Raw genomic sequence first — 57,671 nt, 5'->3', positions numbered from 1 at the left:
TTTCATTAGGTTTGTTTGTATTTTTTATACACTCAATCTCACGTGCTATTCAAGTTGATAACGTGTTAAATGGCTTGTTTAGCCAAACTAAAAACGAAATTAAAACAATAATACAAAGACAACAAGAGAACCCAGTTGAGGACTTTCCAGACTTTAGCAAATGGCATTCGGTTAGCAGTAAAACAGAAGGATATTATAAAGGCGTACATACCGATAAGCTGTGTGCCATTTTGGCTGAGCAAGATATAAAGGTGTATATATCTGTAAACCAAGGCTATTTTACAGTTAAAGGTTACCCGTTTTTAAAATGTAATAAAGAGATAGCAAACGATGAAGAGCTGATTAATAAAATTCTCGACTGCTTTATTTTTTATATAGAAGAGTACATTAGCGATCATTACCGTTATGGATTAACGCAAATATCAGAAATTGCAGTTAAGGCAATGAGCCCAGGCATAAACGATCCCGGTACTGCGGTTAAATCAATTGATATGCTGAGTATTTTACTTATTCAACGACTTTCAATTAACGATATTAACTACTCGTTTAAGCACAGTGATAATGCCCCATTGTTGTACCTTCATGAAACAAGCTTTGATGAGTTATTACATGACAACTTTACACCGCTGCGTAATTACGCCAAAGGCGATGCATACGTAATGACAAACGTGCTTGAGGCATTCAAAAATATTTTGTTTGTAGCCCATAAAGATACCGATGCACGAAACAGTTTATTTAATTATTTAAATGCGATTGTTGATGACATAAATGAGCATGTAACTAATGAATACGACAGACGCGAAGTGACTAATATGCTCAACTCTATAGCGCGTATCAGCCAAGAGCAAGGTGAGAAGTTGGTGGCACGTTTTGAGCACCACCAAAAATAAAAACTTAAAACATAGTTTAATCTATGTAGTAAACAGCGTAGCTTGACGCTGTTACTTTAATCTCTCCAGCATGGTAGGCATCAGGTACATAGTTACTTGGTGCGCTATCAGCCATCATTACTTTTTCTGCGCGCATATAAGGCTGCGACTGCACATTGAGTGGACTTAGTGACGCGCTGTATAATCCTTTTAAATCAACGTCATAATCTTCACTAAACTCTTTTGCAGCATCCCGTGCGTCTTTAATTGCTAACTTTTGCGCTTTTTTATGCAGCTCGTTGTAGTTGCTTGCTAAAAATTGCGTTTGATTAATTTCGTTAATACCGTTGTTAACTAAGCTTTGTAGTAACTCAGGGTATTTATTTATATCGCTGAGTTTTACTGTTAACGTACGAGAAACCTTAAAGCCTTTAAATTCTTGATTACCGGTAGTGCGGTTATATTGACTATCACGGTTTATTGAAATTTGCCCAGCATTTATATCACCTTCTCTAACCCCCACTTCTTTTACGAGCTTAATTGCTTTAGCGATGGTTAGGTCGGTTTTATTTTTAGCAGCAATTAAGTCTTTATCAACTTCGGTAATACCTACGCTAAGCTGCACGTAATCTGGCATTGTGGTAAGAGTAGCTTCGCCTTTAACATAAATATGAGGAGCATCGGGAGTCGCTGCCGCAAGTGCATCAAAACTAAGTACGTTAAAAGCCAGTGCACTACCTAAAACGAGTGTCAGTGTTTTCATTAAGTCGATCCTTTAATTTTGTAAATGCTATTAAAGACCTTACGTGGTTAATTAAATATGAACAAGCACAAAAAAACAGGCAATTGCCTGTTTTTTGTTAATGGCTGTAACTTAACGTACAGCTTCATTTACTTTAAATTACGGGTACCGTTATTAAACACTACAACGTTTATAGTTACGGTATTTTGGTAACCAGTAATTTTTGTCGATTGCTGCCCATAATGCGTCATCCGTAATCTCAAGAGCAACGCCCTCTTCGATTGCCTTTTTAGCGATGGCAAATGCAATACGTTTACTTAGCGTTTCAATTTCCGTAAGGGCTGGTAATAAACTACCTTTACCTGTGTTTGCACGTGGCGACGACTCTGCAAGCATTTCGCTAGACACACTTAACATTGCATCTGTAATGCGTGTCGCTTTAGCGGCAATAACCCCTAAACCAATACCCGGGAAAATATAACTGTTGTTACATTGTGGGATTGGGAACGTCTCGCCATTGTACTCAACAGGATCAAATGGGCTACCTGTGGCAACAAGTGCTTTACCGTCAGTCCACTTAATCACATCAGCAGGATGCGCTTCTACTTGCTTAGATGGATTACTTAATGGGAAAATAATTGGCTGTTCACAACCGGCATGCATAGCGCGTATTACTTGTTCTGTAAATAAGCCAGGTTGGCCAGAAACACCAATCAAAATGTCAGGCTCAGCACAGTGCATAACATCAAGCAGTGATGCGTACTCGCCGCTGTACGTCCAATCACTTACTGAACCTTGAGGTTGTGCAAGTGCTTGTTGGAAATCGCGTAAGCCTTCCATACCCTCTGTGAGTAGGCCAAAACGGTCAACCATAAATACTTGGCTACGCGCTTGAGCTTCTGAAATACCTTCAAAAACCATTTGGCTAATAATTTGCTCAGCAATACCACAACCAGCAGAGCCTGCACCCACAAAAACTACTTTTTGTTGGCTAAGGGTTGAATTTTTAACGCGACACGCTGCAAGTAAAGAACCGACCGTTACAGCCGCAGTACCTTGAATGTCATCGTTAAAGCTACAAATTTCATTGCGGTAGCGCTTAAGTAATGGCATTGCATTTGGCTGTGCAAAATCTTCAAACTGAAGTAATACATTTGGCCAGCGACGTTTAACCGCTTTAATGAATAAATCTAAAAACTCATCGTATTCGTCTTGAGCAATTCGCTTATGGCGTGCGCCCATGTACATAGGATCGTTTAAAAGCTTTTCGTTATTAGTACCCACATCAAGCATTACAGGCAATGTGTATGCTGGGCTTATACCACCACACGCTGTGTAAAGTGACAATTTACCAATTGGAATACCCATGCCACCAATACCCTGATCGCCAAGGCCTAAAATACGCTCGCCATCGGTTACAACAATAACTTTTACTTTACCTTTGGTAGCGTTGCGTAAAATGTCGTCAATTTGGTAGCGATCTTCATACGAAATAAATAAACCACGTGCGCTGCGATAAATGTCAGAGAATTTTTCACAAGCATCGCCCACTGTCGGTGTGTAAATGATTGGCATCATTTCTTCAAGGTGGTCACGTACTAAACGGTAGTAAAGTGTTTCGTTGTTATCTTGAATCGCACGTAAGTAAATATGCTTATTAAGGTTGTCGGTAAAGCTAGAATACTGCTGATAACAACGCTCAACTTGCTCTTCTATTGTTTCAAAGCGAGGAGGAAGTAAACCAGCAAGATTGAAATTTTCGCGTTCTTTTTTACTAAAGGCGCTGCCTTTATTTAATAGCGGTGTTTCAATTAGGCCAGGGCCAGAATGATGAATATATAAGTAGTTAGGATCAGTATTAGTTGTCATATTTCCAGGCTTTAACGGAGTCTTAAGTTATGATCTGTCATTATCAGTGTTAGAGGTTTAATTGCAACGACAATTAAGCTAGTCAGACCATTGAGAGAAAATACATGCGGGCTTCACTGCCCGCATGTATATTATACATAATTTAAAATTTGATAGTGGCGTTATTATCAGTTAAATCAGATAACGCAACACCTTCACGGCGCGGATCAGCGCCACCATATAAGGTATTATTTTTAACTTCAACTGCGTGTAAGCCTGAATTTAAATCAATAATACGTACATTGTGGCCGCGTTTAGTAAGCGCAGGCGCAATGGCTTCAATGGTTGTGCCTTTTTCAAGGCTGGTGTAATCGTTACGATTTGTTGTACGCGGTAAGTTAATGGCGTCTTGCGCTGATAAATTCCAGTCAATAACACCCACAACAACTTGTGCAACGTAATCGATGATACGGCTACCACCAGGTGAGCCTACGATTAAGCGTAAGCTACCATCTTTATTAAATACCATTACCGGTGACATAGAGCTACGCGGGCGTTTACCAGCCTCTACACGGTTTGCTACAAGCTTGCCGTTTTTACGTGGCGATAACGAAAAGTCAGTTAGTTGGTTATTTAAAATAAAGCCATTAACCATAACCGTAGAGCCAAACGCCATTTCAATTGAACTAGTCATCGAAACGGCATTACCTTTACTATCTACAATAGAGACATGAGAAGTAGAAGGTAACTCGTATGAATCATCCATTGCATAACTTAGGTACCCTACTGGATTACCGGCTACGGCTTTTTGGTCTGTTTCGGTAATTAATTTAGCGCGTGAGGCAATGTAATCTTTGTTTAATAGCTCTTTTGTAGGTACTTGCGTGAAATCGGGATCGCCCATGTACATATCGCGATCGGCAAATGCAATACGCGAAGCTTGGCTAAAGTAATGAATCGCCTTTTCGCCATTTGGTTTAAGTGCGCTCATATCTTTATGCTCAAGTAGGCCAAGCATTTGTAGCACAGCTACACCGCCACTACTTGGTGGCGCCATAGAACACACGTTATAAGCACGGTATTGTATACATACCGCATCGCGTTCTTTACTTTTGTAATCTGCTAAATCTTGCACACTTAATTTACCAGGGGCTATTTTAGAGTGCTGTACAGCATTAACCATTTGTTTAGCGTTTTCGCCTTTGTAAAATGCATCAATGCCCTGCTTTGCAATGTCTTTGTATAAATCAGCAAGCGGTTGATTCTTTTTAACACTACCTACTTCAATTAACTTACCATTTGGGTAAAAGTATTCGTTAATAATCGGCATACTCAACACGCCTGGGTTTAACTGGCGTGCTAATAAGCCATGTAAACGCGGCGAAATTACAAAGCCTTGCTCTGCAAGTTCAATAGCCGGTTTAAAAAGCGCTTCCCATGGCAATGTACCGTATTGTTTATGCGCGCTTGCAAAGGCATGTAAAATACCGGGTACACCAACAGAGCGTCCACCTACTACGGCTTCAATCCATTTAACGGCTTTACCGTGTTTATCTAAAAACAGTGTTTCGTCTGCATTTGCAGGTGCAGTTTCGCGGCCATCAAAACTAGTCAATTTATTGTTAGCTTTGTTGTAATACATCATAAATGTACCACCGCCAATACCTGAGGATTGCGGTTCAACTAAAGTAAGCACTAGTTGAGTAGCAATCGCAGCATCTACGGCACTGCCGCCTTGGGCTAAAATTTGTTGACCGGCTTTTGAGGCATATGGATTTGCCGCAGCTACCATGTATTTATCACCTTGCACTACTTTTTTATGGATTAATCCGGTAGCAGCTTCAGGTTCGCGAGTTTCAATTTGAGTTGCTTGCTGTGCAAATGAAGGCAGTGATACTGCGCACAGTCCAATGGCAAATAATGAGTTAAGTTTAAAATGCATAAAAATACTAAAAACACTTAATTACGTAGTTGTATTTGGCATCTTAAAGTTAAACGGGCACAATATGCAAAAATTTTGACTAAAAAAATGTAATAAAATGCTTAATTTACCTATTCAACCTCGTTATATATTACCGCCTATTATTTTGCTGCTTTTTAGTACCATTTTTGCTGCATTTGATTTAAATAGTTTACTTGAATTTAACCGAAGCCTAATTGATGATGGCGAACTGTGGCGAATCTTTTCTAGCCAATTTGTTCATGCTAATTGGGCTCATTTGGGACTAAATGCCAGTGGTGTTTTACTAATATGGTTACTACATGGCGAATACACATCACCTACTCGTTACGCCGTTAATATAAGTGCGCTGGCACTGTGGTGTGGACTTGGCGTGTATTGGTTTTGCCCAAGCATACATATTTATACCGGATTAAGTGCTCTGCTGCATGGCGTAATTATTTGGGGGGCAGTTAAAGATATAACTGTAGGGCTTAAGTCGGGGTATTTATTATTTATAGGCGTATGGATTAAAATAGCGTTTGAGCAATTTAGCGGCCCTAATGCTGATATAGGAAAGCTTATTAACTCCACTGTGGCTATTGATGCACATTTAATTGGTGTAATTGGCGGGACTCTGCTTGCCATACCACTGGTTATAGAGCTCTTTAAAAAGAAAAAATAAAGTTAGATTTTGTTCAACCCAATAAAAACGCCGCATTAGTTAACTAAACCAATGCGGCGTTTTTGTTTTTATAATTAAAGCTTAAAGCGTTTCTTTAAATAATTTATGAATACGGCGGTATTCGTCTAACCAGCTTGAAGGCTGTACAAAGCCATGCGGTTCAACAGGGAATATAGCTGTTTCAAAGTTTTGTTTTTCAAGCTCTATTAAGCGCTGTACTAAACGCACTGAGTCTTGAAAAAACACGTTATCGTCAACCATTGGGGCATTAATTAATAAACGTTTGTTTAAGCCCTCAGCGTAATAAATTGGCGAGCTGCGCTCATACGCAATCGGGTCAACATCAGGATGGTTTAATATATTAGCTGTATAACCTGTATTGTAATGTGCCCAATCGGTAACAGGTCTAAGTGCCGCACCCGATTGAAACAACTCAGGCGCGGTAAACAATGCCATAAAGGTCATAAAGCCGCCGTAAGAGCCACCATAAGTGCCGACTGCTTTGGTATCAACGTTGGCATTTTGCGCCATCCATTTAACGCCATCGGCTAAATCTTGTGTTTCAGGCGTTCCCATTTGACGATAAATTGCGGTGCGCCAATCACGCCCGTAACCTTTAGATGCGCGGTAATCCATATCCATTACTATGTAACCTTCATCAGCGAGCAATGAATGAAACATAAATTCACGAAAATAAACCGAAAATCCCATATGTGAGTTTTGTAAGTAACCCGCGCCGTGGTTAAAAATAACCGCTTTGCGGTTTTTACCTACTTCACCTTCAACGTAATCAGCTGGGTAGTACACTTTTGCGTATATTGGTTGTTCGGTATGGCTAGATGGCACGGCAACAATTTTAGGTGCAGTTAGCTTTTTAGCTAAAAACTCATCCGACACTGTATGGGTTAAGCGCGTTGCTTTTGTATTGGCTTGTGCGTCAGCTACATAAAGCTCATTAGGCATGGTAATTGTAGAGTGCTTAAGGAGTAACTTAGTTTCATCTGGGCTTAACGTGTAATCGGTCATGCCATTTAAGTCAGTAACTTGCTCGCTATTACCTGTTTGTGGGTTAACACGGTAAATTTCGTACAGACCTGGGTGTTCAACATTCGCTTTATAATAAATTGCGCTGTCGTCACTTGTAAGCGTTAAGTTAGAAACCTCAAATTGGCCTTGTGTTAGCGCGGTTGCACTACCATTAACTGGTTTTTTATAAAGCTGGCTGTAACCCGACTCTTCCGATAGGTAATAAAGCGTGTTCGAGTTATGTAACCACCCAAAGTCGTTAAACGCATAAGCAATCCATGCGTCGTCATGCAGGCGATGTTGCGACACAAGTTTGTTGTTTTTAAAATCTACAGTAGCAAGCCAACGGTCTTTGTTATCCCATGCTTCGAGCATGATAGCCACTTGCGAGCCGTCATCGTTCCATACTATTGGGCTTTGCTCAAAACCCCAGTCCATAATAAGGTTAATGCCACGAGGCGCCTTTTTAGACTTATATGTTTTACCATCACGTGCGTAATTTTCTTTTTTCACTGCGGCTAAAACATCTTCGTCAAAGCCCGGTAAAGTATTAAAGCTAAGTGAAGTTTGCTCTTTGTTAGTTAAATTGATGTAGACAAGCTTTGAGGTTTCTTCTTTAGCATCTGCAACACGGCGGCGTGCTTTTTTAGGCTCGATGGTTGCATCATTAGTGATGTAATTTGGCATAATATCGCCATCACCACGCCAATCAGTTTGCTTTTGTACAACGACTAATAACGCATCACCATTTGGCGAAAGCTGAGCCTCTGCAACTTTATTACCGTCACCTAAGTAGTAAGCCGTGCTAGCAATTGAATCGTTTTGTTCATTAATTTGCTCACTGCGTGCTTGCTTATCTTTTTTATTTTTTTGTTGAAGCGCCACAAACTTAATCAATTTATGCTGCTCTTTAGCAATATACGTGCTTGGCTCTTCAATCCCTTTTGGCTCATCAGTAAGTTTTAAGTTAGCAAGCTCGCTCGTTAAGCCTGTTTTTAAATCAACTTTAAAAAACACATTGCCTTGGCGGTAAACTAAATCGCCATTATTTAAAAATTGTGGTTTAGACTCGTTTGCTGATGTAGCTGTAATTTGCTTAAGTTCACCGGTTTTTAGGTTTTTAACAAACACATTGCCTTTAAATGTGTAAGCCGCCATTGTTTTATTTTTAGAATAAACGGTTTTATTAGAACCCATAGTATGAAGTTTATTAAGAGCTACTTGCTCTGCTGTTTGGCTAGTAACCGATTGGCTAAATAAATTGCGTAGTGTATTACCTTGCTCTTTTTGAGCATAAATAATAGTGGCCGAATCGCTAGCCCAGTAAGCATTCTCTGGCTGATTGCCCATCCAATCAGGGTCGGCCATTGCTTGTTCTAGCGTTATTTTTTGTGAGCCGATATCAGCTGGCGTGTTCACAACCGCAGCAACCTTACTTGCTGGTAAAGCACTTTGCTGTGTTGAAGAGGTGTTAGCGGTAGCGCTACAGCCTACAAGCATAACACTTGAGGCAACAGCTAAGGCCACTAACGTTTTAGATGAAGAAAAATTAAAAATCATAGTGCTTCTATACGGTTATTATAATTAGGCCGTATTTAAGCAGAAGCACTCAAGTTATTGCAATTATTTAAGACAAATAGCCATTAAACAGGGTAAAGCTCAGTTACTAATTGTAATAGACGTTATTCAATTACTAAATCAAGCCACACCATGCGGTGATCGCTCGATGCGTTTCTATCTTTAATTAAACGATATTCATTACTGGTTTTAGTTGGCCAAAACACCCCACCGTCCTTAATTTTTAAACCATAGTTTGATGGTAAAACGTAATCAACACGGGCTTGCCAATTAGCACTGTAATTTTGTGCATATGGCACATCATACTGCTCTTTAGCACCTTCGCTTTTTGGAACAAAGCTTGCGTTGATAAGTGGGTTTTTAAGTAATTGGTCGGTGGTATTTGTACGGGCTTTGTCCCCCTCAGGGGCTGCATTTAAATCGCCTAAAATAACAAAACGAGAGTGAACTTTTAAACCGCCCTTTTCGCCTTTATCGTCATAAATATACTTAGCATTTGAAACGTAATCGGCAATTAACCTTACTTCATCGTGGTTACGCTTGCCGTTTCTATCCTCTTCACCGTCAAATACAGGCGGTGTTGGGTGAGATGCAATAACATGAATTGTTTTATCATTTACGCTAATAGGTAAATCCCAAAACGATTTAGAACTGAGCCTAAGTGATTGCCATTCTTGTGCGTTATACCAGTTTTCACCTGTTTTAGGCATTACAGGCATTTGTGCATTTGGCATGTCTTTATATTTAAAGGTTTGAAGGGTTCTTACTTTATCAAAATTAATTGGGTATTTTGACAAAATAGCCATGCCATAATGCCCTTCAAAAAAGCCAAAGCCTTGTGCATCGCCAATCACGCCATTTTTTTTGCCATCGTTATCTAAATCAAACTCGGTAGCTAGGCCTGTATTTACAGGTGCAATATAAGAGTAAGGGTAGTTAATAGCGGCTTGTTTTTGCTGACCTACATTTAAATAATGCTGATTAAAGTATTCAATGCCTTGCTCTTTTGGGATGTAATCAAATTCGTTAAGTAAAATAATATCAGGGCGAACACGCTGAATAATTTCCGCTATGTTCTTAATTTGCTGGTGGTTAGCTTTAAGTGCATTAACTAAAGCATCACTTTTAACTTGCTCACCTTTAGGCGTGTGATTAGTTGCATCCATACTTACATTAAAAGTTGCAACACGAAGAGATTCCGATGCAAATGTATTTAAGCTAAATAATGCAGTAATGGCTAGCACGCCAGATATTGTTTTTAGTTTCATTGTTTTACTTCACAAATTTAAAATTAGACTTTAACAGTATTACATATTCAAAGCCCATTTTTATGACAAAAAAATACCGGCTTAAGCCGGTATTTATATAAAGGTATGATAACTATTCACTGAGCACTAAATTGGCAGCTGCTTTTAAAATACCAGGATAATCTTGCTCTGGTAGGTACTCTGTAAGTTCACCAAGTTTGTCTGCAAGCTCACTCATATTAACAGCTGATACATTAATATGGCCCATTTTACGACCTGGCTTAGCTGTTTTACCGTACCAATGGCTCGTTACATCAACTGTTTTTAATACTTCACTTGGAATACTTGGTTGGCCTAATACGTTTATCATCGCGGTAATGTGTTTAAGCTCTGTATTACCAAGCGGTAAGCCTGCAACAGCACGCATGTGGTTTTCAAACTGCGAGCAATAGCAACCTTGTTGCGTCCAGTGGCCAGAGTTATGTACGCGCGGTGCAATTTCGTTAACGAGTAACGTGCCTCTTACATCAAAAAACTCAATTGCTAATACGCCAACGTAGTTAAGCTCGTTTGCTATTTTTGTAAATGCATCGTTTGCTTGAGCTTCAACACTTTGATTATTTTTACCGGCAATAGAAAGCGTTAATACACCATTTGTGTGCTCGTTTTCTGTTAGCGGATAAATAGCAACATTACCGTGTTTATCGCGCGCACCAATAATAGATACTTCACGATCAAACGGAATCATTTTTTCAGCAATAATCGTATGTGGCGCAAGTTCGGTGCCTGATGCAATAAAATCAGCCATTTGTGACCAAATCTCGTCTATTTGATCATCAGATTTTAAACGCCATTGGCCTTTTCCGTCGTAACCCGCTTGGCATGTTTTAATTACAAGTGGTTTACCTAGAGTTTTAACGGCAAGTTCTAAATGCGCTTTTTCCGTAATTAATTGGTACGGCGCACAAGTTACGTTTGTTTTATCAAGCAATGCCTTTTCAAGCGAGCGATCGCCACCGGTTTTAATTGCGGCTTTTCCTGGGTAAAACTTATTACTGTTACAGCAAAGGGTTAATACGTCATCAGGAATGTGCTCAAACTCGGCAGTAATGGCATCAGCGTTTGATATTGCTTGCTCAAGCGACGTGTTATAAATGTCACCGGTTAGCGGGTGCATAATTTGTTTACTGCCTACATCGTACGAAACAACGTTTAAATTAAGCGGCGCGCCTGCAAGGCTCATCATACGTGCAAGTTGCCCTGCACCTAATATTAAAATATTCATTATTACTCTGCAGGGTTTGGATTAGCTAATATAGTGTCGGTTTGAGCTTTACGAAACGCTTCAATTTTTGCAAAAATTTCTGGATTTTGACATCCTAAAATTTGTGCAGCTAATAAACCCGCGTTTGCTGCGCCCGGCTCACCAATTGCAAGCGTACCTACTGCAACGCCTTTAGGCATTTGGCAAATAGATAAAAGTGAATCAACACCATTTAATGCTTTTGATTTTACAGGTACGCCAAGTACAGGAAGCGACGTAAAAGCAGCCGCCATACCAGGTAAATGCGCTGCGCCGCCAGCACCAGCAATAATAACTTTAATACCACGTTCTGCGGCTGAACTTGCGTAATCAGCAAGTAATTGAGGAGTGCGGTGTGCAGACACGACTTTGGTTTCGTACTTAATGCCAAAATGCTCTAGCATAAGTGCTGCATGTTCCATGGTTGGCCAATCTGATTTTGAACCCATAATAATGCCAACAGTCATAAATACTCCTCAGTAATGTATTTTAAAAATAGCGGACTTATGTCCGGTTTTAGGCGGGTATTATACCCAAACCAAGTTTAATTGCGACTCACAAAAACAAAAAAAGCCATGTTTAAACATGGCTTTTTAGAGTTAACGGGTAAATAGCTAATTAAGCTTCTTTACTCGCAAGGTATTCTGCGTAGTTGCCTCTAAAGTCGATAACTTTACCGTCTTTAATTTCCCAAATACGGGTCGCAACCGATGACACAAACTGACGGTCGTGGGAAACAAACATTAATGTACCCTCGTAAGCTTCAAGGGCTAAGTTAAGCGCTTCAATTGATTCCATATCCATGTGGTTAGTTGGCTCATCCATTAACAATATGTTTGGCTTATGCATCATAATTTTACCAAACAACATGCGGCCTTGCTCACCACCTGAAATTACTTTAACTGATTTTTTAATATCGTTTTGAGAGAATAACATACGGCCTAAGAAGCTACGAACCACTTGCTCGTCGTCGCCTTCTTGTTGCCATTGCTCCATCCACTGAAACAAGTTCATGTCGGTGGCAAACTCATCAGCGTGATCTTGCGCGTAGTAACCAATATTCGCGTTTTCTGAGAACTTAAACTCACCAGCTTTAGGTGCTAGGCGCCCTGCTAATGTATTAAGTAATGTTGTTTTACCAACACCATTTTCACCAATAATAGCAATACGTTCGCCAACTTCTACTAAACCTTCAAGTCCAGAAAACAACGTATTGTCGTCAAAACCTTGTGTTAAGTTTGTCATTTCAAGTGCGTTTCTGAATAACTGCTTTTCTTGATCAAAACGGATAAACGGCGTTTGGCGTGAAGATGCTTTAACTTCGTCTAATTGGATTTTGTCGATACGTTTAGCACGCGATGTTGCTTGCTTAGCTTTAGATGCATTAGCAGAGAAACGAGATACAAACTGTTGAAGTTCAGCAATTTGGTTTTTCTTTTTCGCGTTTTCGTTAAGTAATTGCTCACGTGCTTGCGTTGCTGCAAACATGTATTCGTCATAATTACCTGGGTAAATACGAAGCTCGCCGTAGTCAATGTCGGCCATGTGTGTACACACAGAGTTTAAAAAGTGACGGTCATGCGAGATGATTATCATGGTACAGTCGCGCTGATTTAACACGTCTTCTAACCACTTGATGGTGTAAATATCCAAGTTATTAGTAGGCTCATCAAGTAGCATAATGTCTGGGTCTGAAAATAATACCTGTGCAAGTAGCACGCGCAGCTTAAAACCCGGTGCAATTTCTGACATTGGGCCAAAGTGTTGGTCAGTGCCAATACCTACACCTAATAAAAGCTCACCTGCTTTAGATTCTGCAGAGTAACCATCCATTTCAGCAAATTCAGTTTCAAGATCGGCTACTTTCATACCGTCTTCTTCACTCATTTCAGGTAAAGAGTAAATACGGTCTCGTTCTTGTTTAATTTCCCACAACTCTTTGTGGCCCATAATCACGGTATCGATTACTGAGTATTCTTCGTAGGCAAACTGATCTTGGTTAAGTTTAGCAACGCGTTCGTTAGGATCAGTACTTACATTACCTGCAGACGCTTCGAGCTCACCACTTAAAATTTTCATAAATGTTGATTTACCACAACCATTTGCACCGATTAAACCGTAACGGTTACCATCGCCAAATTTTGCTGAGATATTTTCAAATAATGGTTTAGCACCAAATTGCATGGTGACATTAGCTGTACTAATAATAGCGCTACCCTCCAAAGGAGTAATGATGTATTTAAATTGCGCGCAGTTTAAACCAAAATGGCCTGTTTTTCTATGAAAGTTTAAAAGCAAACCACTGCGTTTTAGCCATTTATTATGGCTATGTAGTTAGTAGTAAAAATAACGGATTAGATTTAATGGTTTCGTTAATTTTTATTCAGCTTATTCTAATTAAAATCCATAAAGTATGTTTTATAAACGGGCATAAGAGATTAGAAATTACGATACAAATTAGAGTAAAAACACTTTTAACGTATTTGTGTGTCTACTTAACTCATTTTTGTTCACCCTATAATAATAAAAAGTTATATTTATGAAAATAAAGTACTTTTAGAGCTTTTACACTAGTTACTACTTTTTAACCAAGATGAAATTAATTCAAATTACAATTTTTATACATCGCTAATTTCTCATCCTATTTACCTACCAAATCATTAAAAACATAAACTTTTGCAACACCTGAAAAACAAAATTAACCTTTAGTGAATATCCGTTAAGTTTAACGATTAATTTTATTGAGTATTTTTCACTTTTGAGCCGTTTATTGCTTTGTTAGTCTTCGAATCTGAATTTTTACCTACGTAAAAAATTGACCAATTTACACAGGGCAACACACAAGATGAGCAAAAAATTAGCGACGCTTATTAGCGCAAGTATTGTATTCGCACCCGCTGTTTCGGCAGTTGAATTATACAAAGATGACAAAAATACTGTTGAAGTTGGTGGATATCTTGATGTGCGTGTAATTAATACACAAAACGAAACCGAAGTTGTTAACGGTACCTCGCGCATTAACTTTGGATTTACCCGAAAGCTTAAGAAAGACTGGACCGCACTCGCACTCGTAGAATGGGGTGTAAACCCTGTTGGCAGCAGCGATATTATTTATAACAATCGTTTTGAGTCTATCCAGGATGAGTTTTTATACAACCGTTTAGGTTACGCAGGGCTTTCGCACGAAAAATATGGCCAACTTACCATTGGTAAACAATGGGGTGCATGGTACGACGTAGTTTACGGCACAAATAATAGCTTTGTATGGGATGGCAATGCGGCTGGGGTGTTTACACCTATAACAAAGACGATGGCGCTGTTAATGGCACTGGCCGTGGAGATAAATTAGTGCAGTACCGCAATAGCTATAACGATTTTAGTTTTGCAGTACAAGCGCAGCTTAAAAACAGCGAATTTTATACCTGTGACGTCACCGACATTTCAGAAGAAGAATGTGAAGCACTTTGGAACTCTGGCGATAGTGCAGCCCAAGAAGTTGAATTTAATTACACATTTGGTGCGTCTGTAACTTATACCCCAACTGACATGCTAACACTTACAGCAGGTGTTAACCGTGGTGAGTTTGATTTAACGTTTGGCGATGGTTCTACTCGCAATGTTGAAGATTTAATTTATGGTGCAGGTATTATGTGGGGCAACATTGATGAGCCCGGCCTATACGTTGCAGCCAACGTAAATAAAAACAAAAACCACGACACAGATAACATCGGTCGCTTAATTAAAGACGCAATCGGTGTAGAAACATTTGCATCTTACCGCTTTGATAACGATTTTCGCCCTTTTATTGCCTACAACGTGTTTGATGCCGGTGATGATTACGTAATTCAGCCAAACTTTAACGCCGATCCTAACGATGTATTTAAGCGTCAGTTTGCTGTTATTGGCCTTCATTACCTAATTGACGAAGCTACTATTGCCTACATAGAAGCGCGTAAGGACTTTAGTGACTTCGAAAGTGATAACGACGATCAACAAGCACAAATGGAGCAGTCGGAAGATGACGGTATAGCATTTGGTTTTAGATATAAGTTCTAAATATAAGCTCTAAATATAAGTTTAAAAACGACTACAACTTCCCTAAGCACAACCCTTTTAGCCCTTTTGACTTTTTTAATTGGGCTTTTTTATTCCGCCATACTTTTTTTAATACTTGGTTTTGCATTTAAGGCTATTTCAACAAATGCATTAACAGCCGCATTGGTATCTGCTTTTTTAATTTGTAATAGCACCATTCACGATGCCCCTATTTTTTACGTTTACCATTTTGCTGCTCATTACAATGAGCGAGGAAAAACTTTAATTAAGCACTCATTGTCCACACTCGACATTTATATTTTTAGTGGATGTAGTTACCGCAGGCTTTATTATTTTTGACTACCTCTTTGATTACTTTCTTCTAATTTGACTCTATTGCTAAGTTTAGCCTTATAGTAACATTTAGTATGATGTGTTCTTTTACTGTAAAGCCACCAGCCAATTTATATTAACTGCATTAAGAGTATGTGAAACTATATTGAAATAGCAAAGTACTTACACTGCTTATTGCTGATCACAAAGGCGAAAGGCTGATTAAAAGCAGTAACAAATAGATGTGTATATGCTCATGGGTACTGACGGTATTCTAATTTAATAGTTGTGAACTGTATATAAAAACAGTATGTGTAATTACTGTGCAAAAATAATTTAAACCAACCTTTCTTTGTAAGTCGTTAATAATAAAGCTGATTCTTTGTCATAAATAGATAAAACAACGACAACTGTATATGTATACAGTTGTCACTTAAACCTATCTAACCTACTTTTTAATAAACGTACTATAACCAGCTAATGCCTTAGCCACACTAATTGATGGATTATCTGAATGCTCAGCACCTTTGTTTATAGCACTTTGCCACACAAGGTTATTGTTAGGGTTGGCTGTTAAAGCGGCCTCTAAATTACTAAACGCTTTTAACATTAGCGGATGCTCTGCCCCGCCCACCGAAAGATATAAATAAGTAGATGACTTAACTTTGTTATCTTGAGCACTTAAAAATGCTTCTATATTATTAACCACTGTCATATCGTCATACCAAGCCGCTGGGCTAAAGGCAAAGTAGCCATTAAACAGTTCAGGCCTTGTATGCAGTGTATAAAGTACAAAGCTGCCACCGGCCGAAAAACCACTTAACACACGGTTATTACTAAGCTTATATTTTGCTGATAAATAAGGGAGTAACTCAGTTTCAATAAACGCTAAAAACTTGTCGGCTTCACCATTTGGTTCAATAAGTGTTTCATGCTCTGGACGCGCTTGTGTATTTACATCTTGGCGGGCATAAGGAGGTACTAAATCGCGATTACGTGTATCAGTAAAAAACAAATTAGGAATAGACACCAATATAGCCTTATCCCCTTTTTCGCTCTTAGCTTGTTTTGTAAGTGCTTTATCCCATGTATCTAAATTAAAGTTACCATCGGTTTTAATAATTAACGGATACGCTTTTTTAGGATTGTAATTAGCGGGCAATCTTATAAACACTTTGCGCGACTCATTAAGCACGCTTGAGTTAATTGTTACATCTGTATAGGCCGATACATAATGGTTATAATAACGTATAGCTAAAATACCAATAGCAAAAATGACTACGGCTAAACTTAAATTAATAATATAGTGTTTTGTTATTTTTATTGCCATATGGCATTCCTTTAAATGTTTAGGAGTTATTTAATCGAGCTTAACCCATTGTTTTATTTCAAGCGCGGTCATAATAAGCTCAACCGAAAACGCGGCTAAAATCATGCCCATCACACGCGTTAAAATAGACGCGCCGCCAGTACCAATTAGCTTAATAATTTTACCCGAAAGCAGCAACAGTATTAATGTAATACCCAACACACCAAGTGTAACAAGCGCTGTGCCTATTTGAGTAGTAATTGGGTGTATGTGGTTATCGGTAAGTAGTATTACCGCCAAAATAGCGCCAGGAGTCGCCGTTGCAGGTATAGCAAGCGGAAACACGGCTATATCGTGATCGGGGTCTTGTTTGGCTTTGTTAGAATCGTTTCCAAAAATCATTTGCAGGCCAAACAAAAACAATATAATTCCGCCCCCTAACTGAAACGACACCAACCTAATTCCCATCGCATTAAGTATTAGTTGCCCTATTAAAATAGACCCTAATAATACGCCCCCGGCATAAAGTACCGTTTTAAATGCAGTTTTACGACGTTGTTGATCAGTTAAATGAGAAGTAAGCGCGGCAAACAGCGCCATAGTGCCTATTGGGTCAATGGTCGCCCAAATTACAAGCGCATCTTGAGAGAGTTTTTCTAGCATATAAAATCCTTGTTAAGCGTAAATGTTTAATAAAACACGGGTAACAAATTCATTTGCTCACGCTTAACTATAATAGAAAGCCGCTATTTTTTGTATTTTATTTACTGAGCTTTAAGGGGTGAGGATTGAAAAAAGGTAAGCACTTATAATTGCCGTCTTGAGTTAAAGTGATTTATGCCAAATAGAATTTTCTCTTAAACTAAAGCCCAGCTTCATAAGTAAATTATGGGAACGTGCATTATGTGCACTCACCTCAGCAGACAAATGTTTAAGCGGAATATGCTTAACTAGAGTTTCAATAAAACCGGTCACCACTTCAAACATTACGCCCTTATCCCAAAAGTCAGGATGCAGCTCAAATCCTATAAACGCACCACTTTTACACGGGCTTAAATTATAAAGCCCACAAGTACCCATTAACTTTCCAGATATATTATGTTCAATTGCAACTCGAATTACTTCACCTTCGTAATATGCACTAATATCATCTTGTATTAATTGTTTGATTTGCGTTTTGCTAAGTGGTGTTTCGTAGTCGTTAAATTCTGACACATGTGGATGGTTTAAAATATTAAATAAACACGCAGCGTGTTTGTGGGTAATTAAATGCAGCGTAACGCGTTCAAGCTTTGTGGTATTAAACATTTTATTTAAGTGGTTAGTTAAATTAGCTCTTTATGGGCACGCATTATTAACTTACCATACCCCTTTAACAAGCATTATCTTTAAAGCAAAAAGAGTAAGAGAACGTAATGAGTGACGATTTTAAAGTAATACAACCCACTACCACAGTATATTGCCCAAAGCGCGGCGAAGGCTGGACCTTAACAGGCATTACTAATATTAACGAGTTTACCTCAGTAATGTTTGACGGCACACGCTATACACTTCCTGCACGCGAAATAGTAGAAGAACTTCTCCCTAACCAATTAGCGCGTGAGCAAAATAGCTAACCAAACACATACACAGTAAAAAGGCTGCAATTTTGCAGCCTACTATCTAATTAACGAGTTAAAATGCATCGTCTTCGCTGTAAACATTAACGTTTAGCTCGTCATCATTTTCAAATACCACAAACGAAATAGGCTTACAGCACACTTGGCAGTCTTCTATGTATTGCTCATCAATATCTGCTGCATCAAGTAATACTTCTATACTTTCTCCACAATAAGGGCAGCTTATTGATGTTTCTGTTAACTGGTTCATTTATCACCTGCTAATTTATATCACGAATGTTGTCACTTTAATGAACATGTAAGCATAATTCAACACCACATTAAATAACGCATACTTGGCTAACCCAATTAAACCGTGCTACTAACTTAAATAGTGATCTTGTTACTCGCCTTATCCCTATAAAACTTGTCAAAGCACAATATTTTTCACCATAGATAAGTTGGCCAGCCCTCTACAATGAAATTGTATTAGCACTTAGCGGGTCTAACTTTATAAGTATTTATAAACTCACAGTACAGATGGATAATTTTATGAAAAAATCACTTACGCTTGCATTAACATCTGCCGTTATTTTGTTTAGTACATTCTCCCATGCAGCTAAAACCGAAAAAGCCGTTCTAGCTGGAGGTTGTTTTTGGTGTATGGAAAGTGACTTTGAAAAGCTAGAAGGCGTAACCGATGTAATATCGGGCTTTACTGGCGGTAAACTTAAAAACCCGACATACAATGGTAATCATAAAGGCCATTACGAGGCCGTAGAAATCACATACGATCCGGCCATAGTTAGCTATCAGGGCATACTTGATCATTACTGGGTAAATATTGATCCCTTTGATGCCAAAGGCCAATTTTGTGATAAAGGCCCTAGTTACTTAAGCGCTATATTTGTACAAAACGACGAACAACGTAAATTAGCTGAAAAAACAAAAGCAGCTGTTGTAGCCGAGTTCCCTAATCAAACTGTGGTTACACCTATACTAAACGCAAGCACCTTTTACCCTATAAAAGGGAGGGAAAGCTTTCACCAAGATTATTACAAAAACAATCCAATCCGATACAACACTTATCGTTGGCGTTGTGGTCGCGACAGCCGCCTAGAAGAAATTTGGGGTGACAGAGCAACCCATTAATCGCGTTAAATCAGGTGTACCACAGTAAAATATTAAAAGGCTGGTTTAATTATCAGCTTTTTAATATTTTAGTTATTGCGAGATTCTTTAATAAATCGATATCTAAATTCAGATAAATAACCAACAATGCTAACAAGCAAAGCAGAATTAAAATCACCTCTCACAAGCTGTGTCCAAACATTTCCTTCTCCATTAAAGCTAATGTAAATAGCCATAATAAAAGCAACAAACGCTGAAACTTGATACATCCAAGAATATTCACCAAAAAATTTCTGTGTCACACTTTTTTCTTTTAATTTATCTTCCACAATTAATCTCCATTTTATATTGCTATTAAATCCTAGCTATAACATAGGCAAAACAAGGAATTTATAATAAAGGTTTATTTATACACCGTCTATTTCATAAAGCCTTTGTTATTAAGCTAAGTGCTTGAATAGCAAATAGGATACGTGGTACTTCGCTTTAAGTGGACAGTATTGCTTGACTAAAGATACTTAGTTTTAGGATTCATTATCAATAAATAGTATATTCTGTTTCCTAAAGCAGGCTGTTTATCTACTAAATCAAATGCAATAAATTGCACTCCTAAATTGATATAAACAAAATTCAACAACTGGAGTTACACAAAATGTTTGCCAACCAATTACAACTAGCGCGTGCTCTAGAGTTACCAACACGACAAGCCATGCTTTACCGTGAACCAGCAGTACAAAACTTTTGGATAAACAACACTGACCTAATTACAAACGCGTGGAGCGAATGGGAAGCAACTTCAATAGATAGCTCAACGTTTACGCTTGACGACACACTACTTGATAAAACCTACGCGAAGCAGTAAAGCAAGCATGGGAAGATCCATCAAAAGAGCTGGCCGTAAAAGCGTTATTACACGAAGTAGCGCCTGATGTGTTTCAATTTCAATTTTTTGATCCTGAGCGCCTAGCAGTATTACGCGGATATTTAGAACAAGTATGGAATTCGCAAATCCCTATGCGCCCGCCATACGGCATAGTGTTAAATCGCCGTGGTGCCATGCTTGATAGCCGATCAGAAGGTTATTTAGCCGCGCCAAACTTTCAGGCATTTTATAACGAAATACTAAACACTTATATGCGCCCTATTTCGCGCTTATTGTTTCCTGAAATAATTGGCTACGATACGCAAACATTTGGCTTTCCAATTTATTATGAGCCAAATACAGATTCGTCAATTCGCCCACATACCGACGCACCAGCTGTAATGCTTAACATTAACTTAAACTTACCAGGCGAAGAGTTTACAGGGTCACAAGTGGACTTTTATCACCCGTACACAGGTGACATTAAATCACTTACCTTTAAGCCTGGTACTGCCATGTTACATCGAGGCAATATTGCACACGCAGCCAAGCCTATTACCAGTGGCGAGCGAACTAACTTTGTATTGTGGTTGTATGGGGAGCGCGGTCGATTACCAGCACAAGGCGCACCACTCATTCCTGTTGATGCTAAACAGCGCTGGACTAACCCAAACAAACCAAATGATGGCTATGCACCATTTTAAATAATCGCTTTTAAAGTTTTAAATACAAATGGCTGCCTAATTTAAGCAGCCTTATAAAAATAAAGCTTATCCAGTAACCAACACGTTTTAAGTTTAGTAATATCAAAAAACCGCCCTATTCATAATCTATATTGTCGCCACTTATAACAATAGATAACACAAATTTTCCGCCTTGCTTTTCTTATGTCCCAGTACTTCGCTTAACAAAGTACAAAACTTAGGAGGATGCCATGTTTTTTTGTATTTAATTGATAAGCCACTGTAATGCTTAAGTTGGTAATTTAATAAATTGTGCTATCTTTTTACTATCTACATTATAAAAATACGAGCTAACATGTTGTTCCGAGGTACAATTGCCATAGCAATATTGGCAATTTCTGCTGCTAATAAAACCTATGCAAACGACATAGATGTACAATTTAGTGGTTTTGCATCCTTAACACTCAGCTACACGGACGATTCAGATATTGGCTTTGCATCGAGTTATTCAAATGTCAACGAATCTGGTTTTTCAGCAACGCGAGATTCAATTTTAGGTGGGCAGGCTAATATATCACTCTCAAAAAATTGGGACTCTGTGTTTCAAGTAGTTATTCAAGATCATGCCTTTAAAAGCTTTGATAATTTTTTAGAACTCGCCTTTGTACGTTATCGCCCATCACGTAACTGGGCCATCCGCGCAGGCAGGTTAAATAGCGACCTTTACTTACTATCGGAATACCCTTACGTAGGATATGCCTATTTATGGGTGCGCCCGCCTCATTCGTATTACTCATTTGCAAACATTGCAGGTAATTTTGATGGAATAGACGTTGAATACAGTAAAGCCATTAACGATGGCTTCTTACGCTTAAAACTCGCTTATGGTAGCTCCACAGCAAAGATACAAGCCTATAATGACGACTTTTTTATTGATTTTGATAACTTAACAACCCTTAGTGCAACCTACTCTTTAGATGCATGGACAATGCGTTTTTCGTTATCAAGGTCAAACTTTGGCGATTATAAACTAACCGCGTTGGACGAATTTATAACCGCACTCGATTTAGTACCACAAAGTGTATGGCCGCAAGCACAAAGTATATCTAACAAATTTAACACCAAAGGCAACAGCATAGAATACGCAGCCTTTGGCGTTACTTACGATAATAATAATTGGCTTATTCAATCTGAGTTAGGTATTTCAGAATCCGATTGGATAATAGCTCCATCTGTATTTAGCACTTATATTAGTGCGGGCTACAGAGTAGATGATGCAATATTTTACACAGGCTTTACGGCAGCTAAAAATCGCCATGATGTAGTTGAAGTAAACAGCCCTATTTTCCCACCAGGTACTCCTGAGCAGTTTTCAGTACCCATACAACAACTCGCGGTTGCCACTCAATCTTCAGTTCAAATTACAAATGTTCACCAGCACTCTATTAACGTAGGCGTAAAATGGCATTTTTCGGATCGTTTAGTATTTAAAGCGCAGTTAGACCGCTTTGATATAAAGCCTCAAGGTGCGGGGCTATGGAGCCTTAGCAATCCTGCTGATGCAAATAAAAGCAACAAAGTACATATACTCAGTTTAAATGCTAGTATGGTGTTTTAGTTATGATAAGCGCTCGTAATCTAGGTCTTAATGTAATGCTCCCCTTATGCCTGCTTTTTGTGAGCTTTTATGCTAAATCTACAGAGTTTGTTGTAGTGGTAAATAAAAGCAACGCAATTAACGCATTATCAAAACGGGAAATAATTGATATTTACATGGGTAGGTATTTAACTTTTCCTGATGGTGAAACGTCAAAGCCACTCGATTTGCCCGCTCAATCAACATTAAAAAACGACTTTTACTTAAAACTGGTTAATAAAGACGAGCAAAAAATAAATGCGTATTGGGCAAGGCTTTTATTTTCAGGGCGCGCAAAGCCACCCACGCCTTCAACATCGGTAGAAGACGCAATAAACAAAATAGCAGCATCACAATTTGCAATTGGCTACATTCCGCTATCGCAAGTTACAGATGCAGTAAAAGTGGTATACACATTTGATTAAAATTATTAGCCAAAAACTCTACATACGCGTCGCTATATCAATTGCGTTAGTTGCTATTGTTGTGTCTTTAGTCTCGTCTATGCTCTCTTATTACTCAGGCTTTAAAGAGAAAAAAAACACAAATTACCTACTTGTTCAACAGTTAGCGCAAACAATGGAAAAAACAGCCGCCATAGCAGCCTACCTAAACGATCGTGAATTAAGCCAAGAAATTATTAACGGCCTACTCAGTAACGACTTAGTGCAAGGCGCAAGCCTAGAAGGAGAAGTAAACCCTAAAGGAGAGATGGATTTATTTATAGCAAAAGGATCTACTAACAAAAAAAATGAAGCTGTTTTAATTGAATTAGTTCACCCTTTTATAGAAGACACTTTTATAGGTGTACTCGCCATATACCCTGACGATAACTTTATTGAACAACAAGCACAGTCAGCGCTTATAAAAGAATTTATCTTAATGCTGATTCAATCCATTGTTATCGCATTTTTTGTATCGCTGGTAGTTCAGCGTTGGCTTACACAGCCTATTCAAAAACTAACCGACAGCTTTGCTAAAATAAATCCAAGCGAGCCAGAAACCCTTAAAATGCTAACCTTCAAGCAAGGCAAGCGGGACGAAATAAGCAGTTTAACCCAAGGTATAAATGCCTTAATGCACGAGCTACATTTAACTATTAGTAATGAGCAAACACTGCGTAAAAAAACTCAAGAGCTGGAAGCTAAATTTAGACTTATTTTTGAACAAGCCAGCGCAGGTATTTGTTTACTCGATGACAAAAACATTATCACCACCTTTAACCCTGCATTTAAGCATTATTTTACCGTACCTGGTGAAGAAGAATTACCAACCTTGCATTTTCCTGAGTTACTTAGCAATGTAGACGAATTACAAAGCCTACTGGCAGATATCCGCTCTGCTAAAAACCCACCACAAACCACCTTAGATGTAGAGTGTAAAGTTGGCTATAAAACGGTATGGTTTCATTGTTTATTTGTAAGGTTAACAGACCAAAGAGATACCAAACGAAACCCCAAACAAGAACAGCTAGTAGAAGTAATTTTACACGATGTAACCGAGCGCGCAGAACGCGAACAGCAAACCCGCTTTGAAGCCGATCACGACCCGTTAACCGGCTTATTAAACCGACGCGCCGGTGAAAAACGCCTTAAAAAAGCACTACGTGAATGTATTAAACATAATGAACATTTAGTGCTTATGATGATTGATTTAGATAAGTTTAAACCCATTAACGACACCTACGGACACGAAGCCGGCGACAAAGTGCTAATTGAAATAGCGCACAGATTTAAAACACTTTTTCACGAAAAAAACGATATGTGTATCCGCCTAGGCGGTGACGAATTTATTGTTGCAAGGCAAGTTAATACCTACGATAAAACGGCAACACAACAAAAAGCGAACACCTTACTCAATGAGTTACAACAGCAGGTTAGTATTTCAAACACAAAAACATGCGCAGTAGGTGCAAGCATAGGAATTGCAATAGCTCCATATGATGGCAATGAACTACATCAATTAATGCACAACGGTGATAAAACTCTTTATCACGTAAAAGAAACAGGCCGAGGGAAAGTTGCCTTTTATGACGATATAAAAAATTAGATGGCGTGAATTAGTAACTACATAGTAAATGCTATAATGTTTTTATCGCTTTCAAATAGTCTTTATTATAAAAGTACGCTGCTAAACCAAAGTAAATAACAGGACCAAAATAAGCGATTGGGAAGTGAGCATAAATACTAAGATAGATAATCGATAAAATAAAAAACAGACTCATGCTAAAGCAAACCACTGCCAAAAGCCTGCCTAACCAACATATAGATTGGGCTGCAATATTTAAAACAAACAAGCTAATAGCACCAAGTATTACATACACTAAAGTGTTTAAATCTTCCCCATGCGCTAAACCATCTTCGGTATAGTACATCATGTAATGAGCAAGCGGAGTCAGTGCTAATAAAGCCCAGAAACCATAACTGCTCCAAGTTGATGAGACAAAATAGTTACTACCAATGTCAGGCGCAGGAAACGATGCTTTATATCTATTTTGGTTCATGTGGATTCCAGTTAAGCCGTTTTATATAAGTTGATAGCTAGGCTTTTATTTAAAACACAAAAGGCCAATAGACAATAAAAACTGTCCGTATTATTGATTTTTATAAAAAAATTACAACTTGATTGCTCTACTAACCACAAAACAGAATAACAATTGTACTATTAGTAATTAATCAAAGTAATAAAAAATCTAATTAAAAAGAATATTGAACAATAAACTTTTCAATTGATAGAATGCCCTACTTTTTCCCATAAAGAGATACAATGGCAAACTTCAATACTCATCTTAATACTGCCGTAATCATCACAGGCTTAGCCTCAGCCACCTTACTATCTGCAAGCCATATTGATTTAAAGGGCGCACTCTGGCTTTGGTTTTTAGGCTCAATTGGCGGCTTATTGCCCGACATAGATTCAGATAACTCAACATCACTCGATACTATTTTTAACTTATTCGCACTCAGCGCTGTATTACTGGTACTGCATTACATAACCACCGAGCTCATTATTGAAATTAGCTTTATCGAGTTAATCGTAGTGCCGTTATTGGTTTACGGATTTATGAAATACATTATTAGACCCATTTTTGAATGGATCACTGTACACAGAGGTAGTTGCCACTCTTTACTATTTATACTGTTATGCGCGCTATTAACAACTCAATTAACATGGAAACTGAATGACCAATCAACCACACAAGCAGCCGTCTTTGCCTGGTTAACGGGTGGGTTTATTTTACTCGGCGGATTAATTCATTTATTGCTGGATGAAATTTACAGTGTAGATTTAAGTAACGTCACCATTAAACGCTCTTTTGGCACCGCTTTAAAAATAGCTGACTTCGATAATAAACTAATTACGCTAGCGTCAATTATTGCCATTGCAGGTTTGATCTATGTTGCCCCTCCCACAGAACAAACTATTACAGCGTTAAGTGACTGGTCCCATTTTACGTTTTTATCTTAACGCCGTAAGTATTAAGCCGTTTAACCACATACTCAAAATGTGTGCCCTCTTGATAATTAAGATAGTTAAACATTGATTTACTAAGAGGGTATGAGGCGCTGCGCTTTTAGAGGGCATAAATGGCTTGAACCTAAACGATTTCCCAATTTAAGTTTTGAATAAAACCAAAATTTTAGCCTATTTGTAATTAATTATTATTTTTATAGGTTTAAGTGAAATAATTAAATAGCTTTACCTGTCTTATAGGCTAAGTGTAAAAGCTAATTAGCTAAAAAGCTCCCTGTTTGACGTATTCAAACCTGTCGAATCTTTTTAAAGCATTAAATATAAAATTATAAGAGGTAAATAATGGAATTTACGAATAAACGCACCACTCTAATTACGGCATCTTTATTGTTGGTATTGGCGTTAACACAGGCTGTTTTTACTGCCCTTTACAGTGCAGAAATTAGTTTTTCAAGGCAGTATGCATGGGGACTAGAAGCCGTAGTTTTCACTCTACTTGTTGCCTTTGCGGGTTCTGCTATGGTGCAAGCACAAAACGCTCAGCTAGGATGGTCGGCTATAACATTTAGCGCAATTCTTAACATAGTACAGGTAAGCATTGGCCTTACTTTGTTTTCAACATTTGGAAAAGTAGCGGGTGCCGTAGAAGGCGCACAACCTTTAATTAGTGGCGTGGTTTCTTTGTCATTCATGATTTACTACGCAGCTAAATTATTATTGGGATTAGCAGCACTTGTTTTTGGCCTGTCTTACTTAGCTAAAGGTGGCAAAGCCATTGGCGGCCTTACAGCCTTAGCAGGCGCAGTTGCAATGCTTGCCAATGGTATTTTAATTACCTTTGGCCGTGATGGATTCCTTCCATCAGCTGTTGCTGGTGCATCAGGCATGATTGCAACGTTACTTTTAGCAATATGTTTAATAAGCCTTTACCGTAAAGCAGACTAAGGTTTAATACCTTACAAGTAATGTGCTTATTTAAATAAGTTATAAACATCGGCGTGTATTAGAGAGCTAATTCGCCGATGTTTTACGTTTAATGTATACGCTTAGCGCATCCCTAGTTTGTTCCCTTTCAATAATCTAAAGACTAATTCACAAAGAGGCTATGAGGCGCTGCGCTTTTAGAGAGGATAGCGGCATTTTTGGTAGCCGCTTAGTTGTAATTAATCACAGATCGCTGTTGCTTCCTGACGGTAATGAAGAATCTTCTCACACTCTGCACTGGTACAGCTTAAAGTTCTTTTTAGCTCATCTTCAGAGTATTTATTAGTAAGATGATCAATCATTCTCAATGAAGTGTCATAATACCTGCATTTAGTATTTTCTTTTTCAAGATAACGATTGAGCTCGGACTTAGATGCTTCAAGTTCAGATAGAGCCTGATCCCTTTCACCTCTAGCTTTTTCTATTTTCCCGTTTGCTCGGTTCTCTGCCCTTTCTAAGCGTTTACGGATATCATCAATCAAATTATTATTTCTAGTTATTCTAGAAACCTTTAATTGCTCTTCGCTATATTTTGATGGGAAAAAGTTTTTTTGTACTTTATTTAGGGATTTTATATCTGTTTGCCAAAAACCATCCCAATTCCATAGGAGAGCTGAACTAATTACTAACCAAAAAACAAATTTTATAACAGAAGATAAAAAACTTCCGTTTATACTTTCCTTAGTTTTTTCATTTTTTTCATTTTTTTCATTTGAAGATTGGTTTACGTCTACCACAAAGTTCTCCTTTAGATGTGGGTTGGGATTTATTTATTTGTGTAGTCTAGCGCCACGCTAAACGTTATAAATAGTGGTTTAAAATGTGCAAAGAAGCAAAAAACACTTTTTCACCTATTCAAACACCTTATTAAATTTTTATTCGTATTTGATCACGATTTTGTTTCTAACCTGATCAGGTACAACATATTTTTCATCTGGTATATATTCTAACGCAGTATATGGCTTACCAACAAAACCTCTCTGCAGTCTAAGTTCATCTTTTATATCATTCATGAATATTATAAAAGAGCCATAAGCACCATTTAGTCCATCTTCACTTGCTAAAGAGGTTATATCAAAAGCTTGATGTATGAAGTCAAGATTTGACCCCATATACCTAAATGTTATAAAAGTGCCATAAGTATCATTTAGTCCATCTTCAATTGCTCAAAAGGCAATACAAGTTTTAGGATGGGGTGTCTTGTTTATTTGTACCACATAAAAATGCACGACGAACGAAGCGTGAAATACAGTGGTAGTATTTAGTATCAACCAAACTTACTTGACGCTTTCTTGCATTGCCATAAGACAACCCTGATCGTTTTTTGCACTAACTAAAACGTAGCCCTAAATTTTGAATAGAGCAGAATTTAGGATTGGTGTCATGTTTATTAACTTCACTGTTAGCTGTTATGTTTATTCCGACATGGTGACCTTTCAATTTGATCTTCTGAAGCATAGCCACATTGGTATAAAGCACATTCGACATCACCTATACTTCTGTCTACACCGTCAAACTCACGATATTCGGTCTGATAATGCCTTGTAACAAGTGGTGCTCCGCAATCTGGACAAACTAAACTTTCATCTTCAATTTTACCCGCCAACTCAAGCAAAAGTTCACGAACTTTATTAACTATATTTTCTTTATCCTCGATTTCTAATTTATGATTTTTTTCATCAAGCTTTAAGCGTTTAATTTCAGTCTCGAATATAACTATGCGTTCATTTAATGATTTAGCTAAAGAATCAGGTGTGGCTAGCTTTAAATCAGTAATACATTCATTTTTAATCTGAATTTGCTCTTTTAATAACTGAATTACAGCGTCTTTTTGTTGTATTAACACTTTATATATAGCAAATAATGCGACAATAAATCCGACAATCGAAGCTATTTGTGTAAAAAAGATGGCATCATTGCTCATCATTATCCTTGTAATCCTAACGAGGCTGTAGAATAACTCCGACAGCTAAATCCAATTAAATAGCGAGTTCCCGTAAATAGCCCTAATCATTTTAAAAGTATTAGGTAATTCATTTAGAGCCCATGAGGTAGCCTGTTTCCCCAAAAATGTAAAAATAGGTTGGTGTCTTGTTTCTAATTACTATGAACTACATAATAGTTAGGAGGGACAAAACATTGTGTAGAAAGATAAGTGGTAAGAAAAGATTTATCTGATATCGAATTAAACCACTTTATACTTCTAATATTTCCACAGTTTACTGACAGTTCGCAAAAGACGTCTCTTGCAATATTATCATTTGAAGCAATTATTTTATCTGTATCTAGGGCTGCATCAATTAAATGAGCATCCTTTGAAGCTATACCTATTTTTTTTGCGTCAGTAAGATTTTTCTGTATTAGAGTATTAGTATTTTCAGCTGGTTTTATAAATTTCACTTTTTTCTGAGCTATCATTGATGCTAACCATTTTCTTGCAAATAATGACCTATGTTTCTTCCATTCAGCCATCATTTTAGGGCACATAGATAATGTATGTCCGTTCTTCGATACACTATCTAGTAGAGCTCTAGATCCACTTGAAACAGGATGCTCTGATGTACCTGAAGATCTTGCTATATCAGCATCTACTACTACAGAAAGAGGATTACTCACAAGCTAACTCCTCTACCGCATCAAGGTACATTTGTTCAACATTCAAGCTTGTATCATCGAAATCTTCAGGCCATTCCCCAAATGCACCAAATTCATCTAGCATTGCTTTAGCAACATGTGTTTCACCAGTTTCATTATCTTGAGTAAACCAGTTTAAAGATACTTTATCTTTATCTATTTCCTTTTTAACTACAGCTATTTGAATGCCTCGAATCAAAATAGAGCTGTGTGTTTCAATTATAACTTGAACACCACGTTTAATAGCAGATGCTATTATTGCAGCTAGCTTAAATTGTGCCTTTGGATGTAAATGTAATTCTGGCTGCTCAATATAAACATACTGCCCTTTTTTAGCTCCAATTAATGCTACAAGCACTGGTAGTGTTTGTGATACGCCAAAACCCACATCTGCAATATTTACGCAATCTTGATCTTCACAATTGTTAGTTCTAGATATTTGAATTTCAACACTAGTATCATCAATCTTATTTGTTCTAATATTGCTAGCAAGTCCTAATTCAGAAAGTTGGGTTCTCAATTCATCATATTTTGTTTTAAATTTTTTCAATTTAGCCCAGTCACTTACAATTGAAGCTACATACTTTTCGAAAGAGCCTGGATATACGTCTTCACTTGCTGCTATTTTGTAGGTTCTTTCTGGATTTCCTCTCAAACCTGGGACATGAATCAAGCGAACCACAAACTTTTCTATATGAGCTGAAGGCTCAATTACTGCTCTAAGAGGCGCATATTCTTTAGCATCAAATGATAACTCAGCCTCTATAAAGCATTTATTTCGAATAGCCTTCCATTTCGGTCTAATGTTTTTTTCTTCATAGAACTCTTTAATGAGCTTGAAATCATCTTCGGGCACTTTTTTTTCGATATCTTCAGACTTCATCCCGACTTTTAATGTTAAGCCATGTGGCATATCTGGATTAATTAGAGTAGAAGACTCCACTTGTAAGCCATGTCCTCTTTTATATTTATAAGTAACTCTGCAAGCTCCTTTACCTACACGCATATCAAGGCTAAATGATTTCTTTTTATAATTAGGAACTTTAGATATTATTTGTGAGGAATCGGTTAATTTAGCATTTTCACCAAATAATTCTAAAGAACCCGAGTCGTAATGGTTTTCAAGGGTTTGTTTAAGAATTAAATAAGGCTGCATGAAACTAGACTTACCAGAACTATTGGCTCCAGATAAAATTGTTAACCCGTTGAAAGATAATGTTTGTTTAGAAGCTAATGATTTATAGCCTTCTACAGATAATTCCATAATATGCCTCTGAAGTATGTTGAACTGCTTTATTTTTCATTAAATTAAACAATTAGTTACTGCATTTAAATCTAATATTTTATTATTTTAAAACCTTGTATCACTCTCGCAAGGTTTTCCATCGCCATCACCATCCATTTTTGTATTCGGGCAATTATTAATAAAAAATACCGCCTCTTTGCGTGAGCGCATTTCAGTACAATATTGCCTGCCATCACACGTGAAATTTTGCGTGCTTTTTGGAATAACGAGCTTTGGGTATTTTTCATCAAAGGTGGTTAAATCATCATTAGTAATAATGGGTGTTTGGCTGCTTGAGTGAGCGTTGTATTTATTAAATGCATAAAAGCAAAGTGCAGCAATAAGCGCTATTGAGGCAACTTTACCTAAAAAGCTACTGGCAAAATTAGATTTAGCAATGCGGTGCGGCTGGTTATTGTGTTTTTGGTAAGGTGCTTTAAGCTCTGCAACGCCTTCTATGCGGCAGTTAATTGCTTTGGTTTTACCGTCGGGCTGTGTTGCTACTTCAAAGTAAATGGTGTCGCCAACTTTAGGCTTGCGGCTCATGTGTTTGAGCGCTGATATGTGTATAAACGTGTCGTGTTCTAGGGTGTCTGATTTAATAAAACCAAAACCTTTGTCGGTTTTCCACGTCTTTAACAATCCTTTGTGCATGTATCCGCCTATTATGCTTAAGCTGCGTTTTACGCAAATTCCATTTAGTTAACACTTGTTATTATACGTTCCTAAATTAAAACCATGCAACCAATTATTCATATTGCGTTAATTTTCGCGCTTTCTCTATTAAACTTAGCTGAAAAATAAACGCGCTGAAAACAACTAAATCCAACCTGTTTTATTTATACTTTGCGGTCATATGTCCTTTAATTCACATGAATCATTGCGCACCCACTTATTAACTTAACAGCTTGTTTACACTGGTTTTTGTTATTAGTTATTTCTATCTGAATGATGCTTTTTTAGTATGATTTTTCATTCGTTATTTACTTAATTTATCTATACAATCCACACCTTATTTTTACGCACGAATTTCAAGTGATTATCTCATGCTACTAACCGTTGTTTATATTATTGGTATTACCGCAGAAGCCATGACTGGCGCACTTAGCGCAGGGCGAATGAAAATGGATTGGTTTGGCGTAGTGCTGGTAGCTAGTGCGACCGCAATTGGTGGTGGCAGCGTACGAGATATATTACTAGGCAATTACCCGCTTACGTGGGTACAACATCCAGAGTATTTATTAATTACCTGTATTGCCGGTATTGTCACTACGTGGCTGGCAAAATGGGTGGTTAAATTTAAAGGCATTTTTATGCGCCTAGACGCCCTGGGGTTAGCTGCCTTTAGTATTATTGGCTGCCAAGTGGGGCTTAATATGGGATTACATTACGGTATTTGTGTAGTGGCAGCGGTTGTTACTGGCGTATTTGGTGGGTTACTGCGCGATTTAATATGTCGCCAAGCACCGTTAGTATTACACAATGAGCTATATGCCAGCGTATCGTTAATTGTAGCGTGCTTATACCTAGCATTGCACCATTACAATATTGACGACAACATAAGCATTATTGTGAGCTTGGTTGCGGGGTACTTAATACGTATGGCATCAATACGCTTTAAGTGGCGCTTACCTACATTTAGTTTATTAGAACCCGCTAAGTAAGTAACTTAAATAAATTAAATGAGACAGGCTTGAATCTGCTAGGCAATCTCACCTGTCTCCTCTTTTATTATTCTTTAATGCTCTCTATCACTATTTAACGCTCACTACATCGCTTAACGCGGTTTTTAACCCACTGTTATTTTGCTTTAGTACGCTAAAACTACCATCGGTTTCTAGCACTACGGCAGCTACATCTTCTATGGCTAATATACCCGCACCACGAATAGCGGCGCGAATTTCTGATTTTGTTACGCGTTGTGATTTAAGTGCAGCCGTGCAGTATTCACCATCACTCAGTAAAAGCGTGGGTTCTGCTTTTATAAGCGCTGCAAATTTTGACGAGCGCACACTAAGCCACGTAATAATATATTGCAGCCCTATTAATACGACAAAGGCAAGTATGCCCTCAGCTAACGGAACACTTTTTGAAATAATAACAGACGCCAATATAGAGCCCAGCGCAATGGTGACTATAAAGTCGAACACGTTCCACTTTGAAAGCGTACGTTTACCCGATACACGCAGCCAAAACACCAGTGCAATATAACCCAGTACGCCTATTGTAAGTACACGTAATAACCCCTGAATATCATCGTAAAACATAGTGGCTCCTTTTTTGTAAGTGCTCGTTATTTACTTACATTTTTTAATCTAATTAATTGCTTAATACCTAAAAACGTACCAAGTGGAATAAATAAAATCCACAGGTAGGCATAAAATTTTGAAAAATTTATAAACATGGCTGAGCTGTTTATGTTTTTATTTAACCTACTATTTAGCACGTACGTATTTATAAAAAGCCCAATTAAAGCAGGAATAATTTGTATAAGTGATACTACAATGGCTGATGAAATATGCCCCGCGATTAACTTAGGATCGCCACCAGCAAATACTGTATACGCATTATAAAACCCACTAAAAAAACTCGTGAGTGCGAGTAATAAAAAAGCCTGTAATATTTGACTTAGTAAAGCTAAAAGTGTTTTCAAAAAAAACGTCCTAGTTTTTGTTAATAATATGCACAGAGATATTTATCAGCCCATTAGTTTTAATTATACGCTTTGCAAATACTGAGCTAGTAATTTAAAGGCAATTATAACGCGTTGAATTACCTAGAATGGTTTTAATTTAAGTGGCGGTTGATTATGATGGAACACGTAATACTTACACCCTTTTTATAATTTTCAGTAAGGATCACCATGTCTAACTATAACGAATCTCCAGAACAAGTTGAACAGGCCACTCAGGGCTTTGTTATGCAACAAACTATGTTACGTATTAAAGATCCAAAGCCGTCGCTTGAATTTTACCAAAATGTATTAGGTATGAAGCTGTTAGGTAAGTATGATTTTCCTGGTATGAAGTTTACGCTTTACTTTTTAGGCTACGAACAAGAATTACCGCAAGGTGATGATAAAACTAAAGCAGAATGGGTGTTTCGTCGCCCTGCACTAATTGAGTTAACCCATAACTGGGGCACTGAAAACGACGACAGCTTTGAGGGCTACCACAGCGGTAACCAAGAGCCCAAAGGCTTTGGCCATATTGGTATTAGCGTACCGGATGTTTACGAAGCCTGTGAGCGCTTTGCAAAATACGATGTTGAGTTTGTTAAAAAACCAGATGATGGCTCAATGAAAGGCTTAGCATTTATTAAAGACCCTGACGGCTACTGGATTGAAATACTATCTGCCGAAGGTATTACTGATATTATTCTTTCTCAGTAATAATAAGCTGCTATAAAAAGAGCTTAGTTGTAATCTCCACCAGCAACTAATTACCAATTTAGAACCACTGGTTTTGTTACCTTGCTTTTAAGTGAGGTAACCCATTTAAAACGTTTTAGGTAATTAGTTACCCACCCCGCTGTATTTTAAGCATAAAAGGAGATTTAAATGCTCATTGGCATCATAGAAGATCATCAATTAGTAAGAGACAGCTTTAAAAAGCTTTTAGAGTTACAACCAGATTGGAAAGTAATTATTGAAGCCTGCAGCGTAACAGAAGCCAAGCTGGCTGTAGAGCTTGAACAACCTGATATATTTATTGTTGATATATCGCTTAACGGCACTGAAACTGGCCTTTCTTTTTTATCGTACCTTGAAGAGTCTTTCCCGCATATTAAAAGTATTGTTGCCTCCATGCACGACCACGAACCTTATGTAAGCAATGCTTTACGATTAGGAGCTTTGGGTTATGTGTCTAAGCGCTCTGCCTCTGATGAACTAATAGATGCAGTTAAAGCGGTCGCTTTAGGTAAAAGATACATTAGTGAAGACGTAAATTTTTCGATGAGTAGCGAAAATTTAGCATTAACTGTGCTTACTAACAGAGAGCTTGAAGCCCTTCCGTTATTTTCTAAGGGGTTAAACGCTAAACAAGTGGCGCAAATACTCGAAATAATGCCTAAAACAGCACATGTACACAAAGCAAACATATACAGCAAACTTAATGTTACTACCTCGTTTGAACTGCTAAAAATTGCAATTGATGCGGGAGTAATACAGTTAGATGAACTTACCTAACGTTTCTTCTTTATCTAATGTTAGTTTTACTACCGCATACAAAGAGGTAGCTAAACAATTATTGGTGGGGCTAATTTACTTTATTGCTTCACTTGCCGCTTTTTGGGTTAGCCAAAACCTTGAAACAGTACCAGAGAGCAGCGCGATATTTATTCCCGCAGGCGTAAAAATTGCGTTTTACTTACTCACTCCAACACGCTATTGGCTCACCTTATGGGTTGTGTCGCGCGCCTTAGCTGCACAGCTTGGTTTAACATACAGTGGGGTTTGGGAGTTTGATTTATTTCATGGCTTTTGGCAGGAGCTTTGTTTTATAGCGCTTGTTTATGTGTTTAAAAATAGCCGTTGGCCGCCAAGCATTAACGACAGCCTAGGTATACTTTCGTTAATACTGCTTTGTGTTGCGAGTACATCTATAAAGTGGTTTTTGTTTGCCAGTGCGTTTGAATTTACAAATGTATTGGTTGCAAAAGAGCTACTACAGTATCAGTTAAACATGTGCTTAGGCGATATTACTGGCTCGTTGTTAATTGCCCCTTTTATTATGTTAATTTACGATTCTAAATACAGTTTTAACACAGTCAGGCTCACTAAGTTATTTGGCCTAGTAGCCACTTTAGTGTGTTTTATATTAATTATATTTTTTGTCTATGCGGTTCGCCCAGACACCTACCCGCTATTAAGGCTTGCATCGTTATTACCGATAATTTGGTTTTCGTATAAGTATGGCTCGTTAGGGGCTGTAAGCAGTGCAGCGCTTATTAACGCGTTAATAATTGTTGAAGCAAGCATTACGCACGAGCCTAGCAATACCTACATTAGCCAGTTATTTATTTTAGCAAACGCAATTACCAGTATGGTTTTAGGCGCTGCAATTACTGAGCTTAAACGTAAAAACAACGAGTTAAAGCAAACCAATAAAGAGCTTAAAGAGCAGCTAACTCAAAACACGGCGCTGGCTGCCAAAATGGTGTCGGTGCAAGAAAACGAGCGAAAGCACCTTTCGCAAGAGTTGCATGACGAATTAGGGCAAAACCTAACGGCATTAAAAACAGATTTAGCTATTTTGTCGCACCTTAGTAACGAAGATACCCAATCGTTTGTGACTACATTAAAAAACAATGCTAATTCGATGTATGACTCTGTTTATCAATTAATGCATTATCTTCGCCCGCGTGAGCTAGATGAACTCGGTTTAGAAAAGGCAATAACACAAGGGCGACTAAAAAACTTACTGCACAAGGCAAATATTAGGTATCAGCCACAATTTAAGTTAGATAATAGCCTTTCAAAAGATCACGAAATAGCTATTTACCGAATTTGCCAAGAAGCAGTAACCAATTGTATGAAGCACAGCAATGCCAGCAAACTGATTATAAATATAATAAACAGCGACGAATTTATTGAGTTAACAATTAGCGATAACGGGACTTTAGTAACCCCAACAGATAACTCAGGTCACTACGGTTTAGCGTTTATAGAGGAGCGCACTACGGCATTAGGCGGCACTTTTAAGGTGTTTAAACAAAATGGCTTTACCATTAAAGTAAAGCTGCCTTTGAGTTTTGATGGCGCAATTAACTAGCAAACATGAACTTGTTTGGTATAAAACTTTTGCCTTAATTGGCCTTCGTCAAGGTGGTCGGGATTAACTTGGATCTCGGCTTGATTACCTAATAGCTGTAATAGCATGCCTTTTGATATTAGATAGTTGCCTAAACTTGATTTTACAATCACTTCTTTGCCTATGGCTTCTTGTAAGCGTGGCGTAGGTAGGCTCGGATGGCTAATTGGTTTTAAGCCCTCAGCTGAGGTAAATAAGTTTATGCAATGCTCTTTAGCAGCAACAATACTTTCGTTTTTACTTTTAATTACATCTACATTATTTAAAAAATGAATTAGTGCTTGGTTAGCCCGATCAAACTCTGCTGATACGTCATCTATATTGCGGGCGGTTGCCCATTTTCGCACAACTATATATTCGTTTTTTTTAACACGAATTAAGCTTATTGAGGCTCCTGTCATTCTGCTATTCCACTCAATGCGGTAGCAATCAGTTCCTAAGCTGTGAAGCAACACGCTCATGCTTCCAAAATCCTTTGTACTTTCATCAATCAAGCTCATTTTCGATCCCTTCACTTGCAAGTTACAAGGAGTGTATAAACGATTGCTTAAGTAATAAATCATCCATATTCTTAATCGCTCTAGGAAAATGGCTTATATAAATTTTGGAATTAGTGGCTTTAAGTTAATAACTAATATTACATACAAAAAAGCGAGTGGTTTAGCTAACTGCTAATAATTAATTTGTAAGTGATTTATAGCTTATTTATAAGCCCAGGCATCGGTTATTCTTACTTGGCAATTGTTATAACTGGCCGCTTGTTTTTGCGCAATACCTCTTACTCTAAAGTTTGTTGAATCATTAGGAAGTATTATTAGGTCTTCGTCGGTTATTGATAGCGTATCAACTAGCGTGTTTTGATCTGTTAAAAAATCGACCTTAAACTTTATATTTTTAAAGGCGAAGTTTGATTCGTTTTTTACCTGCCCTATACATGCAACATACAATGCATCGTTTTCATTTTTAGTATTAATTTGGCTTACATTAGCGATTAAGTTTTTTTGTGCTTGGTCTTCAAGCCCTGCTACATAAATATTTTGATAAAAAATAAACCCAAAAATACCAACAATACTGAGCGCTAATGCACCAATAATAATGGGATTGTTTTCTAAGTTAGAATATTTAGCTTGAAGTGAGGTGCATTGCGGGCATTTTTTAGCCCGTGAATCTATAGTGCTAAAACACATAATGCATTTTTTAGTGTGTTGCACCTTTTCCACTACAATAACCGTCCTTGTTAAGTATTAAATGTTAAGTATTAAAACCATCAGCATTGCTGACTTTAAGGTATTTTAGTTTACTCATGCTAAAGAACCCCGTAAACACATATAGCTTAAAAAAGTAACGATTTTATAAACCAACATAAGATACTGTATATAAATACAGTTCATTGTATTTTAGCATTTTAACGTAAACATAAAAAAGCCAGCGGTTAAGCTGGCTTAGAATATTTGCTAACTTACATAGTTACTTGCGTAGTGCGTCTATTCGCGCATCAAGCGGCGGGTGCGATGAAAACAGCTCAGCAACACCTTTGCCACTTGCAATACCAAAAGCCATCATTGAGCCTTCTAATTGCGAAGGATGGTTTTGCTTTAATCGCTCAAGGGCGGAACGCATTTTGTCAGCACCAACTAGTTTTGCTGCGCCGCTGTCGGCTGCAAACTCACGTTTACGGCTGTAACTTGCAACCACTATGCTTGCTAGTACACCAAATAATACTTGGAATAACATATCGAATAAAAAGTATGTCCAGCTACTGCCGCCCTCTTCTTCATCGCTATTAATAAAGTTATCTACAATGCCTGCCAGTACTTTTGCGGCAAATATTACAAAGGTATTTACCACGCCTTGTATTAGCGTAAGCGTTACCATGTCGCCGTTAGCCACGTGCGATACTTCGTGGGCAAGTACGGCTTCGGCCTGATCTTTGGTCATGTTGTGCATTAAGCCTGTGCTTACTGCCACTAACGAGTTGTTTTTACTTGGGCCCGTTGCAAACGCGTTCATTTCTGGGCTGTCGTAAATAGCTACTTCTGGCATTTTAATACCTGCTTTTTGTGCTTGCGCAGATACCGTTTGTACAAGCCAATGTTCGGTTTCGTTTCGAGGCTGCGTAATCACATGCGCGCCTGTTGATTTTTTAGCGATCCATTTCGACATAAATAACGAAATAAACGATCCACCAAAACCAAATACGGTGGCTATAAGTAAAATTCCGCCAAGACTACGATGGCTTAAGCCCAGCGCACTCATTATTATTGAAAGCACTACACCTAATACCAACATAACCGCTAGGTTAGTTAATAAAAACAAAAATATACGTTTCATATTGTCCTCACAAAAATAGGTTTGATCACCGAACATAAAATTAAATTAGGTTAAAGCAACCACTGCGTTATGACACACTATGTCATAACGTTAGCGCTATTCTGTGACAAACTATGTCATAACACAAGTGTTATTTATGTGTTTATTGATAATTTTTTTAAGAAGGGTTTTACAGCAAATTTAAGACTAAAGTTTCTTTATAAGTCAGCTTATTACAAGCTGTTATTGAGCTCTGCCATATCAATCGGAAAACCACGCTCGTGTGCCAATATGCGTGCAACTTCGTCAATTTTGTCGCCGCTATTATGTTTAAGGTACGACCATTGGTGGGTACTTCGGTGATGATTTACAGAAGGATCGCTACTTATTATTCCTAATTTTATAAACTCACCCACTATTTGATCTGCCGCTATTAACGTTGACGATGCTTTTACATTTTCGGCCCGTGCGTAACTAATATGCGAATATAAACTTACATCGGCTACGCGCAAAGTGTCGTCATCCCCTGGGATTTGTTGCCCGCCATACAAGGCATTATTTTGTTTATTAGCAGTTTTAAACGCAGGGACAAACTCGGCTACATAATCAATTGCTGTTTGGGTACGAGTTTGCAATGCTGCTTTGTCCCAGCCATCTTTAATATAATGCAGGTATTTATTGGGAAGTTTAGGTTGTGCGCTCATTGGCGTGGCATCAGCTAACCCATCATTAAACAATGTAATGTTGTTTGTCATGCCATGTATTTGAAAGTATCCGTTAGGGTAAGGGGTTAGCTGCGCCATACCTTCTGGCGTACCACGGTTACCATAAATAATTATTTCGGGTATTTGCCCACCAGCACCTTGCCAATGAGTAATGTAAGAGGCTTTAAATTCAACCATGCGTTTTACATCTACCCCAACGAGGTCGTCAATAATACCGGTTTGAAAACCACACGCATTAATAAGGTAATCTACCTCAATGGTTTGTGTATCGGCTTGTGTATTGGTTGAAGTATCAGGTTGTTCATCAAGGCTTGGCTCTGATTGATATTCAATGCGCCACTTAAGTGTTTGCTTATCATTATTGGTATTTATAACTGGCGATACATTTTTAACACTGGTGCTTGTTAAAACGTGAGCGTGTTTGTACTGTGCAAGGGCGAGTTGTGCACTGGCCGATAAACGAAAAATATTCCAGCCATATTCTTGTGCAACAATTAGCGGAAACTTTAGCTTGTCTAAATCTAAATGCTTAGCAACGGGTATCATCCACTCATCTAACGACGTGGGCTTGGCTACTTGTTTTTGCTTAGCAAGCTTTAGCATTTGCTCATAACTATATAACTGATAATAATGCTCTGGCTCGCCTAATACTTTATTAGCGCTATCTTGCTCAACAAGCTCGCTGTAGGCTTTTACTAATTTATTTAAACGCGGAAATAAATCCTCCGGTGAGTCGTCATCACGTTTAGGCACTGCAAATACTGTGGGGCGAACATCGATGGTGTGAGGATAAAGGCGCGCAATATCTATACATTGCTTGAGTAAATCTATGCAGTCTTCGTCGGGTATTTCACGATATAAGTTGCCACCCGCATGCAAATGGCACATTGGAGGGCCATCAATTAACGACTTTTTCTTTTCAAGCACATAAGTTTCTAACCCTAACGCAGCAAGCCTAATGGCTATTGTGGCGCCAGCTGTGCCTCCACCAATTATACCTACGCGTTTTTTTGGTAAGCCATAGTTTAGTGCCTTTGGCTCAGCGCTTACGTGCGCATCTGGGGCGTAGTTTTCAATAAGTGGGTGCGTCATATAGTCGTTATGTCCTTAGTAACATTGTCTTTAAGCAAGCTATGTATTTATAAACGTTTATATGTGTACTAAGGCTGACTATTTCAAGATTTACCTAAAAAAGTAACTTTTTTAAAACCACTTAAGTGTTTATAGATAACGCACTAAGCAAGCTTTTGTATATTTGTAACTTAGGAGTTTGCTCGCTGTATGGGCTTATAGCAAGTATTGGAAACGGTAAACGTGCTTTAAGTGAATCAAGGTTTGCTTGGTATTCGTCCATGTTTTTATCTACTTGGTTTGCAATCCAGCCAACGCAGTTTATACCCATACTTTGCATATGCGCAGCGGTTAGTAACGCATGATTTAAGCAACCTAGTTTCATACCAACAACGAGTATTACCGGCAGTTGCTCTGCTTTAACCCAGTCGTATAAATAATCGTTTTTATTAATAGGTAATGCCCAACCACCAGCACCTTCGGTAAGTATGTAATTAGCGCCCTTTTGTTTTACATTTTTATAAGCATCACTAAGTTTATTAATAGTAATACTAACTCCAACTTGCTCAGCAGCTATGTGCGGCGCAATAGGTGGTGCAAACGCAAACGGATTTACTACGTCGTATTTAGCGCTCACTGTTGCGCTTTCCATTAGTATTAGGGCATCGGCGTTTACTAGTTGATCGAATGCCATTTCGCAGCCAGCAGCAAGGGGTTTAAAGCCAATGGCTTGTTTTTTGTGTTGGGCAAGTAATTTTAATAGCAAACTGGTAACGTGGGTTTTTCCGGCATCGGTGTCGGTGCCTGTTATAAAAAATTCTTTCATGCGTTGCCTTATGATCTGCATCTAACTTTGGTTTAAGTTTTAACTTAGCAATTAATCGCTTTTTTGTAATGGCTTTTTTCTAATGATAACAGCACCACATGATAAGACACACATGCTTTGCTATTTATAAGCGGATACGCACTGCATACTTTTTGTAGCGCCGATTTGGTAAGTAACCCTTGGCGCGTATTGGTATGATTTTGCGTAGTTGCACCTATAGCTTTAATTGAGGCAATAGCTTTTAAAGGTGTTGTGTATTCATCGGTGTAAATACGTTTTTTAGCGCTATTAATAGTAAACCCTGCATTTTGGACTGATTGGTTTATATGCAACTCACTATTAAAGGTATTTATGTGGCTGTTAGAATCAAGCGCTGCAAAGGCTGTTTTTATTTCGTTAAGTGAGCCCTCTACCACAGCGCTTATGTACGCCTGCCCGCCTGGTTTTAATATGCTGTAAAGTGATTGCATTAAAGCCGAAAAATTAGCAGACCACTGCACTGCAAAATTACTGTAAATTACATCAACACTGTTTGCTTGTAGCGGTAAGTTATCCATATCGGCGCATATTTTTGGTGCGGTTAAATTACTACTTTGCAGCATGCTTATGCTCAAATCCATGGCAATAACGCTTGCAAACATACTTTGTAAGGTATGTGTATTAACAAGCGGGCCTGCGCCTAAATCAACACAAAGCTTATTTTTATTAAAGCTTGGTTTTATGAGTGAAAATAGATCGCTCGCAGCATTTTTTTGTACATTTGCATGGGTGTTATAACTCGCCGCCGCTTTTGAAAACTTACTTTGTGTAGACTTTTTAAGCTCCTTATTTAGCTCCTTGCTTAAATCCTTGTTTATCTCTATATCCAATTCGCTACTTACTAGGCACGGTTTTACAAGTTGTGTTTGCACTAGGTCTGTTTTTAATACTGGCTGAGCAGTCATGCTATTGCACCTACTAAATACTTAACTAAGTGCGTTATGTCTTGCTCGGTATGTGCGGCGGTTAAAGTAATGCGTAAACGCGAGGTGTTATGTGCAACCGTGGGCGGTCTAATTGCAGTGAGCCAAATACCCTGTTGTTTAAGTTTATCTGCCGCTTGCAACGTTTGCTCAGCACAACCTAATACAATGGGCTGTATGGCTGTATTTGATTCCATTACTGCAATCTTATGGGTTTTAGCGAGTTGCTTAAATAACGCAATATTGGCATTTAGCTTATCGCGTTTATCATCAGCTGTTTTTATGCTTTTAATACGCGCAAGTGTGTGACTTGCCATAAGCGGCGACATAGCGGTTGAATAGGTGTAATCGCGATTAAATTGCAGCATATAATCAATAAACTGTTTACTGCCTAATACACACGCGCCGCTACTAGCCACTGCTTTACCAAAGGTAATGACTAATATATCTGGCAGCGTTTGAGTAATAAACACTTCGCAACTGCCCAAACCGGTTTTACCTAATGCACCAAAGCCGTGTGCGTCGTCAATCATTAGCCATGCGTTGTGCTGTTTTGCAAGTGCGAGTAATTCTTCAAGAGGCGCGCTATCGCCATCCATCGAAAATACGCCTTCGCTTATAATAAGCTTGTTTTGCGCTTTTGATTTTTCGAGCCTTGAACGTAAATGGTTCATGTCGTTGTGATTAAAGCGCACTAAAGCAGCGTTTGAGTGCATAGCACCGTCAATCAAGCTTGCATGATTTAACTTATCTTGAAAAATAGCGCTGTTTTGCGCAGCCGCTTTATCTTGAAACAGCGCTTTAATTACGCTGCTATTAGCGCTAAACCCTGAGTTAAATAGCATTGCTGCGCCATAACCAAATTGCTCACATAAGTACTGTTCAAGCGCTTTTTGCTGCGCCTGATAACCGGTAACCAATGCTGAGCTGTGACTCCCTAATGCGTGGGAGCCATTAAGTTTAACAGCCTCATCACCAAAGCCTAAGTAGTCGTTACTGGCAAAGTTAAGGTAGGTTTTATTATTAACCGTTATGGTGCGCGCTGTTGCATGTTGTACTACGTGGCGTTTACGAAGCAGTGCATCTTGCAGGCGAGCCTGCAGATGCGTGTTTATAAAATCAAAAGGCATTGATATAAGCCTACGCTTCGTAAAACAATTCAGAGGTTGCTTTGTCGGCTACTTGCGATGAAAGCGAGGCTTCAACTGCTTCGTCTGAATAGTCGTGACGTTTTTCTGGGTTCATGCCTAGTTTTTTAATTAGGTTCATATCGGCATCAGCGTCGGGATTTTCGGTGGTAAGGAGTTTATCACCATAAAATATTGAGTTAGCGCCTGCAAAAAAGCACATCGATTGCATTTGCTCGTTCATGGCGTTACGCCCTGCCGATAAACGTACATAACTGTGTGGCATCATAATGCGCGCTGTTGCTATGGTACGTATAAATTCAAAGTGATCTAAATCGTCTACGTTTTCAAGCGGAGTGCCTTTAACTTTAACGAGCATATTAATAGGCACGCTTTCTGGCTGTTGTGGCAAATTAGCTAGTTGCATAAGTAGTCCAAAACGGTCGCTTGCTTGCTCACCCATACCGACTATTCCGCCCGAGCATACTTTCATACCGGCATCGCGTACGTGGTCAATGGTATTTAATCTATCTTGAAAAGTACGGGTTGATATAATTTGCTCGTAATACTCAGGTGACGTGTCAAGGTTATGGTTGTAGTAATCAAGCCCAGCGTCTCTAAGTTCATGAGCTTTTTCATTTGTGAGTTTACCTAGCGTCATACAGGTTTCTAACCCTAGCTCTTTTACTTCTTTAACCATTTGCGAAATGTATGGCATGTCTCTGTCTTTTGGATCTGACCATGCAGCCCCCATACAAAAACGGGTAGCGCCTTTTTGTTTTGCAAGGCGTGCTTGCTCTACTACTTTTTCTACTTCTATTAAGCGTTCGCGTTCTAAATCTGTTCGGTAATGCCCCGACTGCGGACAGTACTTACAGTCTTCTGGGCAAGCGCCTGTTTTAATTGATAACAACGTAGAAATTTGCACTTCATTTGGGTTGAAGTTAGCACGGTGAACCGATGCGGCTTTAAAAAGTAAATCGTTAAATGGCATTTCAAATAATGCTTTAACTTCAGCGTGGTTCCAATCGTGACGAACAGGTGCAAGTTCCATAATACTCTCTTATTTTTTTCTCAGCGGTGATATTGGCTTAGTCTACGAGTTGAAGTACCATTGTCAACGAAGCCCACCAAGTTAAAGTTTACATATGATTAAAAAGAATGCGATTGACCTTGATTTTGATCGTGAGCACATTTGGCACCCATATACATCGATGACTAAGCCAATTCCGGTATACCCTGTTACACATGCTAATCACAATATTATTCACCTCGAAACTGGCGAGCAATTAATCGATGGCATGGCCTCGTGGTGGAGCGCAATACATGGCTATAATAACCCTGTTATAAATAACGCCATGATTGAGCAAATTAATAATATGAGCCACATTATGTTTGGCGGTATTACGCATAACAGCGCGGTAGAGCTGTGCAAAAAAATAGTAAATATAACGCCGCCTAGTTTAACTAAAGTGTTTTTAGCCGACAGCGGATCGGTAAGTGTTGAAGTAGCAATAAAAATGGCGCTGCAATATTGGTTAAGCCAAGGCATTACAACAAAACAAAAATTAATGACGCCTTACAAGGGCTACCATGGCGACACCTTTGCAGCCATGAGCGTATGCGACCCCGTTAACTCAATGCATAGTTTATATTCAGGCTTTTTACCTGAACACGTTTTTGTGCCTGCACCGGTTAGTCAATTTGGGTTCGAGTTTAACCAAACTGAAGCCCAAGAGCTTGAAGAATACTTTAAAGCAAACCACAGCCAAGTAGCCGCCTTTATCATTGAGCCTATTGTACAAAACGCAGGTGGTATGAACTTTTATCACCCTGATTATTTAGCCTGCGTGCGTAAATTATGCACCCAATATAACGTACTGCTAATTTGCGACGAAATTGCCACAGGCTTTGGCCGTACAGGTAAATTATTTGCTGTAGAGCACGCCAATATAGAACCCGATATAATGTGTATTGGTAAAGCATTAACCGGCGGTTCAATGACGCTATCGGCCACTATCACTAGCGATAAAATAGCCATTGGCATAAGCGAAGGTGAAGCCGGTGTTTTAATGCACGGCCCTACGTTTATGGGTAATCCGCTTGCCTGTGCAGCGGCCTGCGCAAGTATTGATTTATTACTTGAACAAAACTGGCAACAACGAATAAAGCAAATAAACACACAGCTACAACAACTTAATCAATGCAGTGAACTAGATGCGGTTGCCAATGTGCGTACCTTAGGAGCAATAGGTGTTGTTGAACTGAACGAGGCTGCGGGCAATGTTGATGTTGCTAAAATTCAGGCTTATTTTGTAGTGCAAGGTGTATGGATACGCCCATTCGGTAAACTAATTTACCTTATGCCACCGTATATAAGTGACGACACAAGTATAAAAACACTGTGTGATGCCATTTATAATGCCATTAAAGGCAAGCATTACGCTTAATAGTCGGTCTCAATAACTAATCCTAATACAGGTTATAGCGTTATTTGCTGTAACCTACCGCTACATTTAGTGTTTTTATCTATTAAGCGAGTTTGTAGTTATTGATCTCGTTAACCATTAGCTATATGATAATGTCTATCATTTACAATTACCTTTTTGGACTTCTTTGCTATGAAATTACTATTTAAACCAGCCAAAACTTTAGGTGCAAGCCTTTTACTAGCCTCGGCGTTTATGGCTCAACCAGTATTAGCTAACGGCCCTATTGGCGAGCATGTTAATCATCTTCAAGCTAACCTTAAAAGTTACGCAGAAGAAGTAGAATGGATGGTAGGCAAAGTTGATACCATGGTAAGCGACTACGATACTAAAGGCGCAAAATCTGTAAAAACTGATGATTTAATTGAATATTGGGAATCAGTTAAGTTTCACAGCGCAATAGAAACTAACTTTGTACCAGTATACGCTTCTATTTGGCAGGGTCTTTATGGCGTAAAAATGGCCATTGATAATAAAGAGCCTGCTGAGGAAGTTCGTAAACAGCAAAAAGCGATGAACATAGCCTTGTGGCAAGGCCTTGGGGCTGTTAAGCTTGCTGCAAAATTCCAGCAAAAAGGCTTGTTAGACACTGTAAAAGCAACCGCTACAACTCAAATGACACAAAGTGCCACAATTGATGAAATTAAGCACAAATTAGACCGTGTAGTAGCAAAATTTGCTGAGCGTTTACGAGACGAAGCAACTGAAATTGTTCACGATACTTATCTGCACCTGTTTGAAGGCGTTGAAGGTACACTTATTGAACAAGATGCAAAACTAGTTGAAGTGCTGGAAAAAGACTTTAACGTAACACTGCCACAAGCCATTAAAAACAGCAAAAGCGTAGACGAAGTACGCGATGTGATCAGTGATATGCAAACAAAATTAGACCGCGCTAAGGTTTTAATAGAAAAAGCCGAAAAAGCACGTAAGGATGTATTTTAAGTGAAGCGTAGGACCTTTATTCAAGGCCTAGCTGCGTTAGGGGTGGTTGGCTCATTGCCACTGCCTCTTTCTCGTGCGCTAGCCGCTGATATAGCAAACCCTGTTTCTGTTGACGATTTACCAAAGCTCAAAGGCGAGTTAACGCTTTATTTAGGCCGAGGCGAAGGTGGTTTGTATGAAAACGTATTACAAGCAATCCAGAAAAAAAATCCAGACTTTAAACTCGGTATACGCCGAGGTCCTACTGCTGCTTTAGCAAATACCATTGTTGCAGAAGCTAAAGCTGGCGTTCGCCGCGCTGATTTATTTTGGGCAGTTGATTCAGGCGCAATTGGTTTAGTAACCGATGCTGGCCTTGCACAACCTATCCCAGGTGATTTATCTGCTCAGTTACAACCACAATTTAGATATAAAGAGTGGGCACCTGTAACTGGCCGTATTCGTACATTGCCATATAACACGTCGCGTTTGACTAAAGATCAAATTCCAACAAGTATTATGGAAATTGCCGACAGCGATTTAAGTATTGGCTGGGCGCCCGCCTACGCTTCTTTTCAATCGTTTGTAACCGCAATGCGAATCTTAGAAGGCGATGACAAAACCGCTAAGTGGCTTAAAAAGATTCAAAAACGTGCTAAAACATACGCCGGCGAGCTAGGTGTTGTTATGGGCGTTGAACGCGGTGAAGTTGATATTGGTTTTGCTAATCACTATTACACTTTGCGTTTAAAATCAGGTAAACCTAATGCCAAGCTAGATTTAGCATTTACACAAAATGATGCGGGCTGTTTAGTTAATGCATCGGGTGTATTAGCGCTTAACGACGATCCGCTTGCAACTAACTTTATGCGTTACTTACTAAGTAAAGAAGTACAAGGTTACTTAGCCAGTGAAGCGTACGAAATTCCGTTAGTAAATGGTATTACCCAACCTGAGGGTTTACCGTCACTTGCTAATATTTCTCCACCTAAAGTAGATTTAACACAGCTAGCTGATTTACGCCCTACTATAGATTTGATGCGAAGCAGCGGCGTATTGTAATGAAAATACCTGCCTCTTATCCAATGGCGCTGCTTGCAGCGCTTGTTGCGCTTACCCCTGTTTATGTATTAATTGTGCTTGCAAGCGATGCGAGCTCAGTGTTTGACACCCACAACCTGCAAATTTTAGGTAACACCTTATCGTTAATGGGTTTAACGGTACTTGGGTCTATTTTAATTGGTGTGCCACTGGCGTTTATTAGCGCGTATGTGCATTTACCATTTAAAAAGCTCTGGCTGGTTGTATTTGCAGCCCCACTGGCAATTCCCAGTTATATTGGCGCATTTACACTTTATGCTGCTTTTGGCCCCGGTGGCGAAATAAATACCTTAACAGGAATAGAAACACCATCAATGTATGGCCTAACAGGTGCCGCCATTGTAATGACGCTTTATACCTTCCCGTTTGTAATGATGACAACTCGCTCATCCCTACTGAGCCTTGATGCAAGCATGGTTAATGCCGCACGAACGCTGGGCATGTCGATGACGCAAAGTATATTTAAAGTTATATTACCGCGCGTAGTTAACGGTATTGCAGCAGGCTCTTTGTTAGTCGCGCTTTATACGTTATCAGACTTTGGTACGCCCGCAATGATGCGCCTAGATACCTTTACCCGCGTAATTTATGTTGAATACAACGCCTTTGCGTTAGGGCGCGCTGCAATGCTTTCACTTCAGCTGATGGTTATTGTTGGTTTTTTACTTTTAGTTGAATCACAAATAAAAACAGCACCTGAGCGCCATGGTCGCCCGTTAATTTTATTTCCAAGTAAAGTACAATTAAGTGCCATGTTTGTTACGTTTGCACCTGTTTTACTGCTTGCTATTGGCTTGCCTTTGGCTATATTTTCGCTTTGGTTAGCTCGCGATGGTTTTAGCTCATTTGATTTTAATATTGCGTGGAACTCTACGTATGCATCGGGTATTGCGGCAATTGTAGCCGTTATCGTTGCGATCCCCGTTGCACATGCTGCACTGAGTGGAAAAGCGGGTCGTATAATGGAGCGTGTTACTTACTTTGGTTTTGGTATTCCGGGTATAGTAATGGGCACAGCGCTTGTTTACGGTGGTTTGCAGTTGCCGTTTTTATATCAAACACTGGGATTGCTTATTATTGCTTATATGCTGCGATTTTTACCACTTGCTGTAGGCTCTGTTAGAACAAGCACCGAACACTTAGATCCAAGCTTAGTAAAGTCTGCGCGCGTATTAGGGGCAAGCCCACGTGAAGTATTTACTCGCATAACACTACCTTTAACTATGCGCGGTATTATTGCCGGTGCAGCACTGGTGTTTTTAGAGTCAATGCGCGAACTAGAAGCCACGCTACTACTTGGCCCAACAGGGTTTGAAACCCTCTCTACATATTTATGGCGTGTATACGAAGCGGGCTATTTTGGTCGCGCCGCGATTCCAGGGTTATTGTTAGTAGTGATATCTGCCTGCGGGTTAGCTATTATGATGTCTGGCGAAAAACGCAACCAGTTTGAACATTAAGGATTTAAGAAACAATGCTATCTGTAAGTCAGTTGTCTATAGATTATGGCAGTAACCGCGTAGTAAGCGATTTAAACTTTTCGCTGGGTGAAAACGAAATCCTTATGCTTGTAGGGCCAACAGGTTGTGGTAAAAGTACAATTTTACAAGCCCTTGCTGGCCTTATACCTATTAGCGAAGGCGAAATAAACACAGGTAAATGGCGCGCTACACCCAAATTAACAATACCTCCTGAAAAACGCAGTGTAGGCATGGTATTTCAAGATTTTGCGTTATTTCCGCACTTAACCGTACAGCAAAACATTTGCTTTAGATTAAAAGATACAGCCCCTGCTGAGTATTGGATAAACCTACTTGGGTTGAGCGATTTTAGAGACAAAAAACCAGCAACGCTTTCTGGCGGACAAAAGCAGCGCGTTGCACTTGCGCGTACCCTTGCCCACCAACCTGACTTTGTATTACTTGATGAGCCGCTTTCAAACTTAGATGCCGCTCTTAAAGACATGCTTCGTTGGGATATTAGAAACGCACTTAAAGCCGCTGGCGTACCGGCGATTTGGGTAACACATGACCAAGAAGAAGCACTCTCAGTTGGCGATCGTGTTGGTGTGCTTAAAGGCGGTAAAATTCAGCAAATCGATACACCCGAGCGCTGCTTTAGTACCCCAAACAATCGCTTTGTAGCACGTTTTTTAGGTGAAGCCAGCTTTATTAGCGGCCAATTTAGCCAAGGACAAGCCACTACCTCAATTGGTAATGCGCCAGCTCATGGCGTTGACTGTGAAAGTGGCGACGTTGATGTACTACTTCGACCAGACGATGTGTTACTTGTACAAAGCAGTGTTGGCAATAACGGCGAAGTAATTTGGGTACGATTTGAAGGTGGCAGCCGCTTGTGCGCTGTAAAACTTGCGTGCTCTACGGTTGTAACTAGCCGAGTAAGCCATGAAGTTGTGGTAAACCCAGGCGACGAAGTGCATGTATCACTAAGCACATCGCACCCACTAGCCGTTTATAAATCTATAGATTAATATCTATACCTAACTCAAAGTTAAGAGGAAACCCCATGAACGGACCAAACCCCAATAATCCTTCACCAATGGAAGGTTTTCCTCAAGTAGGTTTTTTAAAAAACTATATTACTTCTATCAATATTGAAGTAGGCGATTATACATATTATGACGATCCTGATGGCCCTGAGAATTTTGAAAAAAATGTGCTTTACCATTTCGATTTTATTGGGGATCGTCTGATCATAGGTAAGTTTTGTGCGATAGCTAAAGACGTTACTTTTATAATGAATGGCGCTAACCATCAAACTTCTGGATTTTCTACTTATCCATTTTTTATATTTGGTAATGGCTGGGAAAAATTTGTACCAAAATCAAATGATTTACCCTTTAAAGGCAATACAGAAATTGGTCATGATGTTTGGATTGGTTATAACGCTACAATTATGCCCGGGGTAAAAATTGGCAGCGGCGCTATTATTGCCAGTAAATCAGTTGTTACCTGCGATGTACCTGCTTATAGCATTGTAGGTGGAAATCCCGCTAAAGTGATAAAAACCAGATTTGACGATAAAACAATAAATACGCTGCTAGATATAGCTTGGTGGGATTGGAGCAATGAAAAAATCACTGCTCATTTAGATGCCATTACACAATGCGATATAAAAGCCTTATCTAATCTCTAAGTCATTACCACTCAAACATGTAGGCCATTTTACTTATTGTTTTTAGCGGCACATTATGTGAGTTTCGTTTAGCGTATAGGTGCTGCATAGCTTTGTCTTTTACTTCACCCACTATCACTTCTTTTACTTGATAACCTAAAGCAACGGCAGCTTGAGAGTAAGCTATAAATTCCCATTTTTTAATATTGGTGTTATCTACAATCACCAATGGAATGCCTTGAGCAAGTGCATTTATAAAGCGCGCCAAATTTAAATTATGAAATTGTGGTAACTTAAATTTATCGAAATGATATTCGCCCTGCTCATTATTAAAGTAATCATCAGTTGAGCAAATTAGATACTGACTTTCGTCGGCTCCACCTAATTCGTCAGCAAGGCTTTGCGCGTAGTAAGACTTACCACTTCCTGGTAGTCCTCGTAAAATAAAAACTTGTTTCATAGCATCGATTTTTTAAGGGTGAATAAATATTAATTTAGTTTGGATGTTAATAATGCCACAAAATCATTAAATTTCAGAGCAACAAATCATAATAGTGGCAATTAAACTCTAAAAACTGTTTAAAAATAAACCGCATGCATAAAAACTTTTAAAGAGTTGCCCACAATAGTTTTTTTATTTAACTTTACTAGGTAAGATACAGGGTTCAAGTGCAGCGCCGTTTATGTGCAATTTATGCCCGCGTGTTGCGCACAGTTAAAATAAAATAGTTAGGCAACTTATATCATTGGAGTGAAGATGAGCCATTTAGCGATTTCAGAGCTATTAAAAGGCAATGTTGCGGTAGACAGCCAAGTAACAATTAAAGGCTGGATCCGTACTCGCCGCGATTCAAAAGCAGGAATTTCATTTTTAGCCGTTCATGACGGTTCGTGTTTTGATCCTATTCAAGCGGTAGTTCCTAATTCACTGAATAATTATGATGAAGTTACTAGCTTAACAGCCGGTTGTTCTGTGTCGGTTACTGGTGTTTTAGTTCAATCTGCTGGCCAAGGTCAATCTTACGAAATTCAAGCTAACTCAGTGACTGTGTTAGGTTGGGTAGAAAACCCAGATTCATACCCAATGTCGGCAAAGCGCCACAGCATTGAGTACTTACGTGAGCACGCTCACCTTCGCCCTCGTACAAATATGATTGGCGCGGTAACTCGTGTACGTAACTGTTTAGCACAAGCTATTCACCGTTTTTACCACGAGCAAGGCTTTTACTGGATCAGCACGCCAATCATTACGGCAAGTGACTGTGAAGGCGCGGGTGAGATGTTCCGTGTATCAACGCTAGATATGCAAAACTTACCACTTACAGATAAAGGCGATGTTGATTACAGCGAAGATTTCTTCGGTAAAGAAGCATTCCTTACTGTATCTGGTCAGTTAAATGGCGAAACTTACGCGTCTGCAATGTCAAAAATTTATACATTTGGCCCTACATTCCGCGCAGAGAATTCAAATACATCTCGCCACCTTGCAGAATTTTGGATGGTAGAACCTGAAGTAGCGTTTGCTGATTTAGAAGACATAGCAAAACTTGCTGAAAACATGCTTAAGTATGTGTTTAAAGCCGTACTTGAAGAGCGCCGTGATGATATGGAATTTTTTGCACAACGTGTAGAAAAAACCGCAATTACGCGTTTAGAAGAGTTTGTAGATAAAGACTTTGCACAAGTTGACTACACAGACGCTGTAGAAATCCTTAAAAACTGTGGCAAAAAGTTTGAGTACGCTGTTGAATGGGGTGTAGATTTACAGTCTGAGCACGAGCGTTACTTAGCTGAAGAGCACTTTAAAGCACCGGTAGTTATTAAAAACTACCCTCGTGACATTAAAGCATTTTACATGCGCCAAAACGAAGACGGTAAAACTGTTGCCGCAATGGACGTTGTAGCACCTGGTATTGGTGAGATCATTGGCGGTTCACAACGTGAGGAACGCCTTGATGTACTTGATGCACGCTTAGAAGAAATGGGCTTAAACAAAGAAGATTACAGCTGGTACCGCGATTTACGTAAATACGGTAGCGTGCCGCACTCAGGCTTTGGTTTAGGCTTTGAACGCTTAGTTGCTTATGTAACAGGTATGGGCAACGTACGTGACGTTATTGCCTTCCCTCGTACTAAAGGCAGCGCAACTTACTAATATTTAGTAAGATGTATATAAATACTAAAAACCAGCCAATAGGCTGGTTTTTTTGTGTCTTTAATCTACCGAATAAAAAAGCCGCAGCACTCAAAGAGCACCACGGCTTTCAACCAGAATAAGTTTGTTTAGTTAAAGACTATAAAGCACTCTCTAACTGTGGCAGTACTTCAAATAAATCTGCCACTAAACCGTAATCTGCAACTTGAAAAATAGGTGCGTCAGGGTCTTTATTAATCGCGACGATTACTTTTGAGTCTTTCATACCCGCTAAATGCTGAATAGCACCGCTAATACCTACTGCAATGTATAAATTAGGCGCTACAATTTTACCTGTTTGCCCTACTTGCATGTCGTTAGGTACAAAGCCTGCATCAACTGCTGCACGCGATGCACCAATAGCTGCACCTAGTTTATCGGCAATACCATTAAGTAATGCAAAGTTTTCGCCGTTTTGCATACCGCGACCACCCGATATGACCACACTAGCTGCTGTAAGCTCAGGGCGTTCTGATTCGGTTTGCTCTACACTTACAAAGCTGCTTAATTGCGAATCTGATACTGTATCAATACTTGTTATAGCAACAGCTGATTGCTCACCTTGTAAATCAAAGCTACTGGCACGCACGGTAATTACTTTTTTACTGTCGAGTGATTTAACCGTGGCGATTGCATTACCTGCATAAATTGGACGTTTAAATGTATCGGCGTCCACTACTGCGATAATTTCAGAAATTTGCGCAACATCTAATAGCGCAGCAACACGTGGCATAAAGTTTTTGCCCGTTGTAGTAGCACTTGCAACAATGTGGCTGTAGGTGTCGCTAAGTGATAAAACTAAATCGCTCATGTTCTCAGCTAACTGATGTTCATAAACGCTATTATCGGCAACTAAAACATTAGCTATGCCATCAATGCTTGCAACTTGTGAGCTCATTGCGCTTAAGTTGTTACCTGCTATTAGTACATCAATAGGAAAGCCCATTTTTACTGCAGCGTTAATAGTTTTTGAGGTTTCTGGTTTTAAGGCACCGTTGTCGTGCTCTGCAATTACGAGTGTTTTCATTTAAATCACCTTTGCCTCTGTTTTTAATTTTTCTACAAGCTGTGCAACGTCTTCTACAATAATTCCTGCGGTGCGTTTAGCTGGCTCTTCAACACTTATTAATTGCATACGCGGTGTTAAATCAACACCAAGCGAATCTGCTGCTATTACTTCAAGCGGCTTACGTTTGGCTTTCATAATATTTGGCAGTGATGCATAGCGAGGCTCATTTAAGCGTAAATCAGTTGTAACAACCGCCGGTAAATTAAGTGCTACCGTTTGCAGCCCGCCATCAACTTCGCGAGTTACGTTTACTTTGCCATTTTCAATAGCAACTTTTGATGCAAATGTGCCCTGCCCGCGATTAGTTAATGCAGCAAGCATTTGACCTGTTTGATTATTATCTGAGTCAATTGACTGCTTACCTAAAATGACAAGTTCAGGCGTTTCTTGCTCTACAATTTTAGCGAGTAGTTTTGCAATATGAAGTGACTCGAGCTTTTCATCGGTTTCGATGTGAATGGCTTTGTCAGCGCCCAATGCTAATGCTGTGCGTAATTGTTCTTGTGATGCTTTTGGACCAATAGTTACGGCAACCACTTCAGTGGCGGTACCGGCTTCTTTAAGGCGAATTGCTTCTTCTATAGCAATCTCACAAAACGGGTTCATTGCCATTTTAACGTTGGTTAAATCAACGTCGCTGTTATCACTTTTAACGCGTGCTTTTACGTTGTAATCAATCACTCTTTTTATTGGTACGAGAACTTTCATAGGAACTCCATAATTATTTAAACCTACAAGGTAACGTGCACGTCAACCTATTTATTTTATGAAATTAGACTACTTCCTGTTGACGTAAACGTCAACCTAAAATAACCTTTAACTATTCACAGTCTGTAACGTTTAATTTGCAAAGTTATAAATAGGCTGTACACCTTATTTAAATGCGTAGTAAACATTCAAATAAGTCCGTCATAGATAAAGAGGTTATTATGGTCGAACGTGAAACCATGGAATTTGATGTAGTAATTGTTGGTGCAGGCCCTGCTGGGCTTTCAAGTGCAATTAAACTCGCGCAATTAGCACAAGAAAAACAACAAGAGTGCATGATTTGCGTAGTCGAAAAAGGTTCTGAAGTAGGTGCACATGTACTCTCTGGTGCTGTTTTTGAAACCAGAGCTTTGGATGAACTACTACCTAATTGGCAAGAGCTTGGCGCACCGGTTACAACCAAAGTAACTAATGATGAAATTTATTGGTTTAATAACGAGCAAAAAGCGACATCAATCCCCCACTTTGCTACACCAAAAACATTTCATAATGATGGTAACTTCATTGTATCTATGGGCAATGTATGTCGATGGCTTGCAGAGCAAGCTGAAAGCTTAGGCGTAGAGATATTTCCAGGATTTAGCGCACACTCTTTAATAATTGAAGATGAAGCAGTAAAAGGCATTATTACTGGCGATATGGGTGTAGACAAAGATGGTAATAAAAAAGACGGTTACATGCCAGGCATGGAGCTTCGTGCAAAATACACTATTTTTGCCGAAGGTTGCCGAGGTCATTTAGGTAAACAACTAATCAATGAGTTTGCACTTGATGCAGATTCATCGCCGCAGCATTACGGTTTAGGCTTTAAAGAAATCTGGCAAATAGATGAAAGTAAACATGAGCTTGGCAAGGTAGTTCATGGTACAGGTTGGCCACTTAGCAGCGATACTAATGGTGGTGCATTTATGTATCACAGTGAAAAAAATCAAGTTGTTGTTGGTTTAATTGTTGATTTAAATTACTCAAACCCACATTTGAGCCCGTTTGATGAGTTTCAGCGAATGAAGCACCATCCTGTATTTAAAAACGTACTTGAAGGCGCTGAACGTATTGCTTACGGTGCGCGTGCTATTGCTAAAGGTGGCTTGCATTCATTACCAAAAATGCATTTTGCTGGTGGTTTACTTGTAGGGTGTGATGCAGGCACTCTTAATTTTGCAAAAATTAAAGGTAATCACACTGCAATGAAATCGGGAATGATTGCTGCTGAAGTTATTTTTGAAGCATTGCAAAATGAGTTAGCAAATACCGATTTAACTCATTATCAAACTGCGTTTGAGCAATCGTGGGCATATAAAGAGCTATATCAATCTCGTAACTTTGGCCCTGCTATGCACAAGCTCGGTAAATTTTTAGGTGGTGCGTACAATACGCTTGATCAAAACATTTTTAATGGCGGTTTACCCTTTACGCTTAAAGATAATACGCCCGATCACTCTACCCTTGTTGATGCTAACGCCGCTGACAAAATTGCATACCCAAAACCAGATGGAGACCTTAGCTTTGATAAACTCTCAAGTGTGTTTTTATCAAATACTAACCACGAAGAATCACAGCCTTGTCATTTAAAGCTTAAAGATGCGTCAATTCCTATTAACGTAAATTTAGTTAAATTTGATGAACCCGCACAACGTTATTGCCCTGCAGGCGTTTACGAAGTACAAGAAATTGCAGGCAATAAAGAGTTTGTTATAAATGCCCAAAACTGTGTGCACTGTAAAACCTGCGATATTAAAGACCCAAGCCAAAATATTACATGGGTAACACCTGAAGGTGCGGGTGGGCCAAATTATCCTAATATGTAACTAAATTATGCGCTGTATAGCTATATAACTACGTTTTTTACATATAAATTATAAACATATCCTAAATTGCAGGGGCTTCGGCCCCTTTTTTACGTTATGCTAATAGTAGTTTTAATAATAAGAGTGTTATTTATGCCGTCGTCAAAAG

54 protein-coding genes and 2 pseudogenes (2 of these 56 running past the window's edge) are annotated in these 57,671 nt (G+C 38.9%); 24 read left to right on the top strand and 32 right to left on the bottom strand.

Going from position 1 to position 57,671, the window contains the following annotated elements; genetic code table 11:
* Positions 1 to 890, top strand: the 3' portion of a protein-coding gene (locus H5157_RS07520) for a DUF2254 domain-containing protein (protein ID WP_182695943.1). The gene continues 463 nt to the left of window position 1, outside the view; the window shows 890 of its 1,353 coding nt (coding positions 464-1,353); its start codon lies beyond the left edge, outside the window; the stop codon is at positions 888 to 890.
* Positions 891 to 906: 16 nt separating this feature from the next.
* Here H5157_RS07520 and H5157_RS07515 read toward each other — a convergent pair whose 3' ends face one another.
* The 3 genes from H5157_RS07515 to ggt form a co-directional block, all read right to left on the bottom strand.
* Positions 907 to 1,632 (bottom strand): SIMPL domain-containing protein, encoded by a 726-nt coding sequence (locus H5157_RS07515; protein WP_182724462.1) that lies wholly within the window; start codon positions 1,630 to 1,632, stop codon positions 907 to 909.
* 153 nt (positions 1,633 to 1,785) lie between these two features.
* Positions 1,786 to 3,480 carry an NAD-dependent malic enzyme gene (locus tag H5157_RS07510; RefSeq protein WP_182724461.1) on the bottom strand — a complete coding sequence of 565 codons (1,695 nt, stop codon included), beginning with the start codon at positions 3,478 to 3,480 and terminating at the stop codon, positions 1,786 to 1,788.
* 142 nt (positions 3,481 to 3,622) lie between these two features.
* Entirely contained in the window at positions 3,623 to 5,401 is a 1,779-nt protein-coding gene (gene ggt, locus H5157_RS07505) for a gamma-glutamyltransferase (protein WP_154903101.1), read from the bottom strand.
* A 97-nt stretch (positions 5,402 to 5,498) separates the two neighbouring features.
* On the opposite strand from ggt, the gene rrtA reads away from it, so the two are divergent.
* A complete protein-coding gene (gene rrtA, locus H5157_RS07500; protein ID WP_182194594.1) occupies positions 5,499 to 6,083 on the top strand; it encodes a rhombosortase in 585 nt (194 codons plus the stop codon).
* An 81-nt stretch (positions 6,084 to 6,164) separates the two neighbouring features.
* Here the strand turns inward: rrtA and H5157_RS07495 are convergent, their stop codons facing one another.
* The 5 genes from H5157_RS07495 to H5157_RS07475 all read right to left on the bottom strand — a co-directional run bounded on the left by H5157_RS07495 (position 6,165) and on the right by H5157_RS07475 (position 13,445).
* The gene (locus tag H5157_RS07495) at positions 6,165 to 8,669 is read right to left on the bottom strand and encodes a prolyl oligopeptidase family serine peptidase (protein ID WP_182724460.1); all 2,505 of its coding nucleotides are present in this window, start codon (positions 8,667 to 8,669) and stop codon (positions 6,165 to 6,167) included.
* Positions 8,670 to 8,791: 122 nt separating this feature from the next.
* Positions 8,792 to 9,955: an endonuclease/exonuclease/phosphatase family protein gene (locus H5157_RS07490; protein WP_182724459.1), complete on the bottom strand. Its 1,164-nt coding sequence runs from the start codon at positions 9,953 to 9,955 to the stop codon at positions 8,792 to 8,794.
* A gap of 112 nt (positions 9,956 to 10,067) precedes the next feature.
* Positions 10,068 to 11,219 (bottom strand): 5-(carboxyamino)imidazole ribonucleotide synthase, encoded by a 1,152-nt coding sequence (locus H5157_RS07485; protein WP_182724458.1) that lies wholly within the window; start codon positions 11,217 to 11,219, stop codon positions 10,068 to 10,070.
* A gap of 2 nt (positions 11,220 to 11,221) precedes the next feature.
* Positions 11,222 to 11,704, bottom strand: coding sequence for a 5-(carboxyamino)imidazole ribonucleotide mutase (gene purE / locus H5157_RS07480; RefSeq protein WP_002962540.1), 483 nt, complete (start codon positions 11,702 to 11,704; stop codon positions 11,222 to 11,224).
* Positions 11,705 to 11,855: 151 nt separating this feature from the next.
* Entirely contained in the window at positions 11,856 to 13,445 is a 1,590-nt protein-coding gene (locus tag H5157_RS07475) for an ABC-F family ATPase (RefSeq protein ID WP_138490010.1), read from the bottom strand.
* A 637-nt stretch (positions 13,446 to 14,082) separates the two neighbouring features.
* On the opposite strand from H5157_RS07475, the pseudogene H5157_RS07470 reads away from it, so the two are divergent.
* Positions 14,083 to 15,293 (top strand): annotated as a pseudogene (locus H5157_RS07470) (porin).
* Between the two features lie 760 nt (positions 15,294 to 16,053).
* On the opposite strand, the gene H5157_RS07460 reads toward H5157_RS07470, so the two are convergent.
* The 3 genes from H5157_RS07460 to H5157_RS07450 all read right to left on the bottom strand — a co-directional run bounded on the left by H5157_RS07460 (position 16,054) and on the right by H5157_RS07450 (position 18,222).
* Positions 16,054 to 16,935 (bottom strand): alpha/beta hydrolase, encoded by an 882-nt coding sequence (locus H5157_RS07460; RefSeq protein ID WP_182724457.1) that lies wholly within the window; start codon positions 16,933 to 16,935, stop codon positions 16,054 to 16,056.
* Between the two features lie 30 nt (positions 16,936 to 16,965).
* The gene (locus tag H5157_RS07455; RefSeq protein ID WP_033029579.1) at positions 16,966 to 17,577 is read right to left on the bottom strand and encodes a MarC family protein; all 612 of its coding nucleotides are present in this window, start codon (positions 17,575 to 17,577) and stop codon (positions 16,966 to 16,968) included.
* A 162-nt stretch (positions 17,578 to 17,739) separates the two neighbouring features.
* Entirely contained in the window at positions 17,740 to 18,222 is a 483-nt protein-coding gene (locus tag H5157_RS07450; RefSeq protein ID WP_182724456.1) for a GNAT family N-acetyltransferase, read from the bottom strand.
* Between the two features lie 107 nt (positions 18,223 to 18,329).
* Between H5157_RS07450 and H5157_RS07445 the strand changes: the two genes are divergently transcribed.
* Positions 18,330 to 18,530, top strand: coding sequence for a hypothetical protein (locus tag H5157_RS07445; RefSeq protein ID WP_002962626.1), 201 nt, complete (start codon positions 18,330 to 18,332; stop codon positions 18,528 to 18,530).
* A gap of 58 nt (positions 18,531 to 18,588) precedes the next feature.
* Here the strand turns inward: H5157_RS07445 and H5157_RS07440 are convergent, their stop codons facing one another.
* The gene (locus H5157_RS07440; RefSeq protein WP_002962627.1) at positions 18,589 to 18,783 is read right to left on the bottom strand and encodes a CPXCG motif-containing cysteine-rich protein; all 195 of its coding nucleotides are present in this window, start codon (positions 18,781 to 18,783) and stop codon (positions 18,589 to 18,591) included.
* Positions 18,784 to 19,064: 281 nt separating this feature from the next.
* Between H5157_RS07440 and msrA the strand changes: the two genes are divergently transcribed.
* On the top strand, positions 19,065 to 19,664 hold the full coding sequence (gene msrA / locus H5157_RS07435; RefSeq protein ID WP_039487894.1) for a peptide-methionine (S)-S-oxide reductase MsrA: 600 nt from the start codon (positions 19,065 to 19,067) through the stop codon (positions 19,662 to 19,664).
* 68 nt (positions 19,665 to 19,732) lie between these two features.
* On the opposite strand, the gene H5157_RS07430 is transcribed toward msrA, so the two are convergent.
* Entirely contained in the window at positions 19,733 to 19,972 is a 240-nt protein-coding gene (locus H5157_RS07430; RefSeq protein ID WP_182695932.1) for a hypothetical protein, read from the bottom strand.
* Positions 19,973 to 20,295: 323 nt separating this feature from the next.
* On the opposite strand from H5157_RS07430, the pseudogene H5157_RS07425 reads away from it, so the two are divergent.
* The 4 genes and pseudogenes from H5157_RS07425 (at position 20,296) to H5157_RS07410 (ending at position 24,873) form a co-directional block, all read left to right on the top strand.
* Positions 20,296 to 21,209, top strand: a pseudogene (locus H5157_RS07425) (2OG-Fe(II) oxygenase family protein).
* A gap of 334 nt (positions 21,210 to 21,543) precedes the next feature.
* Positions 21,544 to 22,806: a hypothetical protein gene (locus H5157_RS07420; protein WP_182724455.1), complete on the top strand. Its 1,263-nt coding sequence runs from the start codon at positions 21,544 to 21,546 to the stop codon at positions 22,804 to 22,806.
* 2 nt (positions 22,807 to 22,808) lie between these two features.
* Positions 22,809 to 23,249, top strand: a complete 441-nt coding sequence (locus H5157_RS07415; protein ID WP_182724454.1) for a hypothetical protein — start codon at positions 22,809 to 22,811, stop codon at positions 23,247 to 23,249.
* Positions 23,242 to 24,873 (top strand): sensor domain-containing diguanylate cyclase, encoded by a 1,632-nt coding sequence (locus tag H5157_RS07410; protein ID WP_182724453.1) that lies wholly within the window; start codon positions 23,242 to 23,244, stop codon positions 24,871 to 24,873. The genes H5157_RS07415 and H5157_RS07410 overlap by 8 nt, the downstream gene beginning before the upstream one ends.
* Before the next feature lie 31 nt (positions 24,874 to 24,904).
* On the opposite strand, the gene H5157_RS07405 is transcribed toward H5157_RS07410, so the two are convergent.
* Positions 24,905 to 25,327: a hypothetical protein gene (locus H5157_RS07405; RefSeq protein WP_182693800.1), complete on the bottom strand. Its 423-nt coding sequence runs from the start codon at positions 25,325 to 25,327 to the stop codon at positions 24,905 to 24,907.
* A gap of 263 nt (positions 25,328 to 25,590) precedes the next feature.
* Here H5157_RS07405 and H5157_RS07400 point away from each other — a divergent pair, with 263 nt between their 5' ends.
* Positions 25,591 to 26,292, top strand: coding sequence for a metal-dependent hydrolase (locus H5157_RS07400; RefSeq protein WP_024603213.1), 702 nt, complete (start codon positions 25,591 to 25,593; stop codon positions 26,290 to 26,292).
* A 348-nt stretch (positions 26,293 to 26,640) separates the two neighbouring features.
* Entirely contained in the window at positions 26,641 to 27,243 is a 603-nt protein-coding gene (locus H5157_RS07395; RefSeq protein ID WP_182724452.1) for a thiamine biosynthesis protein ThiC, read from the top strand.
* Positions 27,244 to 27,461: 218 nt separating this feature from the next.
* Here the strand turns inward: H5157_RS07395 and H5157_RS07390 are convergent, their stop codons facing one another.
* The 5 genes from H5157_RS07390 to H5157_RS07370 all read right to left on the bottom strand — a co-directional run bounded on the left by H5157_RS07390 (position 27,462) and on the right by H5157_RS07370 (position 31,855).
* Positions 27,462 to 28,019, bottom strand: coding sequence for a hypothetical protein (locus H5157_RS07390; protein ID WP_182724451.1), 558 nt, complete (start codon positions 28,017 to 28,019; stop codon positions 27,462 to 27,464).
* Positions 28,020 to 28,684: 665 nt separating this feature from the next.
* Positions 28,685 to 29,209 (bottom strand): hypothetical protein, encoded by a 525-nt coding sequence (locus tag H5157_RS07385; protein ID WP_182724450.1) that lies wholly within the window; start codon positions 29,207 to 29,209, stop codon positions 28,685 to 28,687.
* Positions 29,210 to 29,379: 170 nt separating this feature from the next.
* Entirely contained in the window at positions 29,380 to 29,898 is a 519-nt protein-coding gene (locus H5157_RS07380) for a hypothetical protein (RefSeq protein ID WP_220496822.1), read from the bottom strand.
* The gene (locus H5157_RS07375; protein WP_182724449.1) at positions 29,891 to 31,180 is read right to left on the bottom strand and encodes an AAA family ATPase; all 1,290 of its coding nucleotides are present in this window, start codon (positions 31,178 to 31,180) and stop codon (positions 29,891 to 29,893) included. Before H5157_RS07375 ends, H5157_RS07380 begins: the two co-directional genes overlap by 8 nt.
* Positions 31,181 to 31,267: 87 nt before the next feature.
* Positions 31,268 to 31,855 (bottom strand): cold shock domain-containing protein, encoded by a 588-nt coding sequence (locus H5157_RS07370; protein WP_182724448.1) that lies wholly within the window; start codon positions 31,853 to 31,855, stop codon positions 31,268 to 31,270.
* Positions 31,856 to 32,247: 392 nt separating this feature from the next.
* On the opposite strand from H5157_RS07370, the gene H5157_RS07365 reads away from it, so the two are divergent.
* Positions 32,248 to 32,865, top strand: coding sequence for a trimeric intracellular cation channel family protein (locus H5157_RS07365; RefSeq protein WP_076924633.1), 618 nt, complete (start codon positions 32,248 to 32,250; stop codon positions 32,863 to 32,865).
* A 90-nt stretch (positions 32,866 to 32,955) separates the two neighbouring features.
* Here the strand turns inward: H5157_RS07365 and H5157_RS07360 are convergent, their stop codons facing one another.
* Complete coding sequence (locus H5157_RS07360) at positions 32,956 to 33,468, bottom strand: DUF421 domain-containing protein (RefSeq protein ID WP_182724447.1); 513 nt, start codon at positions 33,466 to 33,468, stop codon at positions 32,956 to 32,958.
* Positions 33,469 to 33,494: 26 nt separating this feature from the next.
* Entirely contained in the window at positions 33,495 to 33,854 is a 360-nt protein-coding gene (locus H5157_RS07355; RefSeq protein ID WP_182724446.1) for a hypothetical protein, read from the bottom strand.
* Between the two features lie 210 nt (positions 33,855 to 34,064).
* On the opposite strand from H5157_RS07355, the gene gloA reads away from it, so the two are divergent.
* The 3 genes from gloA to H5157_RS07340 all read left to right on the top strand — a co-directional run bounded on the left by gloA (position 34,065) and on the right by H5157_RS07340 (position 36,975).
* Complete coding sequence (gene gloA, locus H5157_RS07350; RefSeq protein ID WP_182724445.1) at positions 34,065 to 34,592, top strand: lactoylglutathione lyase; 528 nt, start codon at positions 34,065 to 34,067, stop codon at positions 34,590 to 34,592.
* A 168-nt stretch (positions 34,593 to 34,760) separates the two neighbouring features.
* Positions 34,761 to 35,390 carry a response regulator transcription factor gene (locus tag H5157_RS07345; RefSeq protein WP_007586773.1) on the top strand — a complete coding sequence of 210 codons (630 nt, stop codon included), beginning with the start codon at positions 34,761 to 34,763 and terminating at the stop codon, positions 35,388 to 35,390.
* Positions 35,377 to 36,975: an MASE1 domain-containing protein gene (locus H5157_RS07340; RefSeq protein ID WP_182724444.1), complete on the top strand. Its 1,599-nt coding sequence runs from the start codon at positions 35,377 to 35,379 to the stop codon at positions 36,973 to 36,975. The genes H5157_RS07345 and H5157_RS07340 overlap by 14 nt, the downstream gene beginning before the upstream one ends.
* On the opposite strand, the gene H5157_RS07335 is transcribed toward H5157_RS07340, so the two are convergent.
* The 8 genes from H5157_RS07335 to bioB form a co-directional block, all read right to left on the bottom strand.
* Positions 36,972 to 37,514, bottom strand: a complete 543-nt coding sequence (locus H5157_RS07335; protein ID WP_024593597.1) for a hypothetical protein — start codon at positions 37,512 to 37,514, stop codon at positions 36,972 to 36,974. The genes H5157_RS07340 and H5157_RS07335 overlap by 4 nt on opposite strands.
* A gap of 201 nt (positions 37,515 to 37,715) precedes the next feature.
* Positions 37,716 to 38,234 carry a hypothetical protein gene (locus H5157_RS07330; protein WP_310736012.1) on the bottom strand — a complete coding sequence of 173 codons (519 nt, stop codon included), beginning with the start codon at positions 38,232 to 38,234 and terminating at the stop codon, positions 37,716 to 37,718.
* Positions 38,235 to 38,481: 247 nt separating this feature from the next.
* Positions 38,482 to 39,345, bottom strand: coding sequence for a protease HtpX (htpX, locus tag H5157_RS07325; RefSeq protein ID WP_002961248.1), 864 nt, complete (start codon positions 39,343 to 39,345; stop codon positions 38,482 to 38,484).
* Between the two features lie 212 nt (positions 39,346 to 39,557).
* Positions 39,558 to 41,141 (bottom strand): FAD-dependent oxidoreductase, encoded by a 1,584-nt coding sequence (locus H5157_RS07320; protein WP_182724443.1) that lies wholly within the window; start codon positions 41,139 to 41,141, stop codon positions 39,558 to 39,560.
* Between the two features lie 121 nt (positions 41,142 to 41,262).
* Positions 41,263 to 41,946 carry a dethiobiotin synthase gene (gene bioD / locus H5157_RS07315; protein ID WP_182724442.1) on the bottom strand — a complete coding sequence of 228 codons (684 nt, stop codon included), beginning with the start codon at positions 41,944 to 41,946 and terminating at the stop codon, positions 41,263 to 41,265.
* Between the two features lie 44 nt (positions 41,947 to 41,990).
* A complete protein-coding gene (locus H5157_RS07310) occupies positions 41,991 to 42,890 on the bottom strand; it encodes a methyltransferase domain-containing protein (protein WP_182724441.1) in 900 nt (299 codons plus the stop codon).
* On the bottom strand, positions 42,887 to 44,038 hold the full coding sequence (locus H5157_RS07305) for an 8-amino-7-oxononanoate synthase (RefSeq protein WP_182724440.1): 1,152 nt from the start codon (positions 44,036 to 44,038) through the stop codon (positions 42,887 to 42,889). The genes H5157_RS07310 and H5157_RS07305 overlap by 4 nt, the downstream gene beginning before the upstream one ends.
* Before the next feature lie 10 nt (positions 44,039 to 44,048).
* The gene (bioB, locus tag H5157_RS07300; RefSeq protein WP_182724439.1) at positions 44,049 to 45,089 is read right to left on the bottom strand and encodes a biotin synthase BioB; all 1,041 of its coding nucleotides are present in this window, start codon (positions 45,087 to 45,089) and stop codon (positions 44,049 to 44,051) included.
* A 94-nt stretch (positions 45,090 to 45,183) separates the two neighbouring features.
* On the opposite strand from bioB, the gene bioA reads away from it, so the two are divergent.
* From bioA to H5157_RS07270, 6 genes are all read left to right on the top strand, one after another.
* Entirely contained in the window at positions 45,184 to 46,485 is a 1,302-nt protein-coding gene (gene bioA / locus H5157_RS07295) for an adenosylmethionine--8-amino-7-oxononanoate transaminase (RefSeq protein ID WP_182724438.1), read from the top strand.
* Between the two features lie 171 nt (positions 46,486 to 46,656).
* Positions 46,657 to 47,469, top strand: coding sequence for a hypothetical protein (locus tag H5157_RS07290; RefSeq protein ID WP_002961238.1), 813 nt, complete (start codon positions 46,657 to 46,659; stop codon positions 47,467 to 47,469).
* Positions 47,470 to 48,510, top strand: a complete 1,041-nt coding sequence (locus H5157_RS07285) for an extracellular solute-binding protein (RefSeq protein ID WP_024606722.1) — start codon at positions 47,470 to 47,472, stop codon at positions 48,508 to 48,510. It abuts the gene before it with no gap.
* Complete coding sequence (locus H5157_RS07280) at positions 48,510 to 50,009, top strand: iron ABC transporter permease (protein WP_024597048.1); 1,500 nt, start codon at positions 48,510 to 48,512, stop codon at positions 50,007 to 50,009. Before H5157_RS07285 ends, H5157_RS07280 begins: the two co-directional genes overlap by 1 nt.
* 14 nt (positions 50,010 to 50,023) lie before the next feature.
* Positions 50,024 to 51,040, top strand: a complete 1,017-nt coding sequence (locus tag H5157_RS07275; RefSeq protein WP_024604310.1) for an ABC transporter ATP-binding protein — start codon at positions 50,024 to 50,026, stop codon at positions 51,038 to 51,040.
* A 35-nt stretch (positions 51,041 to 51,075) separates the two neighbouring features.
* Positions 51,076 to 51,705 carry a Vat family streptogramin A O-acetyltransferase gene (locus tag H5157_RS07270; protein WP_182724437.1) on the top strand — a complete coding sequence of 210 codons (630 nt, stop codon included), beginning with the start codon at positions 51,076 to 51,078 and terminating at the stop codon, positions 51,703 to 51,705.
* A gap of 4 nt (positions 51,706 to 51,709) precedes the next feature.
* Here the strand turns inward: H5157_RS07270 and H5157_RS07265 are convergent, their stop codons facing one another.
* Positions 51,710 to 52,144: an ATP-binding protein gene (locus tag H5157_RS07265; RefSeq protein ID WP_002961231.1), complete on the bottom strand. Its 435-nt coding sequence runs from the start codon at positions 52,142 to 52,144 to the stop codon at positions 51,710 to 51,712.
* 297 nt (positions 52,145 to 52,441) lie between these two features.
* On the opposite strand from H5157_RS07265, the gene asnS reads away from it, so the two are divergent.
* A complete protein-coding gene (asnS, locus tag H5157_RS07260; protein WP_002961230.1) occupies positions 52,442 to 53,839 on the top strand; it encodes an asparagine--tRNA ligase in 1,398 nt (465 codons plus the stop codon).
* A 139-nt stretch (positions 53,840 to 53,978) separates the two neighbouring features.
* On the opposite strand, the gene H5157_RS07255 is transcribed toward asnS, so the two are convergent.
* Both H5157_RS07255 and H5157_RS07250 read right to left on the bottom strand, forming a co-directional pair.
* Complete coding sequence (locus H5157_RS07255) at positions 53,979 to 54,905, bottom strand: electron transfer flavoprotein subunit alpha/FixB family protein (RefSeq protein WP_182692832.1); 927 nt, start codon at positions 54,903 to 54,905, stop codon at positions 53,979 to 53,981.
* The gene (locus H5157_RS07250; protein WP_182711215.1) at positions 54,906 to 55,655 is read right to left on the bottom strand and encodes an electron transfer flavoprotein subunit beta/FixA family protein; all 750 of its coding nucleotides are present in this window, start codon (positions 55,653 to 55,655) and stop codon (positions 54,906 to 54,908) included. It lies immediately after the preceding gene.
* Positions 55,656 to 55,876: 221 nt separating this feature from the next.
* Between H5157_RS07250 and H5157_RS07245 the strand changes: the two genes are divergently transcribed.
* Both H5157_RS07245 and H5157_RS07240 read left to right on the top strand, forming a co-directional pair.
* Positions 55,877 to 57,523, top strand: a complete 1,647-nt coding sequence (locus tag H5157_RS07245) for an electron transfer flavoprotein-ubiquinone oxidoreductase (protein ID WP_182724436.1) — start codon at positions 55,877 to 55,879, stop codon at positions 57,521 to 57,523.
* A 132-nt stretch (positions 57,524 to 57,655) separates the two neighbouring features.
* Positions 57,656 to 57,671, top strand: partial view of an acyl-CoA thioesterase gene (locus H5157_RS07240; RefSeq protein ID WP_002961226.1) — the 5' portion only. Its footprint extends 449 nt past the window's final position; the window shows 16 of its 465 coding nt (coding positions 1-16); it begins with the start codon at positions 57,656 to 57,658; the stop codon falls past the right edge of the window.

The sequence above is a fragment of the Pseudoalteromonas sp. SG43-3 genome (assembly GCF_014164385.1).
GTDB lineage: Bacteria > Pseudomonadota > Gammaproteobacteria > Enterobacterales > Alteromonadaceae > Pseudoalteromonas > Pseudoalteromonas distincta.
This window is presented reverse-complemented; position numbering and strand designations above follow the sequence as displayed.

Excerpts from the sequence above, each read along its gene's own strand:
- asnS (WP_002961230.1), top strand. The coding sequence starts at position 52,442 with ATGAGCCATTTAGCGATTTCAGAGCTATTAAAAGGCAATGTTGCGGTA.
- H5157_RS07495 (WP_182724460.1), bottom strand. The coding sequence starts at position 8,669 with ATGATTTTTAATTTTTCTTCATCTAAAACGTTAGTGGCCTTAGCTGTT.
- H5157_RS07420 (WP_182724455.1), top strand. The coding sequence starts at position 21,544 with ATGTTGTTCCGAGGTACAATTGCCATAGCAATATTGGCAATTTCTGCT.
- H5157_RS07265 (WP_002961231.1), bottom strand. The coding sequence starts at position 52,144 with ATGAAACAAGTTTTTATTTTACGAGGACTACCAGGAAGTGGTAAGTCT.
- ggt (WP_154903101.1), bottom strand. The coding sequence starts at position 5,401 with ATGCATTTTAAACTTAACTCATTATTTGCCATTGGACTGTGCGCAGTA.
- rrtA (WP_182194594.1), top strand. The coding sequence starts at position 5,499 with ATGCTTAATTTACCTATTCAACCTCGTTATATATTACCGCCTATTATT.
- H5157_RS07255 (WP_182692832.1), bottom strand. The coding sequence starts at position 54,905 with ATGAAAACACTCGTAATTGCAGAGCACGACAACGGTGCCTTAAAACCA.
- H5157_RS07335 (WP_024593597.1), bottom strand. The coding sequence starts at position 37,514 with ATGAGCTTGATTGATGAAAGTACAAAGGATTTTGGAAGCATGAGCGTG.
- H5157_RS07445 (WP_002962626.1), top strand. The coding sequence starts at position 18,330 with ATGAGTGACGATTTTAAAGTAATACAACCCACTACCACAGTATATTGC.
- H5157_RS07280 (WP_024597048.1), top strand. The coding sequence starts at position 48,510 with ATGAAAATACCTGCCTCTTATCCAATGGCGCTGCTTGCAGCGCTTGTT.
- H5157_RS07370 (WP_182724448.1), bottom strand. The coding sequence starts at position 31,855 with ATGCACAAAGGATTGTTAAAGACGTGGAAAACCGACAAAGGTTTTGGT.
- H5157_RS07485 (WP_182724458.1), bottom strand. The coding sequence starts at position 11,219 with ATGAATATTTTAATATTAGGTGCAGGGCAACTTGCACGTATGATGAGC.
- H5157_RS07490 (WP_182724459.1), bottom strand. The coding sequence starts at position 9,955 with ATGAAACTAAAAACAATATCTGGCGTGCTAGCCATTACTGCATTATTT.
- H5157_RS07270 (WP_182724437.1), top strand. The coding sequence starts at position 51,076 with ATGAACGGACCAAACCCCAATAATCCTTCACCAATGGAAGGTTTTCCT.
- bioB (WP_182724439.1), bottom strand. The coding sequence starts at position 45,089 with ATGGAACTTGCACCTGTTCGTCACGATTGGAACCACGCTGAAGTTAAA.
- H5157_RS07360 (WP_182724447.1), bottom strand. The coding sequence starts at position 33,468 with ATGTTTTACGATGATATTCAGGGGTTATTACGTGTACTTACAATAGGC.
- purE (WP_002962540.1), bottom strand. The coding sequence starts at position 11,704 with ATGACTGTTGGCATTATTATGGGTTCAAAATCAGATTGGCCAACCATG.
- H5157_RS07290 (WP_002961238.1), top strand. The coding sequence starts at position 46,657 with ATGAAATTACTATTTAAACCAGCCAAAACTTTAGGTGCAAGCCTTTTA.
- H5157_RS07400 (WP_024603213.1), top strand. The coding sequence starts at position 25,591 with ATGGCAAACTTCAATACTCATCTTAATACTGCCGTAATCATCACAGGC.
- H5157_RS07245 (WP_182724436.1), top strand. The coding sequence starts at position 55,877 with ATGGTCGAACGTGAAACCATGGAATTTGATGTAGTAATTGTTGGTGCA.
- bioD (WP_182724442.1), bottom strand. The coding sequence starts at position 41,946 with ATGAAAGAATTTTTTATAACAGGCACCGACACCGATGCCGGAAAAACC.
- H5157_RS07440 (WP_002962627.1), bottom strand. The coding sequence starts at position 18,783 with ATGAACCAGTTAACAGAAACATCAATAAGCTGCCCTTATTGTGGAGAA.
- H5157_RS07340 (WP_182724444.1), top strand. The coding sequence starts at position 35,377 with ATGAACTTACCTAACGTTTCTTCTTTATCTAATGTTAGTTTTACTACC.
- H5157_RS07385 (WP_182724450.1), bottom strand. The coding sequence starts at position 29,209 with ATGATGAGCAATGATGCCATCTTTTTTACACAAATAGCTTCGATTGTC.
- H5157_RS07320 (WP_182724443.1), bottom strand. The coding sequence starts at position 41,141 with ATGACGCACCCACTTATTGAAAACTACGCCCCAGATGCGCACGTAAGC.
- H5157_RS07305 (WP_182724440.1), bottom strand. The coding sequence starts at position 44,038 with ATGCCTTTTGATTTTATAAACACGCATCTGCAGGCTCGCCTGCAAGAT.
- bioA (WP_182724438.1), top strand. The coding sequence starts at position 45,184 with ATGATTAAAAAGAATGCGATTGACCTTGATTTTGATCGTGAGCACATT.
- H5157_RS07515 (WP_182724462.1), bottom strand. The coding sequence starts at position 1,632 with ATGAAAACACTGACACTCGTTTTAGGTAGTGCACTGGCTTTTAACGTA.
- H5157_RS07310 (WP_182724441.1), bottom strand. The coding sequence starts at position 42,890 with ATGACTGCTCAGCCAGTATTAAAAACAGACCTAGTGCAAACACAACTT.
- H5157_RS07250 (WP_182711215.1), bottom strand. The coding sequence starts at position 55,655 with ATGAAAGTTCTCGTACCAATAAAAAGAGTGATTGATTACAACGTAAAA.
- H5157_RS07345 (WP_007586773.1), top strand. The coding sequence starts at position 34,761 with ATGCTCATTGGCATCATAGAAGATCATCAATTAGTAAGAGACAGCTTT.
- H5157_RS07375 (WP_182724449.1), bottom strand. The coding sequence starts at position 31,180 with ATGGAATTATCTGTAGAAGGCTATAAATCATTAGCTTCTAAACAAACA.
- H5157_RS07415 (WP_182724454.1), top strand. The coding sequence starts at position 22,809 with ATGATAAGCGCTCGTAATCTAGGTCTTAATGTAATGCTCCCCTTATGC.
- htpX (WP_002961248.1), bottom strand. The coding sequence starts at position 39,345 with ATGAAACGTATATTTTTGTTTTTATTAACTAACCTAGCGGTTATGTTG.
- H5157_RS07395 (WP_182724452.1), top strand. The coding sequence starts at position 26,641 with ATGGAATTTACGAATAAACGCACCACTCTAATTACGGCATCTTTATTG.
- H5157_RS07405 (WP_182693800.1), bottom strand. The coding sequence starts at position 25,327 with ATGAACCAAAATAGATATAAAGCATCGTTTCCTGCGCCTGACATTGGT.
- H5157_RS07510 (WP_182724461.1), bottom strand. The coding sequence starts at position 3,480 with ATGACAACTAATACTGATCCTAACTACTTATATATTCATCATTCTGGC.
- H5157_RS07460 (WP_182724457.1), bottom strand. The coding sequence starts at position 16,935 with ATGGCAATAAAAATAACAAAACACTATATTATTAATTTAAGTTTAGCC.
- H5157_RS07455 (WP_033029579.1), bottom strand. The coding sequence starts at position 17,577 with ATGCTAGAAAAACTCTCTCAAGATGCGCTTGTAATTTGGGCGACCATT.
- H5157_RS07365 (WP_076924633.1), top strand. The coding sequence starts at position 32,248 with ATGCTACTAACCGTTGTTTATATTATTGGTATTACCGCAGAAGCCATG.
- H5157_RS07275 (WP_024604310.1), top strand. The coding sequence starts at position 50,024 with ATGCTATCTGTAAGTCAGTTGTCTATAGATTATGGCAGTAACCGCGTA.
- msrA (WP_039487894.1), top strand. The coding sequence starts at position 19,065 with ATGAAAAAATCACTTACGCTTGCATTAACATCTGCCGTTATTTTGTTT.
- H5157_RS07450 (WP_182724456.1), bottom strand. The coding sequence starts at position 18,222 with ATGTTTAATACCACAAAGCTTGAACGCGTTACGCTGCATTTAATTACC.
- gloA (WP_182724445.1), top strand. The coding sequence starts at position 34,065 with ATGTCTAACTATAACGAATCTCCAGAACAAGTTGAACAGGCCACTCAG.